At 64.3% G+C, this 55,369-nt stretch carries 55 protein-coding genes and 1 tRNA gene (1 of these 56 cut by a window edge); 35 read left to right on the plus strand and 21 right to left on the minus strand.

All coding sequences use genetic code 11. The features are described from left to right. Window positions 1-255 precede the first annotated feature (255 nt). Window positions 256-939, plus strand: a complete 684-nt coding sequence (locus tag BUA26_RS16555; RefSeq protein WP_072762005.1) for a rhomboid family intramembrane serine protease — start codon at window positions 256-258, stop codon at window positions 937-939. 16 nt (window positions 940-955) lie between these two features. On the opposite strand, the gene BUA26_RS16560 is transcribed toward BUA26_RS16555, so the two are convergent. Next, a complete protein-coding gene (locus BUA26_RS16560; RefSeq protein WP_072762006.1) occupies window positions 956-1,681 on the minus strand; it encodes a glutamine amidotransferase in 726 nt (241 codons plus the stop codon). Window positions 1,682-1,714: 33 nt separating this feature from the next. Further along, complete coding sequence (locus BUA26_RS16565) at window positions 1,715-3,535, minus strand: type IV pilus assembly ATPase TfpB (RefSeq protein WP_072762007.1); 1,821 nt, start codon at window positions 3,533-3,535, stop codon at window positions 1,715-1,717. Between the two features lie 97 nt (window positions 3,536-3,632). Between BUA26_RS16565 and glyQ the strand changes: the two genes are divergently transcribed. Together glyQ and glyS are read left to right on the plus strand one after the other, a co-directional pair. Next, on the plus strand, window positions 3,633-4,544 hold the full coding sequence (gene glyQ, locus BUA26_RS16570) for a glycine--tRNA ligase subunit alpha (protein ID WP_072762008.1): 912 nt from the start codon (window positions 3,633-3,635) through the stop codon (window positions 4,542-4,544). Beyond that, window positions 4,537-6,684 (plus strand): glycine--tRNA ligase subunit beta, encoded by a 2,148-nt coding sequence (gene glyS / locus BUA26_RS16575; RefSeq protein WP_072762009.1) that lies wholly within the window; start codon window positions 4,537-4,539, stop codon window positions 6,682-6,684. Before glyQ ends, glyS begins: the two co-directional genes overlap by 8 nt. 64 nt (window positions 6,685-6,748) lie before the next feature. On the opposite strand, the gene BUA26_RS16580 is transcribed toward glyS, so the two are convergent. Beyond that, window positions 6,749-7,309, minus strand: a complete 561-nt coding sequence (locus BUA26_RS16580; RefSeq protein ID WP_072762010.1) for a helix-turn-helix domain-containing protein — start codon at window positions 7,307-7,309, stop codon at window positions 6,749-6,751. Between the two features lie 280 nt (window positions 7,310-7,589). On the opposite strand from BUA26_RS16580, the gene BUA26_RS16585 reads away from it, so the two are divergent. Further along, window positions 7,590-10,577 (plus strand): TonB-dependent receptor, encoded by a 2,988-nt coding sequence (locus BUA26_RS16585; protein WP_072762011.1) that lies wholly within the window; start codon window positions 7,590-7,592, stop codon window positions 10,575-10,577. 300 nt (window positions 10,578-10,877) lie between these two features. After that, a complete protein-coding gene (locus tag BUA26_RS16590; protein WP_072762012.1) occupies window positions 10,878-12,752 on the plus strand; it encodes an MFS transporter in 1,875 nt (624 codons plus the stop codon). A 165-nt stretch (window positions 12,753-12,917) separates the two neighbouring features. Here BUA26_RS16590 and BUA26_RS16595 read toward each other — a convergent pair whose 3' ends face one another. The 8 genes from BUA26_RS16595 to BUA26_RS16630 all read right to left on the minus strand — a co-directional run bounded on the left by BUA26_RS16595 (window position 12,918) and on the right by BUA26_RS16630 (window position 18,016). Beyond that, complete coding sequence (locus BUA26_RS16595) at window positions 12,918-13,787, minus strand: beta-lactamase induction protein (protein WP_072762013.1); 870 nt, start codon at window positions 13,785-13,787, stop codon at window positions 12,918-12,920. A 109-nt stretch (window positions 13,788-13,896) separates the two neighbouring features. Beyond that, the gene (nudC, locus tag BUA26_RS16600) at window positions 13,897-14,871 is read right to left on the minus strand and encodes an NAD(+) diphosphatase (RefSeq protein WP_072762014.1); all 975 of its coding nucleotides are present in this window, start codon (window positions 14,869-14,871) and stop codon (window positions 13,897-13,899) included. A 12-nt stretch (window positions 14,872-14,883) separates the two neighbouring features. Beyond that, on the minus strand, window positions 14,884-15,252 hold the full coding sequence (gene erpA, locus BUA26_RS16605) for an iron-sulfur cluster insertion protein ErpA (RefSeq protein ID WP_072762235.1): 369 nt from the start codon (window positions 15,250-15,252) through the stop codon (window positions 14,884-14,886). A 45-nt stretch (window positions 15,253-15,297) separates the two neighbouring features. Next, window positions 15,298-15,720 (minus strand): bactofilin family protein, encoded by a 423-nt coding sequence (locus tag BUA26_RS16610; RefSeq protein WP_072762015.1) that lies wholly within the window; start codon window positions 15,718-15,720, stop codon window positions 15,298-15,300. After that, window positions 15,707-16,459, minus strand: a complete 753-nt coding sequence (locus BUA26_RS16615) for a DUF6776 family protein (RefSeq protein ID WP_072762236.1) — start codon at window positions 16,457-16,459, stop codon at window positions 15,707-15,709. Before BUA26_RS16615 ends, BUA26_RS16610 begins: the two co-directional genes overlap by 14 nt. Before the next feature lie 114 nt (window positions 16,460-16,573). Beyond that, complete coding sequence (gene bfr, locus BUA26_RS16620) at window positions 16,574-17,044, minus strand: bacterioferritin (RefSeq protein WP_072762016.1); 471 nt, start codon at window positions 17,042-17,044, stop codon at window positions 16,574-16,576. Between the two features lie 147 nt (window positions 17,045-17,191). Continuing rightward, window positions 17,192-17,389, minus strand: coding sequence for a (2Fe-2S)-binding protein (locus tag BUA26_RS16625; protein WP_072762017.1), 198 nt, complete (start codon window positions 17,387-17,389; stop codon window positions 17,192-17,194). Window positions 17,390-17,455: 66 nt separating this feature from the next. Beyond that, window positions 17,456-18,016 (minus strand): RNA pyrophosphohydrolase, encoded by a 561-nt coding sequence (locus tag BUA26_RS16630; RefSeq protein ID WP_072762018.1) that lies wholly within the window; start codon window positions 18,014-18,016, stop codon window positions 17,456-17,458. A 176-nt stretch (window positions 18,017-18,192) separates the two neighbouring features. Here BUA26_RS16630 and BUA26_RS16635 point away from each other — a divergent pair. The 14 genes from BUA26_RS16635 to glmU all read left to right on the plus strand — a co-directional run bounded on the left by BUA26_RS16635 (window position 18,193) and on the right by glmU (window position 29,023). After that, window positions 18,193-18,269, plus strand: a tRNA-Met gene (locus BUA26_RS16635). A gap of 56 nt (window positions 18,270-18,325) precedes the next feature. After that, window positions 18,326-18,688, plus strand: coding sequence for a 6-carboxytetrahydropterin synthase QueD (gene queD, locus BUA26_RS16640; protein ID WP_072762019.1), 363 nt, complete (start codon window positions 18,326-18,328; stop codon window positions 18,686-18,688). Between the two features lie 153 nt (window positions 18,689-18,841). Further along, on the plus strand, window positions 18,842-19,231 hold the full coding sequence (locus tag BUA26_RS16645; RefSeq protein WP_072762020.1) for a phasin family protein: 390 nt from the start codon (window positions 18,842-18,844) through the stop codon (window positions 19,229-19,231). 300 nt (window positions 19,232-19,531) lie between these two features. Beyond that, a complete protein-coding gene (locus BUA26_RS16650) occupies window positions 19,532-19,852 on the plus strand; it encodes an ATP synthase subunit I (RefSeq protein WP_072762237.1) in 321 nt (106 codons plus the stop codon). A gap of 3 nt (window positions 19,853-19,855) precedes the next feature. Then, window positions 19,856-20,674, plus strand: coding sequence for a F0F1 ATP synthase subunit A (atpB, locus tag BUA26_RS16655; RefSeq protein ID WP_072762021.1), 819 nt, complete (start codon window positions 19,856-19,858; stop codon window positions 20,672-20,674). Between the two features lie 82 nt (window positions 20,675-20,756). Continuing rightward, complete coding sequence (atpE, locus tag BUA26_RS16660) at window positions 20,757-21,056, plus strand: F0F1 ATP synthase subunit C (protein ID WP_072762022.1); 300 nt, start codon at window positions 20,757-20,759, stop codon at window positions 21,054-21,056. Window positions 21,057-21,154: 98 nt separating this feature from the next. Beyond that, complete coding sequence (locus tag BUA26_RS16665; RefSeq protein WP_072762023.1) at window positions 21,155-21,625, plus strand: F0F1 ATP synthase subunit B; 471 nt, start codon at window positions 21,155-21,157, stop codon at window positions 21,623-21,625. Between the two features lie 3 nt (window positions 21,626-21,628). Then, the gene (locus BUA26_RS16670; protein WP_072762024.1) at window positions 21,629-22,162 is read left to right on the plus strand and encodes a F0F1 ATP synthase subunit delta; all 534 of its coding nucleotides are present in this window, start codon (window positions 21,629-21,631) and stop codon (window positions 22,160-22,162) included. A 100-nt stretch (window positions 22,163-22,262) separates the two neighbouring features. Then, window positions 22,263-23,813, plus strand: a complete 1,551-nt coding sequence (atpA, locus tag BUA26_RS16675) for a F0F1 ATP synthase subunit alpha (protein ID WP_072762025.1) — start codon at window positions 22,263-22,265, stop codon at window positions 23,811-23,813. 119 nt (window positions 23,814-23,932) lie between these two features. Continuing rightward, window positions 23,933-24,850 (plus strand): F0F1 ATP synthase subunit gamma, encoded by a 918-nt coding sequence (gene atpG / locus BUA26_RS16680; RefSeq protein ID WP_072762026.1) that lies wholly within the window; start codon window positions 23,933-23,935, stop codon window positions 24,848-24,850. Window positions 24,851-24,924: 74 nt separating this feature from the next. Then, on the plus strand, window positions 24,925-26,337 hold the full coding sequence (gene atpD / locus BUA26_RS16685) for a F0F1 ATP synthase subunit beta (RefSeq protein WP_072762027.1): 1,413 nt from the start codon (window positions 24,925-24,927) through the stop codon (window positions 26,335-26,337). 55 nt (window positions 26,338-26,392) lie between these two features. After that, window positions 26,393-26,818: a F0F1 ATP synthase subunit epsilon gene (locus BUA26_RS16690; RefSeq protein ID WP_072762028.1), complete on the plus strand. Its 426-nt coding sequence runs from the start codon at window positions 26,393-26,395 to the stop codon at window positions 26,816-26,818. Window positions 26,819-26,973: 155 nt separating this feature from the next. Beyond that, the gene (locus tag BUA26_RS16695; RefSeq protein WP_072762238.1) at window positions 26,974-27,522 is read left to right on the plus strand and encodes a hypothetical protein; all 549 of its coding nucleotides are present in this window, start codon (window positions 26,974-26,976) and stop codon (window positions 27,520-27,522) included. A gap of 130 nt (window positions 27,523-27,652) precedes the next feature. Next, window positions 27,653-29,023 carry a bifunctional UDP-N-acetylglucosamine diphosphorylase/glucosamine-1-phosphate N-acetyltransferase GlmU gene (gene glmU / locus BUA26_RS16700; RefSeq protein ID WP_072762029.1) on the plus strand — a complete coding sequence of 457 codons (1,371 nt, stop codon included), beginning with the start codon at window positions 27,653-27,655 and terminating at the stop codon, window positions 29,021-29,023. A gap of 83 nt (window positions 29,024-29,106) precedes the next feature. Here glmU and BUA26_RS16705 read toward each other — a convergent pair whose 3' ends face one another. Further along, window positions 29,107-30,099: a chorismate transformation FkbO/Hyg5 family protein gene (locus BUA26_RS16705; RefSeq protein WP_072762030.1), complete on the minus strand. Its 993-nt coding sequence runs from the start codon at window positions 30,097-30,099 to the stop codon at window positions 29,107-29,109. A 93-nt stretch (window positions 30,100-30,192) separates the two neighbouring features. On the opposite strand from BUA26_RS16705, the gene BUA26_RS16710 reads away from it, so the two are divergent. The 8 genes from BUA26_RS16710 to fabG all read left to right on the plus strand — a co-directional run bounded on the left by BUA26_RS16710 (window position 30,193) and on the right by fabG (window position 36,666). After that, entirely contained in the window at window positions 30,193-30,462 is a 270-nt protein-coding gene (locus BUA26_RS16710) for a phosphopantetheine-binding protein (protein ID WP_072762031.1), read from the plus strand. Window positions 30,463-30,558: 96 nt separating this feature from the next. After that, the gene (locus tag BUA26_RS16715; protein WP_072762239.1) at window positions 30,559-31,278 is read left to right on the plus strand and encodes a COG4648 family protein; all 720 of its coding nucleotides are present in this window, start codon (window positions 30,559-30,561) and stop codon (window positions 31,276-31,278) included. Continuing rightward, a complete protein-coding gene (locus tag BUA26_RS16720) occupies window positions 31,275-31,583 on the plus strand; it encodes an ApeI family dehydratase (RefSeq protein WP_072762032.1) in 309 nt (102 codons plus the stop codon). Before BUA26_RS16715 ends, BUA26_RS16720 begins: the two co-directional genes overlap by 4 nt. After that, window positions 31,580-32,539, plus strand: a complete 960-nt coding sequence (locus BUA26_RS16725) for an LpxL/LpxP family acyltransferase (RefSeq protein ID WP_072762033.1) — start codon at window positions 31,580-31,582, stop codon at window positions 32,537-32,539. The genes BUA26_RS16720 and BUA26_RS16725 overlap by 4 nt, the downstream gene beginning before the upstream one ends. Continuing rightward, on the plus strand, window positions 32,463-33,140 hold the full coding sequence (locus BUA26_RS16730; protein WP_072762034.1) for a LolA-related protein: 678 nt from the start codon (window positions 32,463-32,465) through the stop codon (window positions 33,138-33,140). Before BUA26_RS16725 ends, BUA26_RS16730 begins: the two co-directional genes overlap by 77 nt. Window positions 33,141-33,142: 2 nt before the next feature. Further along, a complete protein-coding gene (locus tag BUA26_RS16735) occupies window positions 33,143-35,491 on the plus strand; it encodes an MMPL family transporter (protein WP_178368618.1) in 2,349 nt (782 codons plus the stop codon). Beyond that, on the plus strand, window positions 35,475-35,909 hold the full coding sequence (locus BUA26_RS16740) for a hotdog family protein (protein WP_072762036.1): 435 nt from the start codon (window positions 35,475-35,477) through the stop codon (window positions 35,907-35,909). Before BUA26_RS16735 ends, BUA26_RS16740 begins: the two co-directional genes overlap by 17 nt. 19 nt (window positions 35,910-35,928) lie before the next feature. Next, the gene (gene fabG, locus BUA26_RS16745; protein ID WP_072762037.1) at window positions 35,929-36,666 is read left to right on the plus strand and encodes a 3-oxoacyl-ACP reductase FabG; all 738 of its coding nucleotides are present in this window, start codon (window positions 35,929-35,931) and stop codon (window positions 36,664-36,666) included. A gap of 9 nt (window positions 36,667-36,675) precedes the next feature. Here fabG and BUA26_RS16750 read toward each other — a convergent pair whose 3' ends face one another. Genes BUA26_RS16750 through BUA26_RS16765 form a run of 4 tightly spaced genes read right to left on the minus strand, consistent with a single transcriptional unit; the run spans window position 36,676 to window position 40,673 of the window. After that, window positions 36,676-37,935: a cation:proton antiporter gene (locus BUA26_RS16750; protein WP_072762038.1), complete on the minus strand. Its 1,260-nt coding sequence runs from the start codon at window positions 37,933-37,935 to the stop codon at window positions 36,676-36,678. A gap of 4 nt (window positions 37,936-37,939) precedes the next feature. After that, complete coding sequence (locus BUA26_RS16755) at window positions 37,940-38,695, minus strand: glycosyltransferase family 2 protein (RefSeq protein ID WP_072762039.1); 756 nt, start codon at window positions 38,693-38,695, stop codon at window positions 37,940-37,942. Then, window positions 38,692-39,483: a beta-ketoacyl synthase chain length factor gene (locus BUA26_RS16760; RefSeq protein WP_072762040.1), complete on the minus strand. Its 792-nt coding sequence runs from the start codon at window positions 39,481-39,483 to the stop codon at window positions 38,692-38,694. The genes BUA26_RS16755 and BUA26_RS16760 overlap by 4 nt, the downstream gene beginning before the upstream one ends. Beyond that, window positions 39,480-40,673 carry a beta-ketoacyl-[acyl-carrier-protein] synthase family protein gene (locus BUA26_RS16765; protein WP_072762240.1) on the minus strand — a complete coding sequence of 398 codons (1,194 nt, stop codon included), beginning with the start codon at window positions 40,671-40,673 and terminating at the stop codon, window positions 39,480-39,482. Before BUA26_RS16765 ends, BUA26_RS16760 begins: the two co-directional genes overlap by 4 nt. Before the next feature lie 163 nt (window positions 40,674-40,836). Between BUA26_RS16765 and BUA26_RS16770 the strand changes: the two genes are divergently transcribed. Both BUA26_RS16770 and hemF read left to right on the plus strand, forming a co-directional pair. Beyond that, window positions 40,837-41,556: a YdcF family protein gene (locus BUA26_RS16770; RefSeq protein WP_255368401.1), complete on the plus strand. Its 720-nt coding sequence runs from the start codon at window positions 40,837-40,839 to the stop codon at window positions 41,554-41,556. 88 nt (window positions 41,557-41,644) lie between these two features. Further along, window positions 41,645-42,556 (plus strand): oxygen-dependent coproporphyrinogen oxidase, encoded by a 912-nt coding sequence (hemF, locus tag BUA26_RS16775; RefSeq protein ID WP_072762041.1) that lies wholly within the window; start codon window positions 41,645-41,647, stop codon window positions 42,554-42,556. 67 nt (window positions 42,557-42,623) lie between these two features. Here hemF and BUA26_RS16780 read toward each other — a convergent pair whose 3' ends face one another. After that, window positions 42,624-43,283, minus strand: coding sequence for a DUF4097 family beta strand repeat-containing protein (locus BUA26_RS16780; RefSeq protein WP_072762042.1), 660 nt, complete (start codon window positions 43,281-43,283; stop codon window positions 42,624-42,626). A gap of 146 nt (window positions 43,284-43,429) precedes the next feature. On the opposite strand from BUA26_RS16780, the gene gpmA reads away from it, so the two are divergent. Further along, complete coding sequence (gpmA, locus tag BUA26_RS16785; protein WP_072762043.1) at window positions 43,430-44,173, plus strand: 2,3-diphosphoglycerate-dependent phosphoglycerate mutase; 744 nt, start codon at window positions 43,430-43,432, stop codon at window positions 44,171-44,173. Between the two features lie 131 nt (window positions 44,174-44,304). Beyond that, entirely contained in the window at window positions 44,305-44,865 is a 561-nt protein-coding gene (locus BUA26_RS16790) for a CcdC protein domain-containing protein (RefSeq protein ID WP_072762242.1), read from the plus strand. A gap of 72 nt (window positions 44,866-44,937) precedes the next feature. Here the strand turns inward: BUA26_RS16790 and BUA26_RS16795 are convergent, their stop codons facing one another. Further along, window positions 44,938-45,330, minus strand: coding sequence for a peptidase C13 (locus BUA26_RS16795; protein ID WP_072762044.1), 393 nt, complete (start codon window positions 45,328-45,330; stop codon window positions 44,938-44,940). A 518-nt stretch (window positions 45,331-45,848) separates the two neighbouring features. Here BUA26_RS16795 and BUA26_RS16800 point away from each other — a divergent pair. Beyond that, window positions 45,849-47,819, plus strand: a complete 1,971-nt coding sequence (locus BUA26_RS16800) for a hypothetical protein (protein WP_143154313.1) — start codon at window positions 45,849-45,851, stop codon at window positions 47,817-47,819. A 52-nt stretch (window positions 47,820-47,871) separates the two neighbouring features. On the opposite strand, the gene zapE is transcribed toward BUA26_RS16800, so the two are convergent. Both zapE and BUA26_RS16810 read right to left on the minus strand, forming a co-directional pair. Then, entirely contained in the window at window positions 47,872-48,996 is a 1,125-nt protein-coding gene (gene zapE, locus BUA26_RS16805; RefSeq protein WP_072762046.1) for a cell division protein ZapE, read from the minus strand. 57 nt (window positions 48,997-49,053) lie between these two features. Continuing rightward, window positions 49,054-49,743: an alpha/beta hydrolase gene (locus tag BUA26_RS16810; RefSeq protein ID WP_072762047.1), complete on the minus strand. Its 690-nt coding sequence runs from the start codon at window positions 49,741-49,743 to the stop codon at window positions 49,054-49,056. A 48-nt stretch (window positions 49,744-49,791) separates the two neighbouring features. Between BUA26_RS16810 and BUA26_RS16815 the strand changes: the two genes are divergently transcribed. Then, window positions 49,792-50,379 (plus strand): acyl carrier protein phosphodiesterase, encoded by a 588-nt coding sequence (locus BUA26_RS16815; RefSeq protein ID WP_072762048.1) that lies wholly within the window; start codon window positions 49,792-49,794, stop codon window positions 50,377-50,379. A 122-nt stretch (window positions 50,380-50,501) separates the two neighbouring features. On the opposite strand, the gene BUA26_RS16820 is transcribed toward BUA26_RS16815, so the two are convergent. Next, window positions 50,502-51,023 carry a c-type cytochrome gene (locus tag BUA26_RS16820; protein WP_072762049.1) on the minus strand — a complete coding sequence of 174 codons (522 nt, stop codon included), beginning with the start codon at window positions 51,021-51,023 and terminating at the stop codon, window positions 50,502-50,504. A 511-nt stretch (window positions 51,024-51,534) separates the two neighbouring features. Here BUA26_RS16820 and BUA26_RS16825 point away from each other — a divergent pair. Continuing rightward, window positions 51,535-52,767, plus strand: a complete 1,233-nt coding sequence (locus tag BUA26_RS16825) for an efflux RND transporter periplasmic adaptor subunit (RefSeq protein ID WP_072762050.1) — start codon at window positions 51,535-51,537, stop codon at window positions 52,765-52,767. A 108-nt stretch (window positions 52,768-52,875) separates the two neighbouring features. Continuing rightward, window positions 52,876-55,369: the 5' portion of an efflux RND transporter permease subunit gene (locus tag BUA26_RS16830; RefSeq protein WP_072762051.1), read on the plus strand. The gene runs 746 nt beyond the window's last position; 2,494 of the gene's 3,240 nt are visible here — the first part of the coding sequence; the start codon lies at window positions 52,876-52,878; the stop codon falls past the right edge of the window.

A 55,369-nucleotide genomic window follows, 5' to 3' on the forward strand; every position in this document is an offset into this window, starting at 1 on the left:
CATGCAAGAGTAGGTCACCGCCAGGGGCTTTATCCCTAAAAACCTCCACCCGAAACGGTGGGGGTTTTTTCTTGTCTGGACGACGGCGGCGACGAACGCGAGCGCGACAACTTAGCTTGCCCGGGGCTTTAATCCCGGACATCCCGCACGTTCATCGGGATTTGCTTTTGCAGGCCGCATCAAGAACCCCGTCTGTCCATCATCACCTATGATGGCGAGTGCGCTGCGTCCAGTCGGCGCCTGAGGGAGCGGCTCTTGTTTGTTCACGTCGAAACGCGTCGTCGTCCCCGTTGGCATTGGGCAACCTTGCTAGTGGTGACTGTCTGCGTGGTGTGCTTTGTTGGCTTGGCATTGACTCCGCCGCCGCAACGGATTTCATTTCTGTTGGAATGGGGCACGGTACCGGCGAATATTTTCGACCCGCATGAAGCGCTGCTGCCGCAGTTGACCGACACGGCCTTGCTGCGATTGTTCACCGCGCTGTTCATTCATGTCACGTGGCTGCACTTGCTCAGCAACCTGCTATTTCTGGTGATCTTTGGACTGCCGGGCGAGCGCGCACTGGGCTCCTTGCGATTCCTGCTGCTCTTCGTGATCGGCGGCATTGTGGCGAACCTGATTGGTGCGCTGTCGCTGACTGGCGTGCGTCTTCCCATTATCGGTTGCAGCGGTGCGGTGTCGGCCGTAGTGGGCACGTATGTTGCGTTATTTCCGCGAGCCAAGCTGGGCTTGGTATTGCCGCTGGGCTTGTATCTGGAGTTCGTTCGCGTGCCGGCGTTCCTGCTGATCGGCATCTGGGTGCTGCTGCAATTGCTGTTCAGCTACGCAGGGCCGAGCTATGGCGCCTATGTGTGGTGGGCGCACATAGGCGGCTTTCTGTTTGGTCTGGTGTTTGCACTGTTTTCACGCGATTCGATTGCGCGCCGTTTGCGCGGCTGAACACGGAAACCCATCTTCAGGCAGTGGCGCTCCAGCCGTGCCGACGGGAAAACTGGCGCAGAAGCCGGCGGGCGACTGGTGTCGCTGCCACCGCGTTGAATATCCGCAAGGGATCAGTACCTTCTTTTCGCATGTCGGCATGCTTGCGCTTGATATAGGCACGCATCACTTCCGCATTGAATTCCGGGTGGAACTGCGCGCTGATCGCACTTGGGCCGTAGCGCAGCAATTGGTGCGGATCGCGTGCCGAACTGGCCAGCACGGCAGACCCGTGCGGTGGTTCGAGCACACTTTGTTCGTGCGTGGTGTGTGCACGAAAGCTGGCCGGCAGCGTGTGGGCCAGCGGATCGTGCGCGGCGGCGGGCGACAACGCGATCGGCTGAGTGCCGATTTCGCGTCCACCGGACAGGTAATCGACACGTCCACCCAGCGCATGCGCCATCAATTGGTGGCCGTAGCAGACGCCGAACAGCGGCAGCTCGACATCCATCGCATCGCGAATCCAGCCGGCGGTACGTTCGCTCCACGCCGCGCGCTCGGTGACCATGGCCGCCGAGCCGGTGATCATGGCGCCGGCGATTTCCTGCGGCGGCGGCAGCACTTCGCCCGCCGCGACATCGACAATCAGTAACTGACGCGCGTGTAACCCTGCGCCGAGCCGGAACCAGTGGGGAAAATCGCCATGACGGGCACGAATGGTATCCGGCGCGCGGCCGGTGCGGATGATCAATACGGGCTTCATGCAGAGAATCGGCGGTGGATGATTTGGACGTCTTTACGGCTGAGTATCGTCGAATGCGTCAATCGGCGGCAATACAGTGAGGATTTCCTGCACGGTAGTCAGCCCGGCAGCCACCTGGTCGGCAGCGGAAATACGTAACGGGCGCATACCTTCGGACAGCGCTGCCTGACCGAAACCGCTCAAATCGAGCTGGGCCGAAATCAGTCCGCGCAACCGGGGCGACAACTTCATCATTTCGTAGATGCCGGTACGCCCCATGAAGCCGGTGTTGCGACATTCCAGACAACCAACCGGCTCGAACACCTGCGGCGGCAGCGGTATCGTCCAGCCGTGGGTGAGCACGGTCCACGCCTGCGGGTCCTGTGTCGTCGCCCGCTTGCAGTGCGGGCACAGCGTGCGCACGAGTCGCTGTGCCACCACGCCGGTCAGGGTGGACTGGATCAGATAATGCGGTACGCCCAGATCGAGCAGGCGGGTGACCGCGCTCGGTGCATCGTTGGTGTGCAAGGTGGACAGCACCAGATGGCCGGTGAGCGAGGCCTGCACCGCCATCTGCGCGGTTTCCAGGTCGCGGATCTCGCCGACCATGATGATGTCCGGATCCTGGCGCAGCAAAGTGCGCACACCCGCGGCGAAATCCAGGTCGATCGCGGCATGCACCTGCATCTGGTTGAACTCGGGCGAGACCATCTCGATCGGGTCTTCTACCGTGCACACGTTGAGTTCCGGTGTAGCCAGGTGCTTCAGCGTGGAATACAGCGTGGTGGTCTTGCCCGAGCCGGTCGGGCCGGTGACCAGTACGATGCCGTGCGGTCGCTCGACCATGCTGCGCCAGTTGGCGCTCTCGCCGGGCGAGAAGCCGAGTTGGGCGAAGTCCTTGACCACCAGGTCCGGATCGAAAATACGCATCACCACCTTTTCGCCGAACGCGGTGGGCATGTTCGAGATGCGCAGCTCCACCTCGCGGCCGGAAGCAGAGCGGGTCTTGATGCGACCGTCCTGCGGGCGGCGCTTTTCGGCCACGTCCATGCGCGCCAGGATCTTGATGCGGGCGGTCACCGCGGTCATCACGGGTGCGGGCAGCTCGAACACCTTCTGCATGATGCCGTCGATGCGGAAGCGGATATGCCCGGTGTCGCGGCGTGGTTCCAGATGGATGTCCGAGGCGCGTTGTTCGAACGCGTACTGCAGCAGCCAGTCGACGATGTGCACCACATGGCGGTCATCGGCCCCGACCTCGCCGCTCTTGCCCAGCTCGACCAGCTGCTCGAAGTTGAGAATCGCGGCGGAGCTGTCGCTGCCGGTCTTGGCATCGTGCGCCAGCTGGATCGAACGCTGGACGCCGTAAAACTCCTGCAGGTAGCGGTTGATGTCGACGGGGCTCGACACGACACGCTTGATGTCCCGCCGTAGCATCTGCGCCAGATCGGGAGCCCAGCCCGCGTCAAACGGTTCACTGGTGGCAAATGTCGCCTCGCCCGGCGCGACCGCGATCGGCAGGATCCGGTGTCGCTTGGCGTAGGCATGGCTCACCACCTGGGTCACCGAGGCGACATTGATCTTCATCGGATCGATTTTCAGGTACGGCAAGCCGGCGTGACCGGCCAGCCATTCGGTCAGGCCCTCCAGGCTCAGCGGGCGGCCGGTGCCGTGCTGGTTCGGCAGTTTGGCGTTCGCGATCAGCACCAGCGGGTGCAACTCCACGGTGCTGCGTCCGGCGCGAGCACCCATGCGCACCTGCTTGGCGTCTTCGGCGAGCAGGTAACCGTCGACCACCAGCGCGGCCAGCAGATCGTCCAGTTCCAGGCGGCCACGACGGCCCAGCAAGGATGCGATTTGTGGTGATGCGGCCATCCGGATATGTCCCCGTGGTGCTTTCGCCGGCTCTCAACCCAGTGGGAAAGCAAGCAACGGCTATACTAACGCGCTTTACCCAAGGTCACGGAAAGCCATGTCCGCGCGCACCTTCCAGGATGTGATCCAGACCCTCAACCGCTACTGGGCGGCGCAGGGTTGTGTGCTGTTGCAGCCGCTCGACACCGAGGTCGGCGCCGGTACGTTCCACCCCGCCACCTTTCTGCGCGCACTCGGTCCCGAACCGTGGGCGGCGGCCTATGTGCAGCCCTCGCGCCGGCCCACCGACGGGCGTTACGGCGAGAATCCGAACCGCCTGCAGCATTACTACCAGTACCAGGTGGTGATGAAACCGAATCCGGAAAACATCCTCGATCTGTACATCGGCTCGCTGAAGGAACTCGGCCTCGATCCGCTGGTACATGACCTGCGTTTCGTCGAGGACAATTGGGAATCGCCGACGCTCGGTGCGTGGGGTCTGGGCTGGGAAGTGTGGCTGAACGGCATGGAGGTGACCCAGTTCACCTACTTCCAGCAGGCTGGCGGACTCGAGTGTCGCCCGGTAACCGGGGAGATCACTTATGGCCTGGAGCGACTGGCGATGTACCTGCAGAACGTGGACAACGTCTACGACCTGATCTGGACCGACGGCCCGCGCGGTGCAGTGACCTATGGCGACGTGTTCCATCAGAACGAAGTCGAGCAGAGCACTTACAACTTCGAGTACGCGAATGTGCCGGAGCTTCTGCGATGGTTCGACGTATGCGAGGCCACCGCAAACCAGCTGATCGCGGCAAACCTCCCGCTGCCTGCCTACGAGCAGGTCATGAAGGCCAGCCACACTTTCAACCTGCTCGATGCGCGCCGTGCGATCAGCGTCACCGAGCGCCAGCGTTACATTTTGCGCGTGCGCACGCTGTCGCGCAGCGTGGCCGAAACCTATGTGGCACAGCGCGAGAAACTCGGTTTTCCGGGTCTGAAGCAAGCGAAGGAGCTGGCCCATGGCTGAGCACAAGCCGCTGTTGATCGAACTGGGCACCGAGGAACTGCCGCCGAAGGCACTGGACGAACTTTCCACGGCCTTCCTGCGCGGCATCTGCGATGGTCTGGCCAAGCGCGGGGTCGTTGCCGAGTTGGATCTGGCACAGGCCTATGCGTCGCCCCGTCGCCTGGCCGTATATGTTCCGGGTGTCGCAATCGCCCAGCCCGCGCAGGCGATCGAGCGTCGTGGTCCGGCACTGAATGCCGCGCTCGATGCCGAGGGTCAGCCGTCCAAGGCGCTGCTGGGTTTTGCGCAATCCTGCGGCGTCGAGGTCGGGCAACTGGAAAAGCTGGAAACGGACAAGGGCGCGTGGTTCGTCTGGCGCACGCTCAAGCCGGGCCAGGCGGTGGCCTTGTTGTTGCCTGAAATCATTGATGAAGCGCTGAAGGCGCTGCCGATTCCCCGGCCGATGCGCTGGGCCGATCACGACTACAGTTTCGTGCGTCCGGTGCATTGGCTGGTAGTCCTGCATGGCGCCGAGATCATCGACGGCGAAGTGCTGGGTCTGCGGAGCGGCCGCAAATCGCGTGGCCATCGTTTCATGCACCCGCAACCGGTGCATGTAGCTGATGCGGACGGCTGGCTGGATGCGATGCGCGCCTCCAACGTACTAGCCGATCCACAAGAGCGACGTGAGCGTATTCGCGCGCAGGTCGCGCTGGCGGCAGAACAGACCGGCGGCGTGCCGCGACTGGATGACGCGCTGCTCAGCGAGTTGGCCAACCTCACGGAATGGCCGGTGGCGATCGCCTGCACCTTCGAGCGCGAGTTTCTCAGCGTGCCGCCTGAAGCATTGGTCACCACTATGGTGGCGAACCAGAAATTCGTGCCGGTGTTCGATGCTGATGGCAAGTTGACCGAGCATTTCATCGGTATCGCCAACATCGACAGCAAGGATCCGCGCGAGATCCGCAAGGGCTACGAACGAGTGATCCGGCCGCGCTTCGCCGACGCCAAGTTCTTCTGGGACGAGGATCTGAAGACGCCGCTGGCCAGCTATCAGGAACAGCTCAAGAGCGTCACCTACCAGCAGGCACTGGGTAGTTTGTGGGACAAGAGCGTGCGTGTGGCCGAGCTGGCCCGGATCATCGCCAACCGCGTTGGCGTCGATGCCGCTGCGGCTACCCGCGCCGCGAGCTTGAGCAAGTGCGACCTGCTGACCCGCATGGTCGGCGAATTTCCCGAGCTGCAAGGCGTGATGGGACGTTATTACGCCAGCCATCACGGTGAACCGGCGGAAGTGGCTGAGGCGTTGGACAGCTACTACCAGCCGCGTTTCGGCGGTGATGCCATCGCTGCCGGCAAGCTCGGCCAGGTACTGGCCGTGGCCGAACGGCTGGACACTCTGGCCGGTATTTTCGCCATCGGCATGAAGCCGGGTGGCAACAAGGATCCCTTTGCCCTGCGCCGCGCCGCGCTGGGCTTGGCGCGTACTCTGATCGAGGCGAACCTGGATCTGGATCTGCGCGGAAGCCTGGTCGAAGCGCTGGAGCTACTGCCTGACAGCGCGCTGGCGGCGGGGCTGAAACCCGGCAAGGACGGCCGCCCGCCAGCGCTGAATGCGGGTCAGCGGCGGGCCATCCTGGTCGACGAGCTCTATGACTTCGTGCTCGATCGCATGCGCGGCTATTACGCCGAACAGGGTTTCGACAACGCACAGTTCGAAGCGGTGCTTGCGGTGCAGCCGGGCAGCCTGGCCGATTTCGACCGACGCTTGCGCGCGGTGGCCGAGTTTGGTCGTCGTCCGGAGGCGCTCAGTCTGGCAGCCGCCAACAAGCGCGTCGCAAATATCCTGCGCAAGCAGGCAGAGGAGGTCGGCACACCGGCCGCCGGCCGCGTCGTCGACCCAGCGCATTTCGAGGCGGATGCCGAGCGCGAACTGGCCGATGCGTTGGCTTCCGCACAGCGGGAAACTGCCGAAGCGCTGGGCGTAGGCGACTACACCGCTGTACTCGCACGCTTGTCGCAGCTGCAGGCGCCGGTGGATACGTTCTTCGACAGCGTACTGGTGAACGCTGACAATCCGGCCGTACGTGCCAACCGACTGGCCCTGCTGGGGCAGTTGAAGGCACAGTTCAGCGCCATCGCCGATATCGCCCTGCTCTGAACGAGAACCATAAAAAAGCGGCAGCCGTCATGGCTGCCGCTTTTTTATGGGCGCATGCACCGAGTCAGGCGGCGCCGCGTTCCTTGCGCATCCGCTCGGCCAGCTGGTGATTGAACGTCACCATGGCGATCGGATCCACATGGGAGCCGCCAGGGCTGAGGATTTCATAGAGCTGCGTCAGTAGATCCGTGTTCTCCGACAATCGAAGCTGACTGCCGGCCAGACTCAGTTCCGATTGCAGGATCTGCACGGCGGCGTTCAGCCGCTGGGCGTCGACAGCCGCACCTGCGGAGTGGTCATCCGTGCCCGCTCGATGGTGCGCTCGGTGCGGGGTCATTTTTTCCGAACTGTACTGGTCATCCAGCGCAGGAATCGTGGTGTCGGCCTGCAGCGTACCCTCGCCCGCCACCAACCAGACCAGTGAAATACCCAATGTGCGTGCCAGCGTGACGCAACGCGCGCGCGACGGGTCCGTGTTGCCATCGCGCCAGCTGCGCACCACTCCTTCGGAGAAACCGCACATTCTGGCGATCTCCGTAGCGCTCCCTACGCGCTGAATCAGCAATTTGATGCGATCGGCAAAGGTTCCCGCGCCTTGCGGGTTAGAGCTTGTTTGCGTGCCCATCTGAGGTGCCGCCATGTGCAGTGTGAGGAGGACAGCGCGAGCTTATACCCAAGTCAGGCGAATAAACCTTCGAAATAACGTTACGAAAGTGTTGACCTTCGCGATTTCTTGAATTAACGTCGCAATAACTTGCGTTATAGCTAGCGCAGGAACGTACATTAAATCATGTGGCTGGACAGAGCTAGGCGTGACGCCTTGGGCAGCCGCCGTTGGATGTTTGAACACACAAAAAGTTTCATGCGCCCGGACGTCTAGGGCTCACTTTGGGGAGTTACCAAATATGAATTCACAAAAATCTCTCACAGCGCGTCAGTTGCGTCGCACATCTTTAGCGATAGGCCTCGGCCTCTGCCTAGTAGGTACGGGCGCAATGGCGCAGTCGACGACGGGCAGCATCTTCGGTCAGGCGCAGGCCGGTGAAACGGTCGTCGTTAAGGGCGCCACGGGCGTTACCCGCCAGGTAGTGGTCGGTGCTGATGGTCGTTACAACATCGATACCCTGCCGGTCGGCAGCTATACGGTGACGTTGCAGCGCGACGGCCAAATGGTAGATTCGCGTTCCAATGTGAGCCTGCGCGTAGGCTCGGGTACCGAGGTTTCCTTTGGCGAGAACCCGCAGAATCTCGCCGCGGTCACAGTCCAGGCCAACGCGCTGCCGAGCATCGACGTAAGCGCCGTCGACACGCGCACGGTGATCACGGCTGAGCAGCTGAAGCAGCTGCCGCTGGGCCGTTCGACCGAGGCAATCGCCCTGCTGGCTCCCGGCGCCGTCAGCGGAAGCGGCTTTTTCACAGGCCCAACCGGCAACCAATTGGTGTCCTTCGGTGGTGCAAGCGTTACCGAAAATGCTTACTACATCAATGGCATGAACGTGACCGATCCGCTCAACGGTCTCGGCGGCATCGATCTGCCTTATGGCTCGATCGAGCAATTGGAAGTGCTCTCTGGCGGTTACGGCGCGGCCTACGGTCGTTCCGATGGCGGCGTGCTCAACCAGGTTGGCAAGCGCGGCACCAATGAGTGGCACTTCGGCGCGCAGGTGCTGTATTCCCCCGACTGGGGCAAAGCGAAACAGGATCCGATCCTGAATTCAGCGGCAAGCCCCTTAGCTGGCAAAGTTTATCAATATCGCGGTGCCAACAGGGGCACCACTGTGGTCGAAAGTGCGTATGTGGGCGGCCCTCTGATCAAGGACAAGCTGTTCTTGTTCGCGTCGGTGGAAGGCGCCAAGACCTCGGACAAGCTCGCCTCCACGAACTCCAGCTCTGCCCAGATAAGCCATCGCGAATTCCGTGATCCGAAGTGGTATACCAAACTAGACTGGAATATCAACGATAGCAATATTCTGGAATTGACCGGGGCATCGACCACGCACAGCTTCTCTGGCAATGAATACGCGTTCGACTACCCGACCCACAGCACGGGTGATTTCAACGGCACCGATCAGCACACCAAATCTGCGGCGTCGATGTGGATCGCCAAGTACACCGGCTACATCACCGACGATCTGACGCTCAGCGCCCAGTACGGCGAGCAGAGCACGGATATCTATACCGATATTGGTGCCGGCTTTGATCCCAGCCTGATCGCCATCCTTGGTGGTCCCGACCAGAACCCGGCCTACTCGGGCGGTGGTGCGGGCATCACCAATAACCAGACTGTACTGACCACCTCGGATCCGTCGCACAAGGTCAAGGGCGCGAATTATCGCGTCGATCTCACCTACAGGCTGGGCGATCACTCGATCACCGCGGGTATCGACAACCAGCGCACCCAGGATCTGAACGACGGCGATTTCATCCCGGTCAATGCCGGCTACGCGTGGGAATACCAGAAGGTAGCGCCGGGCGCGCCGATTCTCGCCGGTCAGGTCTCGGCGCCGAACGGACAAGGCTACTTTGTCGACAAGTATGTTTTCAAGACGGCCGCGTCGATCGCTGTGAGCCAGCGCGCGCAGTACATCGAGGATAGCTGGCAGGTTAACGACCGCTGGCTGTTGAAACTGGGTCTGCGCAATGACCAGTTCACCAACTACAACGCCGACGGCGAAGCTTACATTCGCCAGACCAAGCCGCAGTGGGCACCGCGACTGGGTGCCAGCTGGGACGTCAACGGTGATTCCAGTTTTAAGGTCTATGCCAACGCGGGTCGCTACTATCTGGCGCTTCCCACCAGCGTGGCGCTGCGCGGTGCGTCCGGTTCGCTGTACACCCGGGAGTACTACAACTACACCGGGATCGATCCGGTGACCGGCTATCCGACCGGTATAACCCCGATCGATACCGTTAAAGGTCCAGGGGTGCCGATCTCGGAGAACAACGAGTACGGCCAGTCGCCTGATCCAAACACCGTGACTGCCAAGTCGTTGACGGCGCAGTACCAAGACGAGTACATCTTGGGCTTCGACAAGAAGTTTGGTGATGCTTGGACCTATGGCGCCAAGCTTACCTATCGCAGCCTGAAGAACGAGATTGACGACACCTGCAATTACGAGGTGTTCTTCGCTGCGGCAGAAGCACAGGGGCTGGATACGACCGGCCTGCGCGGCTGTTACTTTTTCAATCCGGGTCGTGGAGCCACGTTCCAGTTGCCTGACGGCAATGGCGGCTACGGGCAGCTGCATCTCAGCAGCAAGGAGCTGGGTCTCCCCCACGCCAAGCGTAACTATTACGCCGCGAATCTGTACCTGGAGCATCCGTTTGATGGCACCTGGTATGGTCGAGTCAACTACACCTACTCGAAGAGCTACGGCAACACCGAGGGGCAGGTACGCTCGGATATCGGCCAGTCCGATATTGCCGCGACAGTGGACTGGGATTTCCCGACCCTGATGGAGTACGCCGGTGGCCGTCTGGCCAATGATCGCAAGCATCAGCTGAAGATTTACGGCAGCTACCGGTTCCTTCCGGAGTGGACGATCTCGGGCAATATTGCGGTGCTTTCCGGCTCACCGGACAGCTGCCTGGGCGCGTATGGCCCGGACGGAACCTACCCTGCTTACACCGGCCCGTACTACCATTATTGCAGTGGTCTGCCGGCTCCCAAGGGTACACAGGGTGACACGCCATGGACCGAGACGGTTTCGGCTAGTCTTGAGTATCGTCCGAACTTTGCCGACAAGAAGTTGGCGTTCAATGTGGATGTACTCAATCTGTTCGACCAGCAGAGGGCCACGCAGTACTACGATTTCCAGCTCTCTGGCTTCGGCCGCACGCGGTATTCACAGACTCCGCGCTACGTTCGGTTTGGCGTTAGCTACGACTTCTAAGCTGAGCAACATGTAAGTTAGGTCCAGAAACGCCGGAGCACTGCTCCGGCGTTTTTTATGTCCTGCCTTGAACATCGCGGGTCGGAATCGGCAATTGCAGTATGGTTTGTAAGAGGCATCGCGCCGTTGATGTCGCGCGAAACGGGTGGCAGCGAGCTTGGCTGACTCAAGCCGAAATTCGGGCTTCTGGTTGCTCAAGCGCCATGGCAGCTTGCGTTGTGCCTTCAACTTTGTTGTGGTCATAATCGCCTAGCCAAGGATGCGCAGTCGAAACCCAAAGCTCCCCAATCAGGACGCCGCATGAGCCAATTCGCACTGCTAGGCAAGCGGCGCTTTGCGCCGTTCTTCTGGACCCAGGCGCTGGGTGCCTTCAATGACAATGCATTCCGCAATGCTCTGGTGATGCTGGTGGCGTTCCAGATGGGGCTGGGCGACCGCACGGTGTCGCTCTACACCAATCTGGCGCCGGCGTTGTTCATCATCCCGTTTTTCCTGTTCTCCGCTACTGCCGGCCAACTGGCCGAGAAGTATGAGAAGAGCCGGATCATCCGTTACGTGAAGCTGTTCGAGATCGGCGCGATGGCGCTGGCCGCGTACGGTTTCTATACGCACCACACTGCGCTGCTGCTGATCGTGCTGTTCATGATGGGCATGCACTCGGCCACGTTCGGGCCGATCAAGTACGCGATCCTGCCGCAGGCGCTGAAGCCGGAAGAGCTGGTTGGCGGCAACGGTCTGGTGGAGATGGGCACGCAGATGGCGATGCTGGTGGGCATGATCGCCGGCAATTCGCTGATGCTCGTGGCTGGCGTCGGACCATTGCTGGCATCGGGCGCCACGATTGCGGTGGCGGTCGCCGGCTATCTGATCAGCCGTCGGATTCCGCCTGCGCCGGCGACCGCACCGGAGCTCACTTTCAACTGGAACCCGTTCAGTGAAACGGCGCGCGTGTTGGCGATCACCCGCGCCGACCGCGCGGTGTTCAACGCGGTGCTTGGCATTTCGTGGTTCTGGTTCTTCGGCACGGTGCTGATCGCACAGCTGCCCATCTACACGCGCGAAACGCTGGGCGGCGACGGTTCGGTCAACACGCTGGTGCTGACTTTGTTCTCGATCGGTACCGGTGTCGGTGCGCTGCTGTGCGAGCGAATGTCGGGCCGTCGGGTGGAGATCGGCCTCGTGCCGCTGGGCGCATTCGGGCTGACCGCATTCGGGGTCGATTTGTACTTCGCGCGGCACGGCATGGTGTCAGCGCGTGGGTTGGACTGGCTGGCGTTCCTGAAGGGTGCGGGCAGCTGGCGCATTGCGCTCGACCTCACTCTGATCGGCGTGTTCGCCGGTTTCTACGTGGTACCGCTGTTTGCTTTTGTGCAGGCCCGTGCGCCGAGCGAGAAGCTGTCGCGGATCATCGCCGGCACCAACATCCTGAACGCGCTGCTGATCGTGCTGGCTGCCGGCTTCGGCCTGGGATTGGGCGCGCTCGGCATGGACGCGTCGCAGATCTTTCTTGCCGCATCACTGCTCAACGTGCTGGTGGCCTGGTACATCTTCACCCTGGTGCCTGAGTTCTTGATGCGCTTCATCACCTGGGTGCTGGTGAACACGCTGTATCGGCTGCGCGTGGACGGCGTGCAGAACGTTCCCGAAGAGGGTGCGGCCCTATTGGTGTGCAACCACGTCAGCTTCATGGATCCCCTGCTGCTGATGGCGAACCTGCGACGGCCAGTGCGCTTCGTGATGTATTACAAAATCTTCAACATTCCCCTGCTGCGCTTCGTGTTCCGCACGGCCAAGGCGATCCCGATCGCAGGTTACAAGGAAGATCCGGCTGTACTGCAACAGGCTTATGACGCGATCGATGAAGCTCTGGCCGCCGGCGAGGTGGTCTGTATCTTTCCCGAAGGCGGGTTGACCGGCGATGGGGAGATCGCGCCGTTTCGTCCGGGCGTTGAAAAGATCCTGGCGCGCCGACCGGTACCGGTGGTACCGATGGCGCTGCGCGGCCTGTGGGGCAGCGTGTGGAGCCGGCGCGACTCGATGCTGCGTCGGGCACGCCTGCCGCGGCGCTTTCGTGCGAGGGTGGAATGGGTGGTCGATGCGCCGTTGACGCCGGAGCACGTTACGGCGACGACACTGGAGGCGCGGGTACGCGAGCTGCGCGGCGAACTGGCTTAGAGATGGTTTGATCAATCTCTGTTTTCGTCATTCCCGCGAAGCGGGAATCTAGTGCCTTTCGCGTAATGCATTGATGTACAAAGGCACTGGGTCCTGTATATCGCTTCGCGATTCCGGGATGACGAGCAAAATCAATGCGTCTTTAGCTCACGCGCGTTCGAGCCTTCAGCTGAGCCAGCCGCCAATCACGATCAGCGCCACCACGCTCAACCACGCCAGCAACGCGCGCAACAAGGCGCCGCGCAGGCGCAACAGCTCAGCCAATGGATCGCTGTGTTCCTCGGCATAACCGTCACCGGCCTCGATGTCGATCAGCACATCGGCCTGCGCCGCGGCACCAAGAAAGCCCGGCTCGCTGCTGTACCAGCTGGTGGGCGCGGCCTGGCTGTGCCAACGCCGCCAGGCGCCGATCACGGCGTCCCAGTGGCCGACGATTGCCAGCGTGAAAGTCAGCAACTGGGCCGGCAGCCAGTCCAGTGCATTGGCCACATAACGGGCAGCGCGGCCGCTACTCGAGTCGAGTTGCAACGAGTCATTGCGTGCCAGTGTCTGCGCGAGCCGGTACAGCAACGCGCCGACCGGGCCGAGCAGAAAGAACCACAGCAGCACGGCGAAGCGTCGGCGCAATGCGGCGTAGGCGATCGCTACGCCCAGGGCCGGTGCGTTCCATGCAATCGGAGAGCCGTCGTCGGCCAGCGTCTGCGCCGCGGCCTCGCGGCTGGCGCCATCCGGAGCCCCCAGGATCAGTTCCAGATCGGCCTCGAATTCGCGTGGGCCGAAGCAGTAGAGCAATACGGCCAGCGAAAACAGCAGTTGCAGCAACCCGCCCAGCGGGGTGTGGCCGAGTATCCACCATAGCAGCGCACACAACACTGTCGGCAGCAGCAGGGCCAGCACCACGCGACCGCTGCCACTGGTGTCCGCCAGCTGCGTCACCCAGCGGCGAAACAGGCCGTCGCCGCGCCAGCGTGCGAGCTGTGGCATGACATGCAGCAGGCCGAGGGCGATGAGGGCAGTAAGCAGACTGATGGCCATGACGGAATGAACTCGCAAGCAGTCGGTGCATTGTATGCGAGGGATCACTCATTCCGCAGGCCGGCGTCGATGTTGCACAGCGGGCGGCCACGCCGGACCAGGACCAGGATCAGCCGGAAGGGCCGGCCGCGGCCAACTCATCCAGATCCAGCCCGGCGCGTTGCTGCAGCCAATACGCCAGTAAACGGTACGACACTGACAGCGCGGTAGACGGCACGAAGCTGCCTTCGGCGATGCCGTCGACGATCTGCTGCGGCGTGAACCAGCGCGCGTCTTCCAGTTCCTGGTCGCGCATGTCGATGTGGCGCGACACCGCAGTGGCTATGAAGCCGACCATCAGTGAGGCAGGCATTGGCCAAGGTTGCGAGGAGTGATAGCGCACTTCATCGATGATGACACCGGCTTCCTCGGCCACTTCGCGGCGCACCGCGTCTTCCAGCGATTCGCCCGGCTCGACGAAACCGGCCAGCGTCGAGTAACGACCGGGTGGCCAGCCGGCCTGGCGGCCGAGCAGGCAGGCGCCTTCGTGTTCGACCAGCATGATGACGGCGGCATCGGTGCGCGGGAAATGCAGGCGCGCGCAGTCCGGGTTGGTGCATTGCGCGCGATGTCCGGCGGCGACCAGCTGCAGCGGCGCACCGCAACGGGCGCAATAACGCGTTTCTCGTTGCCAGTGCGCCAGACCCTTGGCGTAGGCGAACAGGCCTGCCTCGTCTGCCGCCAACTGCAGGCCTGCGCTGCGCAGGTTCATGCGGCGCGCGTCGAGCGCGCTCTCCAGTTCGTCGATGCGATGGGCGTCGTCCAACACCAGCAGAAAATGCGGCCGCTGATCGGCGATGCCTAGCAGCGTTGTCGATACGTCGGCCAGCCATTGCGCGCGCTCATGGGTGTCGAGCCAACGCAGCGCTTCGCGATCGCGGTGCATGAACGCTTCGCCGGCGGCATCCAACAGCAGGTAGCGCGCCTCGGTCGAGCGCGCCTGTTCGGCGATCCACGTGGATTCATCGCGCCGCTCGGCGATCCGGTCGAGGATCAGGCTGAGCCCGGCGAAAGTATTGGGAGGCGGCAGCTTGGCCCGATCCATGGAACGATCCGCTCAGGTGGAGAACGAGGAGCCGCAGCCGCAGGTGGTCTTGGCGTTGGGGTTGCTGATGACGAACTGCGAGCCGCTGAGGTTCTCGGCGTAGTCGATCTGCGCGCCGGTCAGGTATTGCAGCGAAAGCGGATCGCACAGCAGGGTCACGCCCTCGCGCTCGACTGCGAAGTCGTCCTCGGCCTGGGCTTCGTCGAAGGTGAAGCCGTACTGGAATCCCGAACAGCCGCCGCCGCTGATATACACGCGCAGCTTCAATGCCGGATTGCCTTCTTCGGCGATCAGCTCATGCACTTTGTGCGCGGCGGCGGCAGTGAACAGCAGCGGCGCGCCGCTGTTGCGGTAATCGGGGATCGCGACGAGAGTTTCCATGATCATCTAGATGGGGTCGTGACGGACAAGCGCAAGCATACCGCTTCAGGCGAGCACAGCTTCGTCGAGCTCGGCGTCCGGCGCCGGCAACTCGCGCTGAGCTTCCTCGATCTGGCGCGAGATGCGCCCGTTGACCTGCGCGCCAGCGGCCATTTCCATCGTGTGATAACGCAGGTCGCCGTCGATTCGCGCCTGTGGCGCGAGCTCCAGCCGGACACCGACATACACGTCGCCGGTCACGTGGCCGTTGATCACCGCCTGCGGCACGCGGATCTCGCCGTGCACCTGGCCATGCTCGCTGAGCGTGAACATGGCATCGTCGCCTTCGCCCAGCACGGTGCCTTCGATGCGGCCGTCCAGGTGCAGCGCGCCGCTGAAACGCAAATCGCCGCGGATCACCGTGCCGCGGGCGATCAAGCTGGTCTCATGGTTGGTGTGATTGCGCTCGTTGCGCTTACGGTTGAGCATCGTGATCCCCTTGGGCTGTGGTGATGTTGCCGCTCAGCGCGGCACCCCATGCGACGGCACGCTCGATCGGCTCGCCATCGGCCGGCTGGATGCGGATGTGCAGTCGCGTGGGACGGAAATCGGCCGGCAGCACGATAGTGCCGTGCAATTGCTGGAAATACATGAAGCGGAAAGGCAGGCCGTCTTTCTGCGTGGCATCGCCCAGCGCCGGCCATGCCAGGCTGATCACTTTGTCGCCGCGCAACCCTTCCACGCTGACCGTCGCGTTGCCGCTGGTCTCGTCGCCGCGCTTCGCGTTCTGGGTCAGGCTGAGGGTGAGATTCAAGCCGCGCGAACCGCTGATCGGCTGCAGTTTCACCTCCTGCAACTTCAGGCCCTGCCGCTGGGCATCGCCGCCGACCAGCCGTGCGTAGAAACCCAGGTCGGCACGCAGGCCGTTGAGCTCTTCCTCGCGTTGGGCCAGCGTGCCGCGCAAGGAGCGGGTGGCGACGTCATTGACCTGGGTGGCGCGCTGCAGGTTGGCGACCTGTTGTTCGAGTTCGCCGATGCGGGCTTGCAAGGCGCGCTGCTGGCGGAGGTCGACGGCGGCTGGCGCGGCACGCCGCGTCCAGGTGCCGACGATCAGGCCGACCAGCAACAGACTGCCCAGCCAGGCCAGGCTGAGCCACCACCAGCGCCGCCGGTGACCGACGTCATCGTGCCGACGCACGACGAAACGCGGTGGTGGTCGTGAAGCCATGCGGGACATCCCGGAGAAAACCGAAGGTATAGCCCCGCCGTGATGAAAGCGTCAAGGAACCGGTATGCGCTTCCGCGCGGCGGCGCCACTCGGCGCAGACGCACATCGCATAATTCAGCTACGCATCTTGCTCTGCAGGTAGCGCTCCGCACCGATATCCTTGATCAGGCTGAACTGGGTTTCCAGCCAGTCGATGTGCTCTTCCTCGTCGTGCAGGATGTCTTTGAACAGGTCGCGGCTGATGTAGTCGGCGATGCCTTCACTGTGCGCGATCGCGGCGCGCAGATCGACCACGGCGGCCAGTTCGAGATCCAGGTCGCCCTGCATCGACTCCAGCACGTTCTCGCCGATGCGCAGTTTGCCCAGATGCTGCAGGTTCGGCAGGCCGTCGAGGAACAGGATGCGCTCGATCAGATGATCGGCATGCTTCATCTCCTCGATCGACTCCTTGTATTCGTGCTCCGCCAGCTCGGCGTAGCCCCAGTCTTTGAGCATGCGGTAATGCAGGAAGTACTGGTTGATCGCGGTCAATTCGTTGTAGAGCACCTTGTTGAGGAACTCGATGACCTTGGCATCACCTTTCATGGCTTTCTCCGCTCGACAGACTGCGTCGACTATACAAACTCCGCGCATGTACGAACGAAACGCGAATGGCAATGGTTTGCCCGCTCATCAGGTGCGCGGGGAAGGAAACGAAGGATTTGTGTTTGCCGCGGGGTGTGGCGGGAAGGCTCAGGCTGCGGCGAGAGGCAGCTGGCACAGTACGTGCGAAACCGCCTGATCGAGCGTGGCGCGTGCTTCCTGCTCACAGCAGCCGCAGCAGTCGGAACAGCCGGTGCGCGCCTGCAGTTCGGCAAACGAACGCACGCCGTCGGCCGCTTCGCGGCGGATGTCATGGTCGGTGACGGCATTGCACAGGCAGATGTACATGGCGCGTATAAGAACGCGAATGCGAATGATTGTCAACAATCTGCTAGAGGTTGCCCCGGCGTCCGTTCAGGCAGCTTCGCGGCCACCATGGGGCGCGGTCGGCGGGGTTTCAGCGGTATCGCGTGGCGGAAGCGTGCCGAGTTCAACGCTGCACAGGCTCTCCACCAAAGGTGCGAAATGACGCAGAGCCCGTTCGTATACCTGCCGCTTGAAGTTGACGACGTGCGCCGCCGGATACCAGAAGTCGACCCAGCGCCAGAGATCGAACTCCGGCTTGTCGCAGGCATCCAGTTTCAGCGCGTCCTCGCCGCCGACCAGCTTGAGCAGGAACCAAACCTGCTTCTGGCCGATGCAGGTAGGGCGCTGGTGGTGGCGCACATAGCGATTGGGCAGGCGGTAGCGCAGCCAGCCATGGGTCGCGGTGATGACTTCCACATGATGTGCGGTCAGTCCGGTTTCTTCTTCCAGCTCGCGATACATCGCCTCCAGCGGCGTTTCGTCCGAGCGCATGCCGCCCTGTGGAAACTGCCAGCCATCACGATTGATCCGGCGCGCCCAGAACAGCTGGCCGTCTGCATTCAGCAGAACGATGCCTACATTCGGACGATAGCCATCAACATCAATCATGTCGCCTCCTGGAGCCTACGGCGCGGCACGCCGGCAAGACCAACCCAGTCCTGCACCCGATTCAACCACAGCGCGCAAAGCGGCAGCAAGCGCCAGACTTGAACCGGCCGTGCTACACGACTACACTGCCGCGCCCCGCCCGTATCGTTCTGATCCGGCATGGCGGGTTTCCTCAAGGCTATGTAGCTCAGCTGGTTAGAGCACAGCACTCATAATGCTGGGGTCGGTGGTTCGAGTCCACCCATAGCCACCAAACGTGTCGCGCGTGTTTCCTGCCGCCGGCTCATCATCTGCACGCAGGCGTCCGCCATGCATATCTTCAAAGTGTTTCAGCTCGAGGCGGCGCATCGGCTGCCCCACGTGCCGGCCGGGCACAAGTGTGCGCGGCTGCACGGGCATTCGTTTCGCATCGAGATCCATGTAACGGGCGAACCTGACCCGCAGCTGGGCTGGGTGATGGACTTCGCCGACCTGAAGACGGCGTTCGCGCCGCTGTACGACCAGCTCGACCATCACTACCTCAACGACATCGAGGGGCTGGAGAATCCGACCAGCGAGGTGCTGGCGCGCTGGATCTGGCAGCGCCTGCAGCCGCGGCTGAGCGGGCTGGACAAGGTGGTAGTGCATGAAACCTGCACCTCGGGGGCCACTTGCAGTCGTGACAGTTTTTGACGCACCGCGATAATTCTTTGAATCGTCATAAACAAGTGTTTTATATGAATATTTCTTGACTTACGCCGTCGAGAGCAAAAAATATATTGCGCTGCACAAAATTTGTTGCTAGAGTGCTTGCCACACACACCAAGCCTCAACGAGGACAATGTCATGACTCAGCAGCTCAACAACCAGCTTTTCGCTTTCACCAAGCAGTTCACCGACAGCGCTTTCAAGGCACAGTCGCTGGCCCTGAAGGGTCTGGAGACGATCGCCGGGCTGCAGCTCAAGGCCCTCGAGGAGCAGTCCAAGGTCTCCGCCGAGTTCGTCGCCGAGGCGCTGGAAACGCGTGACGCGAGCGGCCTGCGCAGCCTGTGGGAAAAGGGCACCAGCCTCAACCGTGACAACGCCGAGCGTTCGGTGGCCATTTCGCAGGAGATCCTTGCGATCACCCAGAAAACGGCCGAGTCGTTGAATGCACTCGTGCAGGAACAGCGTCAGGCTGCCAACGACGCCGTCACCGCGCCGGTTGCCGCCGCCAAGAAGGCCGCTGCCAAGTAATTCGCTGCGCCGCCGCGTTTTATTGCGACAGAAAAGGGCCGAACTCGTGTTCGGCCTTTTTCGCATGCGCCATCGCCAAACACGTGCGGACAGCAGAAATGCAGCCCTGGAGCTGCGTTTTCGGGATATAGGGACAGGATGTCGCAGGCTGCGCGGCTTGTCGCTGCAATCGCCGCACTGATATACTTTTGCGGATTGGATCGTGGCCCGTAGCTGTATCGGTGCCGCCTGGTGCAGACCGCGCGGAGACGTTACGTGCTCAATAGTCTTGCCTCTGGTCGACATCTCGCCTTGCGCATCATGCTGCTGCAGCTTGCTGTGGCGTTGCTGGCTGGCCTTGCTTTCCTGGCGCTGGGGCGCCGCGAGGCGATGTCAGCCGCTGCAGGTGCGGCGATCGTGGCGCTGGGTACCGCGCTGCTGTCGGCGCGCTCTTTCAGCGGGGTGAGTGGGGCCGGCATGGCGTTGAGCCGCTTGCTGACGGGCATGATCCTGAAATGGATCGTGATCGTCGGGGGGCTGTTCATGATCCTGTTTCAATTCAAGTTGCCGCCATTGGCCGCCATCACGGGGTTGGTGGCTGCCTATGCGGTTTATCTGCTGGCGTTCAGATTCAAGGGTTGAGACATGGCAAGCGAGCCACAAGGCGGACTCACCGAATACATCCAGCATCACCTCACCCACCTCACGCCGCATGCGAGCAAGAGCGGTTTCTGGGCGGTGCATGTCGACTCGATCACCGTGTCGCTGGCGCTGGGTGCGCTGTTCTGCCTGTTGTTCTGGCTGAAGGCGCGCAAGGCCACGGCTGGCGTGCCGAGCAAGGGCCAGGCCTTCGTCGAGATCGTGCTGGAGTTTGTCGACGGCCAGGTCAAGGACGTGTTCCACGGCGATCGACGTTTCCTTGGGCCGCTGGCGCTGACCGTGTTCGTCTGGGTTTTCCTGATGAATGCGATGGATCTGCTGCCGGTCGATCTGCTGCCGTGGATTACCGAGAAGTTCGGCGTCGGCCATTTCCGTGCGGTACCCACTGCGGATACCAGCATGACGTTCGCGATGTCGATCACGGTGTTCGTGTTGATCATTTTCTATAGCTTCAAGGCCAAGGGCTTCAGCGGCTACATGAGCGAGATGTTCACCGCGCCGTTTGGCAAGCACCCGTTGCTGTGGCTCCCCAATTTCGCGCTGAACCTGGTCGAGCTGCTGTCCAAGCCGGTGAGCCTGGCGATGCGACTGTTCGGCAATATGTATGCAGGCGAGCTGGTGTTCATGCTGATCGCCGGTTTGTTCAGTGCTGGTGCGGGCCTGGCAGGCTGGGCGTTGTATGGCGCTGGCATCATCGGTTACACGGTGTGGGGCCTCTTCCACATCCTGATCATCGGCATCCAGGCCTTCATCTTCATGGTGCTGACGATCGTGTACATCTCGATGGCACACGATCACCACTGATCACGTTTATCGAATCGCGTTTTTCGAATCATCCGCTTCAACCATTTAGATCTTTCAAGTTTCAATTTCTCAGGAGACCGTCGTGGAACTCATCGCTCACATTGCTCAAGTGCAGTCCTTCACCGCCATCGCGCTGGGCCTGATCATCGGCCTCGGTGCCCTCGGTGCCTGTATCGGTATCGGCGTCATGGGTTCGAAGTTCCTCGAAGCCGCTGCGCGCCAGCCGGAGCTGGTGCCGCTGCTGCAGGGCCGCATGTTCCTGCTCGCCGGTCTGATCGACGCCGCGTTCCTGATCGGTGTGGCGCTGGCGATGTACTTCGCGGTGGCCAACCCGCTGCTGTCGAACGTGATGAGCGCGGCGTCAACCGCTGCTGGTCACTAAGCAAGCCAATCCACGGTGCCGCTTCGGCGGCGCCGCATTTTGCAAAGACGCTCCGGCGTCATTGTTCGTGATATTCAGCATTTACAGGTAACGCAGCGATGCTTCCCAACGGCACTCTGATTGGCGAAATGATTTCGTTCGCCATCCTGATCTGGTTCTGCGTCCACTTCATCTGGCCGCATATCAACAAGGCCATCGAAGATCGGCAGATCAAGATCGCCGAAGGCTTGAATGCGGCCGAGCGTGCGCATGCCGAGCTGAAGGACGCCGACCACAAGGTCGCGGCCGAGATCAAGGTAGCCCGTCAGCAGGCCTCCGAGATCATCGACAAAGCCCAGCAGCAGGCCAATCAGATCATCGACAAGGCCCGTGGCGAAGCGGTCACCGAGATCAACCGGCTGAAGGCGAGCGCGCAGGACGACATCGCGTCGATGGCCCAGCGTGCCCGTGACCAGCTGCGCGAGCAGGTGGGCGCACTGGCCGTGCAAGGTGCCAGCAAGATCGTGCAGCGCGAAGTCGATGCGTCCACGCACAAGGCGTTGCTCGACCAGCTCGCGGCCGAGATCTGATCGATGGCACAGGCAATCACCCTCGCCCGTCCGTACGCTCGCGCCGCTTTCGAAGTGGCACATGCCGCCGGCTCGCTGGCTGCGTGGTCGCAGGCGCTGGCCTTTGCCGCCGTGGTGGCGAAGGATCCGCGCGTAGCCGACCTCGGCAACGATCCGCGAGTGCTGCCGGCACAGCTGGTGGCGCTGCATCTGCCGGCCGGTGTCGCGGCCGATGCGCCGTTCGCGCAGTTCCTCGCCGAGATGGCTGAGCAGCGCCGTATGGCGCTGCTGCCGGAGGTGGCCGAACTGTACGAGGCGTTCAAGCGCGAGTCCGAGTCGCAGCTGTTGGTCAAGGTGACCAGCGCGATGGCACTGGATGTGGCGCAGGCTGAGCAGCTCAAGGTGTCGCTGAAGCGCCGCTTCAAGCGCGAGATCGAACTGGAAACCCAGGTCGATGCGTCGCTGCTTGCGGGCGTGGTGATCGATACCGGCGCGGAAGTGATCGACGGCTCTGCCCGCGGACGTCTGGCGAAGCTGGCCACCGCGCTTTCGCACTAAAGTTTTACGCGAAGTCCATTTCGCGAAGAGCCAAACCGGCCATCCGTGGCCGGACTCTTAAAGAAAAGCGACTCGTATTTAAATTTTCGGGATAACGACCATGTCCAGCACCACTTTGAATCCGTCCGAGATCAGCGAACTGATCAAGAACCGCATCGAGCAGTTCAAGCTCGGCGCGGAAGCACGCAATGAAGGCACGATCATCAGCGTGTCCGACGGCATCGTGCGCATCCACGGCCTGGCCGACGTGATGCAAGGTGAAATGATCGAGCTGCCGGGGAATTCCTTTGCCCTCGCCTTGAACCTCGAGCGCGACTCGGTCGGCGCGGTGGTGCTCGGTGAATACCAGCACCTGCGCGAAGGCGACACCGCCAAGACCACCGGCCGCATCCTCGAAGTGCCGGTCGGTCCGGAACTGCTCGGCCGCGTCGTCGACGCGCTGGGCAATCCGATCGACGGCAAGGGTCCGCTGGGCGCCAAGCTCAACGCGGCGATCGAGAAGGTCGCGCCGGGCGTGATCTGGCGCAAGTCGGTCGACCAGCCGCTGCAGACCGGCTACAAGTCGGTCGATGCGATGATCCCGGTCGGCCGCGGCCAGCGCGAGCTGATCATCGGCGACCGCCAGACCGGCAAGACCGCGCTGGCGATCGACGCGATCATCGCGCAGAAGGATTCCGGCATTAAGTGCATCTACGTCGCGATCGGCCAGAAGCGTTCGTCGATCGCCAACGTGGTGCGCAAGCTCGACGCCAACGGCGCGCTGGCCAACACCATCATCGTGGTCGCTTCGGCGTCCGAGTCGGCCGCGCTGCAGTACGTCGCGCCGTACTCCGGTTGCGCGATGGGCGAGTACTTCCGCGATCGCGGCGAAGACGCGCTGATCGTGTACGACGATCTGTCCAAGCAGGCCGTGGCCTACCGCCAGATCTCGCTGCTGCTGAAGCGTCCGCCGGGTCGCGAAGCGTATCCGGGCGACGTGTTCTATCTCCACTCGCGTCTGCTCGAGCGCGCTTCGCGTGTTTCCGAGGAATACGTCGAGAAGTTCACCAACGGTGCGGTGAAGGGCAAGACCGGTTCGCTGACCGCGCTGCCGATCATCGAGACCCAGGGCGGCGACGTTTCGGCGTTCGTGCCGACCAACGTGATCTCGATCACCGACGGCCAGATCTTCCTGGAAACCGACCTGTTCAACGCCGGTATTCGTCCGGCCGTGAACGCCGGTATCTCGGTGTCCCGCGTCGGTGGTGCCGCGCAGACCAAGATCGTCAAGAAGCTGTCCGGCGGCGTGAAGCTGGCGCTGGCGCAGTTCCGCGAGCTGGCTGCGTTCGCGCAGTTCGCTTCGGATCTGGACCCGGCCACTCGTGCCCAGCTCGACCGTGGTCAGCGCGTCACCGAGCTGATGAAGCAGGCACAGTACTCGCCGCTGTCGATCGCCGAACTGGCGCTGTCGGTGTACGCCGCCGAGAAGGGCTACCTCGACGACTTGCCGGTGAACAAGGTGTTGCCGTTCGAGAAAGGCCTGCATGCGTTCATGCACCAGAACCACGCCGAGCTGATGGCCAAGATCGTGGCCACCGGTGACTGGAACAACGACATCGAAGCCACCTTCAAGGCCTCGCTGGACGAGTACAAGAAAACCGGTAGCTGGTAAGAGAAACCGGGAATCGGGAGTAGGGAATAGAGAATCGCAAGAGCCAAGGGCCGCGCCGCTATCGGCAATTCCCGACTCCCGATTCTCGATTCCCCGAGCAAGCATAGCGAGCGAGACAAATGGCCAGCGGACGCGAAATCAAAACCAAGATCAAGAGCACGCAGAACATGCGCAAGGTCACGCGCGCGCTCGAAATGGTCTCTGCCGCCAAGATCCGCCGCGCGCAGGACATGATGAAGGCTTCGCGTCCGTATGCCCGCTCGATGCGCAAGGTGATCGCGCATGTGGCTCAGGCCAGCACCGATTTCAGCCATCCGTTCCTGACCGAGCGCGACAACGTGGCGCGGGTCGGCTACATCGTGGTGTCGACGGATCGCGGCCTGTGCGGCGGCCTCAACTCCAACCTGTTCCGCCGTCTGTTGCCGGCGATCGCCGAGTGGCAGAAGCAGGGCGTGCAGGTCGACGTGGTGGCGATCGGCCAGAAGGCGATTTCGTTCTTCCGCCGGCTCAAGGACATCAACCTGATCGGCAGTGTCAGCCATCTCGGCGAGAGGCCGAAGCTCGAACAGCTGATCGGCGTGATCAAGGTGATGATGGACGCCTATACGTCCAACGGACTGGGTCGCGTGTTCCTTGCCTACAACGACTTCGTCAACACCATGACGCAGAAGCCGACCATCGACGCGCTGCTGCCGCTGCCGCTGGTGGCGTCGGAAATGGAAGCGCATCAGGCGGCCGGCGAGTCGGCTTATGCCGGTGTCAAGCTGGAAGCGAGCCACGACTGGGACTACATCTACGAGCCGGATGCGCAGACCGTGCTGGAGCACGTGCTGGGTCGCTACATCGAGTCGGTGGTGTATCAGGCGGCGCTGGAGAATCTGGCCAGCGAGCACGCCGCGCGGATGGTGGCGATGAAGAGCGCGTCGGACAACGCGAACAAGGTGATCGGTGAGCTGACGCTGATCTACAACAAGGCGCGTCAGGCTGCGATCACGCAGGAAATTTCGGAAATCGTCGGCGGCGCCGCGGCAGTATAAGCAGTACCCAAACTATTCATGGCGACGCATAGCGGCGCCGCAACAGACACTAAAAGATCCATCCGGAGCATTCCATGAGCCAGGGTAAAGTTGTTCAGATCATCGGCGCGGTCATCGACGTCGAGTTTCCGCGCGATCAGGTACCGCAGGTGTACGACGCACTGAAGATCGACGGCACCGAGATCACGCTGGAAGTGCAGCAGGTGCTGGGTGACGGCATCGTGCGCACGATCGCGCTCGGTTCCACCGACGGCCTGCGCCGCAACCTGATCGCCCGCAACACCGGCGAAGGCATCAAGGTGCCGGTCGGCAAGCAGACGCTCGGCCGCATCATGGACGTGCTCGGCAACCCGATCGACGAAGCCGGTCCGATCGGCGAGCAGGATCAGTGGGTGATCCATCGCGAGGCGCCGAGCTACGACGACCAGGCTGCCGCGAACGATCTGCTGGAAACCGGTATCAAGGTGATCGACCTGATGTGCCCGTTCGCCAAGGGCGGTAAGGTCGGCCTGTTCGGCGGCGCCGGCGTGGGCAAGACCGTCAACATGATGGAGCTGATCAACAACATCGCCAAGGCGCACGAAGGCCTGTCGGTGTTTGCCGGCGTAGGAGAGCGTACCCGCGAGGGCAACGACTTCTACCACGAGATGAAAGACTCCAACGTGCTCGACAAGGTCGCGATGGTGTACGGCCAGATGAACGAGCCGCCGGGCAACCGCCTGCGCGTGGCGCTGACCGGCCTGACCATGGCCGAGTACTTCCGCGACGAGAAGGACGCTTCCGGCAAGGGCCGTGACGTGCTGTTCTTCGTCGACAACATCTACCGCTACACGCTGGCCGGTACCGAAGTGTCCGCGCTGCTCGGCCGTATGCCGTCGGCGGTGGGTTACCAGCCGACTCTCGCCGAGGAAATGGGTGTGCTGCAGGAGCGCATCACCTCGACCAAGACCGGCTCGATCACCTCGATCCAGGCCGTCTACGTGCCCGCGGATGACCTTACCGACCCGTCGCCGGCGACCACCTTCGCGCATCTGGATGCGACCGTGGTGCTGAGCCGCAACATCGCTTCGCTGGGTATCTACCCGGCGGTGGATCCGCTGGATTCCACCAGCCGTCAGCTGGATCCGAACGTGATCGGCGTCGAGCACTACGACGTCGCCCGCCGTGTGCAGGGCACGCTGCAGCGCTACAAGGAGCTGAAGGACATCATCGCGATCCTCGGCATGGACGAGCTGTCGGAAGAAGATAAGCAGGCCGTGTCGCGCGCACGCAAGATCGAGCGTTTCTTCTCGCAGCCGTTCCACGTGGCCGAAGTGTTCACCGGCTCGCCGGGCAAGTACGTGCCGCTGAAGGAAACCATCCGTGGCTTCAAGATGATCGTCGACGGCGACGTGGACCATCTGCCGGAGCAGGCGTTCTACATGGTCGGCAGCATCGACGAGGCGGTCAAGAAGGCCGAAGACATGGGCGCCAAGAAGGCGGCCTGATGTTCAGGGCGGACCGCGGTCCGCCCATTGCTCTCCTGCATTCGGAACCTGAGTCATGACCCAAACCATTCGCGTCGATATCGTCAGTGCCGAAGCCGAGATCTATCACGGCGACGCCGTGATGGTGGTCGCCACCGGCGAGCTGGGTGAGCTGGGCATCACGCCCCGCCACGCCCCGCTGATCACCCGCCTCAAGCCGGGCCACGTCGACGTGGTGCTGGCCGGTGGCGAGCGCCAGCAATTCTGGGTTTCCGGCGGCATCCTGGAAGTGCAGCCGCAGGTGATCACCGTGCTGGCCGACACCGCCGCCCGCGCGTCCGATCTGGACGAGGCTTCCGCGCAGCGCGCGAAGAAAGAAGCCGAAGACGCGCTGGCCAACCGTACCGATGCCATGGAGATTGCCGAAGCTCAGGCCAAGCTGGTCCAGGCAATGACGCAGTTGCAGGCGCTGGAGCGCATGCGCAAGAACCTCAAGCACTGAGGTTCGCCTCGCGCGAGTCCGCTCGCCAGAGCCTGCGCATTTCATTTCTGCGCGGACTCTCCGGAAAAACATCGAACGCCGGCCTTGTGCCGGCGTTTTTGCGTGGGCACGATACCGACCAACGCGACTGATCAGGGCGCACACGGATGATCGCGATGCCGAGACAGGCACGCGGCTGGCTATGCGCATCGGCTGGATTGCTGTCGATGCTGGCCGGTTGCGTCACGACCCCGCACACCGGGTCGCCGATACCTTCCGCCACCGGCGAGGCGTCATGGCGGCCGGTATCGACACCAGGCATGGTGCGTTATCAGCTGGCGATGGGGCAGGTGTCCAGCGGCGCCACGCCGGTCCGGCGCATCACGCCGGTCTATCCCGCCGCGCAGCTCGCCGCGTGTCCGCCGGCGCAGGACGTGCCTGCGTTATTGATCGTGGACCGGGCGGGCAAGGTCACTGAAGTGCGTGTCCCCGACGAGGCGCAGGCCGACGCGAGCCGGCGCGCATTCATCGCCGCGGTCCGCGTGGCCGCCCTCCAATGGCATTTCAATCCGTTGCGGGTCAGCCGCTGGGCTGCCGATGCCGATGGCAACAGCCATGTGGTAGATGAGGAGACGAAGCCGTTCAGCCTCGGCTACGTGTTCCGCTTCGAATGCCACGCTGGCCTGCCATCTGTTTCCACGGAAACGTCCGGTACACGCTCATAGCGCGAACATATCGGTATCGAGCCTGTCGGTATCCGGAACGAGCTGACTTGCGCTGGCAGGCGTTGAAGCGCTGGCCGCGAAGACAGTTGTATCCTGCGCGTTCACTGATTGCCGATGCCGTGGTGCCCACATGGAAACTCCAGCCTTGCACGTGATCATCCTCGCTGCCGGTGAAGGCAAGCGGATGAAGTCGAACCGCGCGAAGGTGCTGATGCCGCTGGCGGGTCGACCGCTGCTGGGGCATGTGCTCGCCACGGCGCGCGCGCTGCGGCCGGCCGCGATACATATCGTCTATGGGCATCGCGGCGAACAGGTGCGGGCCGCGTTTGCCGATCAGCCTGATCTGCACTGGGTGCTGCAGACCGAGCAGCTGGGTACCGGCCACGCGGTGGAGCAGGCGCTAGGCGGCGTGCCCGCGGAGGCGCGCGTGCTGGTGCTGTACGGCGACGTGCCGCTGACCCGGGCGGCGACGCTGCAGCAACTGGTGCAGGCGGAAGGCGGTTTCAGTCTGCTCACCACCCGGCTCGTCGACCCGCACGGCTACGGCCGGGTGCTATGCGACGGCAACCGTAAGGTGCGTGGAGTGATCGAGGAAAAGGACGCCAACGCCGATCAGCGCGCCATCAACCTGGTCAACACCGGCATCCTGGTCGTCGGCGCGAAGGCGCTGCGTGGCTGGATCAAGCGGCTCGATCGCAACAACGCACAAGGCGAGTACTACCTCACCGATATTTTCGCCATGGCCGCCGCCGAGGCGCGCCACGCGCTCAGCGTCGAATGTGCCGATCCGGTGGAAGCCGCCGGTGCCAACAATCCGCTGCAGCTGACCGAGCTCGAAGCGGCTTATCGCCAACGTGCCGCCCATGCGTTGCTGGCCGACGGCGTACGGTTGGCCGATCCGTCGCGCATCGACGTGCGCGGTACGGTCGCGACGGGCCGTGACGTCGAGCTCGACATCGACGTGATCCTCGAAGGCCACGTGGTGCTCGGCGACGACGTGCGCGTCGGAGCGTTCACGCGTCTGCGAGACGTGCAGCTGGCGGCCGGTACCGTGGTGCAGCCCCACTGCGATCTGGAAGGCGTGGTCACCCACGGCCCCTGCACGATCGGCCCGTTCGCGCGGCTGCGTCCGGGCACCGAACTGGACGCCGGCGTGCACGTGGGCAACTTCGTCGAAATCAAGAAGACCCGCATCGGCGAGGGCAGCAAGGCGAACCACCTGAGCTACCTCGGCGACAGCGTGATCGGCCGCGGCGTCAATGTGGGCGCCGGCACCATCACGTGCAACTACGACGGTGTGAACAAGTTCGTGACCCGCATCGGCGACGGGGCCTTCATCGGCTCCAACAGCGCGCTGGTGGCGCCCGTCACGGTGGGAGCGCAGGCCACCATCGGTGCCGGCTCGGTGATCACGCACGATGCACCCGAAGGTGAACTGACCGTGGCGCGGGGCAGGCAGCAGACCTTCCCCGGCTGGAAACGGCCGGTGAAGCAGGAGTGAGTGGACAGAAGTGAGAAATGAGTGAGCGCGAAGGCCGGGTCGTCTTCTCTCGTTTCTCACTCCTCTCCACTCACTCCTCGCCCTCAGGCATAGCGCCAGCCGTCGATCTCAACCAGCAGCTCACTGCGACAGATGTCGCCGTGCAGCAGCAGTACCGGCACGCCGGGCAGGCGCCGCTGCAGGAAATTGCGCACGTGCCGGGCGTCGGATGGGCGCCGCACGTAGGCCTTCAGGGGCGAGTGGGTATCGAAGCCGACCGCCATGTCGGCGCTGGCCAGCAGCACTTCGAGATTGGTCAGTGTTTCGTCGAGTTGGGCGTCCAGGTCGTCGTGATGTGCGGAGGCATGGCCGACCACGGCGGCGGTACCGGAGATCGCCAAGGCATCCCGTGCCGGCAACACCATCGCGCGGGCGAAGCTCGGCGGCGTGCGGCCGTACTGGCGCGGGTAGCGCCAGGCGCTGACCTGGCGCGGGTTTTCCACCCGTGTGCCGCTCTGGTCGCAGGCCAGCAGGTAAATCTGCAAGCGGTGCGGATTGCCGTGATGGCCGATCGCGGTGGCGGCGGGGAAGCCTTCGGCGAAGAAGTCGCCCATGCCGGCGGCGCGGCCGTCGCAGAAGTGCTTGTAGCGTTCGGCGTCGCCGTCGCCGTGATTGATCGCGCCGAGATAATTCCATACGCGCAGCACATGCCGGATGTCGCGCGCGGCGACGAAACGGTGCAACTGCTCGTAGGCCCGCTGCGCGGTCACGCCGGGGCCGCCGTGTTCACGTTCATCCAGCTCGATCGCCGCAAACAGCCAGCCGCCGCCGCTGGCCCAGTGCAGCGCGCCGTCGCGGCCACAGCTCACCGGGCCGTCGACCTGCCACAGCTCCAGCGGCGCGGGAGTATCGAAACTTTCCAGCGCAACCTGCAGATAGCGCGGGTCGGCGCTCGCCGGAACGTCCGCGGCGAAGCCGAACAAGGCTAGCGTACCGGGTTCGTTCAGCGTGCCGGCGACGTCGGCGAAGCGGTAGGAAACCCGCGGCGCACGGCGCAGCAGTGGGTCAATCTGTGGGTTTTCACATCCCTGAATCATGGAGCACAGCCGGGGAACGACGAGGGCGCTATGTTACACTCCGCGCCCAGTGCCACCGGGGGGAGGCAATGCAATTGGCGTACGGAATCGAGCATGGCGGAACAGACAGCGGCACAGCACGAATTGGCCACGTTGATCGTGGCATGCCTGAACCTCGAGAGCGTGACGTCCGAACAAATCGACCCCGATGCCCCCTTGTTCGGTGGTGATTTGGGGCTGGACTCCATCGATGCGCTGGAGATCGCGTTGGCCGTCTCCAAGCGCTACGGTTTCCAGTTGCGCTCGGACAATCCGGATAACAAGCAGATCTTCACCAGCTTGCGTAGCCTGTCTGCACACGTCGAGCAGAGCCGCGTCGGCTGAGACTGGCGCTTTCACACGATGCCGCTGTCGTCACGCCGCGTTTCGTCGCCAGTGTCAGGCTTGCAGCCTCTCGACAAAGCCATCGTGGAACCCGGCATGAGGTCTGTTTCCCCTTCGCCTGAAAGCACGAAACGGCGCTATGGGCTGTTGTTGCTGCCGGCGTACCCGTTGCTGGCGCTGGCCGGCGTGGTGACGCATCGGCAGGTCTTTGCGCTATTGGCGTTGGCCGTGCTGCTGACCGTGTTGATGTTGCCGCGTCTGTGCACGCTTCGCGTGGCAGCGTGGCTGATCTGGCTGGGCGCGCTTGCCGCGCTGCTGCTGCTTTCGCTGTATGGCTTTGCCGGTTTACTGCTGGAAGCCGTGCCGGTGCTGATCAATGCGTTGCTGGCCTGCTGGTTTGGCCGCACGCTGAGCACGACCGAACCTCTGGTGGCGCGCTTCATCACGGCGCTCGAAGGCGCCGAGCGGCTGCGGCAAGCAGGCGTGGCCGAGTATGCCCGTCAGGTCACCTGGTTCTGGACGCTGCTGCTGGGTGGACAGGCGCTGCTGCTGAGCGTGCTGCTGCTATGCGCCGAACACAGTGGCTTACTGGCCCGCTTCGGCATCGCCTCGCCATGGCCGGTGCCCGAACGCTGGGCCGCGGCGTGGCTGGATCTGGGTGGTTATCTGCTGCTCGCCGCCGCATTCCTGCTCGAGTACGGTTATCGCCGCTGGCGGCTGCGGCACCTGAGCCATCCCGGCCTGCACGACATGCTGCTGAAGCTGGCCCAGCACTGGCCGCAGCTGCTGCGCGGCAAAGGAGCGGTGGCGTCATGAGCGGTCTCGGCTTCGAACAGGCGCTGTGCATCGACGCCGGGCATCCGGCCTTGCCCGGCCATTTTCCGGGGCAGCCGCTGGTGCCGGGAGTGGTCCTGCTCGAGCAATTGGCGCTGGCCCTGCGCACATGGCGCGGACAGGCGCTGACCGGCGTGCTGGAGGCGAAATTCGTGGCGGCGTTGCTGCCGGATCAGGTCGCCACCTTGCGTTTGACGGAAGCGGACGCGGAGCGTTCGCGCTTCCGTTTCGAGATTCGGCGTGACGGCACCTTGCTGGCACGCGGCGTGATCGAGGGAGCGACATGAGTACCCACGAACATTGGCAGAGTCGCCCGGAAGGCGGTGGCCGTTTCGCGTTGTGGCTGATCCGCACGATCGCATTGCGTGGCGGCCGCCGGCTGGGCCGCTTATGCCTGTATCCGATCACGCTGTACTTCTATCTGCGGCGCAAGCCGGAGCGGTTGGCGTCGAAGCAATATCTGCAGCGTGCGTTCGGCCGTCCGCCCACGCCATGGCAGGTGATGAAGCACATCCACTGCTTCGCTGCCACGACGCTGGACCGGATCTTCCTGCTGGCGCACGGCGAGAAGCCCTTCAGTATCGAGACACAAGGACTGGAACTGCTCGACCAGCGCATTGCGCAGGGTCGTGGCGTGCTGCTGTTCGGTTCGCATCAAGGCAGTTTCGAGGCCTTGCGTGCGATCGGCGGACGCCGGCCGGATCTGCCGCTGCGCGTGGTGCTGGACAAGCAGAAGACGCCGGCGATGACCGAATTGCTGGAGGCGCTGGCACCCGAAGTGGGAGCCTGCGTGATCGATGCGGCGCGGGACGGCACCTCGATCGTGCTGGCAATGGCCGAAGCCTGCCGGGAAGGGGCGGTAGTGGCCATGCTGGCCGACCGCGGTCGTGGCCATGAAGTGTTGCGGCGTACCGAATTTCTCGGCTCACCCGCGCCGTTTCCGATCAGCCCTTGGTTGCTTGCGCATTCGTTGCAGGTGCCGGTGGTACTGTGTTTTGGCCTGTATCTGGGCGGCAACCGCTACCGGCTGATCTTCGAGCCGCTGAGCGATCGGGTCGAGATTCCGCGGCACGACCGTGGCCCGGCTCTGGACGCGTTGATCGCCCGTTACGCGCAACGGTTGGAACACTACATCCATGTCGCTCCCTACAACTGGTTCAACTTCTATGATTTCTGGCAAGTCGCGCCTCCCGCTGCTGCTGAGTCTGCTGCTGCCGTTGTGGGCGAGCGCGTCGGCGTCTGAGCCGGGCACGGTCCCGGCTCCGGCTCCGGCAGCGTCATCCGCGTCGGCGTTGATTGCCGCGCTGGGCCAGCCGGCGCCGGCGCATACGGCGTTCGCCGAGGCGCGCTTCCTGCAGGTGCTGGAGCGGCCGCTGGTGGTGTCCGGCGAGTTGTCATGGCTGGGGGGCGATCAGCTGCAGCGGCGTGTCGATCATCCGCAACAGGAAACCGCCACCATCGCCCATGGCGAAGTGACCCAGCAGCGCGCCGGCAAAAGCCCGCACCATTTTTCGCTGAAGCGCGCGCCGCAGTTGCAGGTATTGCTGGACAGTTTCGTGGCATTGCTGAGCGGTGACGCCGGCCGATTGCAGCAGGCGTTCGAGATCAGGCAAGCCGGTGACGCGGCCGGCGCATGGACGCTGACCCTGGTACCGCGCGACGCGAAAGTGGTGAAGACCGTCGCCAGCATCACCATCGACGGCTACGCCAGGGAATCGCGCTGCATGCACATGCAGGAAGCCGACGGCGATCTGGCGATCGACCTGCTCGGCGCGCTGGCCACGAAGATGCCGGCGCAACCCACCCGCGAGGCGCTGCAGGCGCTGTGCCAGGGTACGCCCTGAGCATGCGCCTGGGCGCCCGCGCGACGCTGCTGATCGCCTGGCTGCTGGCACTGGCCGGGCTTGGCTGGACGGTCAGCCAGCGCCTGAAGATCAGCACCGACCTGCGCAGCTTCATGCCGGCACCGACCACGCCGGATCAACGCCTGCTGATGGAGCAGGTGGGTGAGGGGCCGGGGTCGCGATTGCTGCTGCTGTCGATTGGCCGCGGCACGGGGCCATCCGTGGCCGGTGTCGGTCCATCGGACGAACAACTGGCTGCGCTCAGTCAGGGACTCGTCGCGGCGCTGAAGAAGGACCCGCGCTACAGCCAGACACTCAACGGCAGCTTCGACCTCGGCGCGCTGGACGCCGGCCTGCTGCCGTACCGCTACCTGCTGTCGCCGACGCTGGACATGCAGCCGCTGGACGAGGCGTATCTGGCCGACCAACTGCAGCAGCGGCTGGATGATTTGTCCTCGCCTGCTGCCAGCCTGCTGAAAGGCCTGCTGCCGCGCGATCCCACGCTGGAAATGCTGAAGCTGGCCGAGTTGTGGACGCCGGCAAAGTCGCCCGAGCTGCGCGAGGGCGTATGGTTCTCGCCGCAGAACGAGGCCTTGTTGCTGGTGCAGACGGTCGCCGCCGGTTTCGATCCGGGCGCGCAGCAGCAGGCGATCGACGGCATACAGCGCGCATTCCACGCGTTGCCCGGCAGCGCCGGTGCAAAGCTCGAACTGAGCGGGCCAGGCTATTTCAGTGTGGTGGTCGGTGCGCAGACGCGGCATCAGGCCGACTGGATCGGGCGCATCTCCACGGTGGGATTCATCGCGTTGCTGCTGCTGGCGTATCGCAGCTTCAGTTCGCTGCTGCTGTCGGCGCTGCCGATCGCCAGCGCCGCCCTGGCCGGCATCGCGGCGCTGACCGTGGCGTTTTCCGAAGTGCACGGAATCACCTTGGCGTTCGGCTTCACCTTGCTCGGCGTGGCGCAGGAGTACCCGATCCGCGTGCTCAGCCATCGCCGCGCAGGCGAGGATGCAGTGCAGAGCGTACGCGCGCTGTGGCCGTTGCTGCTGACCGCTATCGCCTCGGCCTGCATCGCCTATCTGGCGTTCTATGCGTCGGGCGTGAATGGTTTGAAGCAGCTGGCGGTGTTCACCATCGTCGGCCTGCTGGTCGCCGGCTTCAGCACGCGTTATCTGCTGCCGCATCTGCTGCCGCGACGCGTCCGCGACGTGGCCGACATGCGCTGGCTGGCGAGGGCGCGCGTCTTTGTCGACCGCCTGCCGCGGCCGCGCTGGATTCCCTTGCTGGTGGCGGCGGCGATCGTGCTGATGCTGGCCGTCGCGCCGCGGCCATTCTGGCAGAACAACCTCGCCGCGTTGACGCCGTTGCCGCAAGACCTGCTGCAGCACGATGCGCGCCTGCGCGAAGCACTCGGCGCGCCGGATGTGCGCTATCTGCTGGTGCTGCAGGCGCCCACCGAAGAAGGCGTGCTGGCGTTGTCGGAAAAGCTGCAGCCGCTAGTCGATACGCTGGTGGCGAAACATGCGGTCGATGCGCTGGAGCTGCCGTCGCGTTACCTGCCGACGGTGGCGCGGCAGCGCGCGCGTCAACAGCGGCTGCCGGATCCGGCCACCTTGCAGAAGACATTGAACGAAGCCTTGCAAGGCCTGCCGTTCCGTCCCGATCTGTTCCAGCCGTTCCTCGACGATGTGCGGGCGGCGCGCGCGCTGCCGCCGCTGACGCCCGAGCGGTACGCACAGACTCCGCTGGGCCAGCGACTCGCCGCGATGCTGGTGCAGCGCGACGGGCATTGGCTCGGCCTGGGTACGGTCAGCGGCGTGCACGACGTGGCCGCGCTGCAAGCGTTGGGCGAGAACAGCAACGGCACGGTGCGCCTGCTCGACCTGAAGGCAGCTTCCGAATCGCTGGTGGCCGACTACCGCACGCGCATCCTGCAGGCGTTGCTGATCGCCGCGGTCCTATTGGTGCTCACCATCACGTTCGCGCTGCGCAGCCTGCGCCGCGCCTGGCATGTGCTGGCGCCGATGACTCTGGCGACGTTCCTGGTGCTAGCGGCGGAGCGCGTGGCCGGCGTCGAGATCTCGCTGTTCCACCTGGTTGCGCTGATCCTGGCCGGCGGACTGGGCCTGCATTACGCCTTGTTCTTCGAGCGCGACACTGGCGATCCCGCCGAGCAGCGGCGCACCTTGCACGCGACCATCGTGTGCGTGTTGTCGGCGCTGCTGGTGTTCGGCATGCTGGCCTGGGCCACGATTCCAGTGCTGCGCGCGATCGGGCTCACGGTAAGCCTCGGTGTGGCGTTCCATTTCTGTCTGTCGATCCTGATGGCCCCGCATGCTTCCGAAGACTGACTGGGCCTCACTGATTCCGCACACCGGCACGATGTGCCTGCTGGATGCCGTGCAGGCGTGGGACGCGAACACGATCCACGCGATCAGCGCAGGCCATCTGCGTATCGACCATCCGCTGCGTGGCACGCAAGGCCTGCACGCAGTGCATCTTGCCGAGTACGGCGCGCAGGCGATGGCGGTGCACGGTGCCTTGCTGGCGCGCGCGCGCGGCATCGAGGGAGTGCGCCCCGGCCGGCTGGTCAGCTTGCGCGACGTGCGGTTGTTCGAGGAATACATCGATCGGCTGGACGGCCATCTGGATGTCCATGCCGAATGCCTGTACGCCGATGACGGCGGCGCGCAGTATGCGTTCCATATCGAGCATCGCGGCCGGCTGCTTGCCAGCGGCCGTGCGGCCGTCATCCATCCCGCCACTTGAGCACCAAGCGAGTCCGGCCATGTCCGAAATCATGAGTTCACGTCGCGCACTCGTCACCGGCGGCAGCGGCGAGCTTGGCGGCGCCATCTGCCACGCGCTTGCCGTCGCCGGCTGGCACGTGATCGTGCATGGCCACCAGAGCCTGAGCCGGGCCGAGGAAACAGCGGCGGCGATCCGCGCGGCCGGCGGCAGCGCGCAGGCGATCGCGTTCGATGTCACCGACGCCGAAGTGGTGCGCGCCGCGCTGGATGTGTTGCTGTCCGAAGGGGCGATCCATGCGGTGATCAACAACGCCGGTGTGCACGACGATGCGCCGATGGCCGGCATGAGCGACGAGCAATGGCATCGGGTGATCGACGTCTCGCTGCATGGCTTTTTCCACGTCACCCAGCCGCTGCTGTTGCCGATGGCGCGCGCGCGCTTCGGCCGCATCGTTTCGCTCAGTTCGGTGGCGGCGCAGCTGGGCAATCGCGGACAGACCAATTACGCGGCGGCGAAAGCGGCGCTGCATGGTGCGAGCAAGTCGCTGGCGCGCGAGATGGCCTCGCGCGGAATCACCGTCAACGTGGTCGCGCCCGGCGTGATCGAAGGGCGCATGGCCGACGCAGCGTTTCCGCCCGAACGCATCCGCGAGGTGGTTCCCGCGCAGCGTGCCGGCAAACCGGAGGAAGTCGCCGCGCTGGTCGCCTTCCTGTGTTCTGACGCGGCCGGCTACATCAACGGCCAGGTGATCGGCGTCAACGGCGGCATGGGTTGATCGGTCTCGTCAGTCCCGGTCCGGATCGCCTGAACGCCCCATGGTGGCGACCCGGCGGTGACGGCTGAAGTACAGCAGCATCGGCGTGGTCATCAAGGTGGTGACGATGGCCATCAGCAGCAGCAAGGTGAACATCTCGTGGCCGATCACGCCGGCATCGAGGCCGATCTTCAGCACGATCAGCTCCATCATGCCGCGCGCATTCATCAGCGAGCCGACCGCGAAACTGTCGCGCCAGCCGTGCCCGCCGAGGCGCGCGCCGAGCGCGCCGCCGACCACCTTGCCGGCCACCGCGACGGCGAGGATCAGTGCAAATGCGCCCAGCGCTTCGCGCTGGAACGCGTCGACGCTGGTACTGAGACCGGTCAGCGCGAAGAACACCGGCATCAACGCGATCACCGCGACATGTTCCAGCCGCTCGATCAGCCCGGCCAGCAGCGCATCGTCGCGCGGCAGGCACAGGCCGAACACGAACGCGCCGAACACCGCGTGCAGATGGAGCCATTCAGTCATCGCGGCACAGCCCAGCGCGCCGATCAGCAGCACGGCGAGCACGCCGCCGGTCGGCCCACCATCCGCCGCGTGCCGCGCCAGCCAGCGCCGCAACAGCGGCCGCAGCGCGCCGAAGCACAGTGCCAACATGACGCCGACGCCCAGCACACTGCGCCAGAACGGTGCCCAGTCGCCGTGCGCGGAGATCAGCGCGACGGTGAGTGCGAGCAGGATCCACGCCAGCACGTCGGCCATCGCGGCGGCAGTGAGCGCGAGCTGGCCGACTGGTGTATGCGTGACATGGCGATCCTTGAGGATGCGTGCCAGCACCGGCATCGCGGTGATCGCCAGCGACGCCGCCATGAACAGCGCGAACGGCCAGTACCCGATGCCGGCGGGCGCGTAGCGCGCATACAGCATCGGCGCGATCAGCACGGCCAGGCCGACCGGCAGCAGTACCGCGAATCCGCCGACCGCTCCGGCCGCACGCAAGGTCTGTCGCACGCCGCCGGGCAGGCGCAGTTCGGCGCCGACGATGAACATGAAAAGCACCAGGCCGATCTGGCTCAGTCCATCCAGCACCGGCAGGCTGGCGGGCGCGAACAGCCAGCCCTGCCATGCCGGCGCCAGCGCGCCGAATACCAGCGGACCGAGCATGAGGCCGGCGATCATCTCGCCGATCACCGGCGGCTGGCCGACCCAGCGCAGCAGCCAGGCCAGCCCTCGTGCCGTGAGCAGGATCACCACCAACTGCACCAGCAGCAGCGCGTGGCCCATGGCGTCAGTCCACCGCGGGGTTGACGATGATCGGCGCGCCGAGCGACCGTCGATGGCTGGCCAGGACGTTGCCGTAGTGAAAGACCCGGCCGATCGTGTAGAGGGTGATACGGGTGACATCGCCGACCGGATTGAAATGGCTGAGCCGGAAGTCGCCCTGGTAGCGCGAGGCGATCGGCACCGAAACGACGCCGAGCTTTTTCTCGCGTGAGGCGGCGATCAGGATCGCCGCCTCGAACACGAAGTTCTCCGCCGGCAAGTCGACCAGATCCAGCGCCGCACGCGGATACCAGCGCTGGCCGCTCTGGGTATCGGCGACCGGTTGCGCGCAGGCCCATGAGATGCCCCAGTCGGCAACTACATTGGCGCGGCGGCGGCTTTTCGGCTGCTGTTCGCGATCGAGCAGGCGTGCACCGATCACGATGTGCCCGGGATACTGCGCGGCGGCCGCCACGATGCGCGGGATGTCGCTGGCCAGATGCTGGCCGTCGCCATCCATTGTCAGCACCGCCTCGTAGCCCTGCCGCAGCGCTTCGCGAAAGCCGTGGCGCAGTGCGTCGCCTTTGCCGTGTCGCTCGCTATGCCGCAACAGGGTCACCGGCAACGCGGCGACGATGTCCGGCGTGCGGTCGTCGGAGCCGTCGTCGATCACGATCACTGGTACGCCGAGCGCCAGTACGGACTCGACCACCGACTGGATCGCGGCTTCCTCGTTGAGGCAGGGGATCAGCACGCACCAGCGTGGGACAACGGTGTTCAAGCGACTTTCTCCATGTCGATCTGCAGTCCCAGTGTAGCGGCAGCCGCCAGTTGGCAACGTCTCCGTACGCCGGCCAGCATGGCCATCAGCGGCAGACTGGCCGCCGACGGGTTGCCGCCGCGCCAGCCGGCCAGCGGCTCTTCCAGTGGACTGTCGGGGCACGCCGGAGTCAGTTGCAGATCGAGCCGGGCCAGTGTCGCGCCGCTGTGTTCCGGCGCCAGTACCAGCGCACAGCCGAAAGGCTCATGGCAGCCGGTGACCTCGCCCAGCGGTCCACTGCCCGCGGTATCGATGCAGACCAGCAACACGGCGCGCTGTTCCGCGAGCACTTGGCTGGCGGCCTCGAGCAGGCCGGCACCGAAACTGGCGTGCTGCGCGGCTACCGCCGTGGAAGGCGCATGGCAACCGGTGGCGATCGTCCAGTAACCGACCGGCGCGTTGTGCACCGAATTGTGGAAACGGATCGGCGACAGCTCGGCCGGTGCCTGCGCCAGCGTGGCGCACATGTAATCGGTGATCGGCTGGTCGCCATGCGAGGAGGCGAATACGCAGGCCAGCGTGGCGGCGTCGCGGCCGCTCATCGCCACGGCTTGCCCAGCCACTTCAATCGCCAGCAGCACGCTTTCCGGTGCACGCCGGCGTTCGTTCGGCGGCAGCGTGGCGGCGGCAGGTCGACCCGGCGGCGGCACGGGCATGGCGCCGCCGAGCAAGCTCTGCAGTGCGCCGAAATCAGCCAGTTGCGGCGACCACAGGCCGACGCCTTCCACATAAATGCACAGTGCACTCATGCAGTGAACCCCGCGCGGGCGAACGCGAGACAGGCGTTGTTGCCGCCGAAGCCGAACGAGTTGCTGAGCGCCACGTCGACGCGCTGCTGCTCGTTGCGCCAGGCAAAGGACGCGCCGCACACCGGATCGGGCGTGTCGCCGCCAAGGTTGCCGGGAATCAGGCCGTGCTCGATCGCCAGCAACGCGATGGTGGCCTCGACGATGCCGGCGGCCCCCAGCGTATGGCCGGTAAAACCTTTGGTGGAGCTGGCCCGCGTGCGAGCCGGAAAGGCGCGGCCGACCAGCGCGGCTTCCACTTCATCGTTCTTCTGGCTGGCGGTGCCGTGCAGATTGATATAGTCGACCTGGCTCGCATCGAGGCCGGCACGGGCCAGCGCATCACGCAGCGCCAGTTCGGCACCGAGCCCGTCCGGATGGGGCGTGGACATATGGTGCGCGTCACTGGCTTCGCCGTAGCCGAGCAGTTGCGGCGCACCGGGAGCGCTGTCTATCCGTTCCAGCAACGCGAAGCCGGCGGCCTCGCCGATCGAGATGCCGTCGCGCGCGGCGTCGAACGGCCGGCACGGCGTGGGCGACACCAGCTCCAGCGCGTTGAAGCCGAACAGCACGCTGTCGCACAAGGTATCCACACCGCCGACCACCGCCGCATCGATCAGCCCGAGGCGGATCATCCGCTCGGCATTGGCGAACACCTTGGCGCTGGACGAGCAGGCGGTGGAAACAGTCAGGCACGGCCCTTCCAGCCCCAGCGCAGTCGCCACGAAGGCGGCCAGCGAATGCGGGGTGTGGATCGCCGGCCGCAGCATATCGTCGGCAAAACCGCCGTCGGCATCGAGCCGGCGGTATGCCTCTTCGGTGGCGCCGATGCTGGCGGTGGAGGTGCCCAGCAACACCGCGATGCGGGCGGCGCCGTAACGTGCGCATGCGGCCTGTACGTGTTCGAGGAAACCGTCCTGATGCAGGCCGAGCCAGGCCAACTGGTTGTTGCGGCATGCCCATACGCTGAGCGCGTTGGGCAGCACGACGTCTTCGGCGCCATCGACGCGACCGATCCAGCATGCCAGCGGCGCGCTGCTGAAGTCATTCGGCCGCAGTCCGCTGCGCGCGTCGCGCAGCGCGTCGAGATGCGCCGCGCGGCCTCGGCCGATGGCGGAAGTAGCGGTGTGTGCGGTGATCGCGAGGGGTGTCATCACATCAAGCATCGGGAAAGCCTAGCGGCCACCTGGCAGCTTGCCTAGCCTGCGATCGGGTTCCCTACAGGCGGGCAGGCATCGTGGCCAGCGCCGCATGAACATGCCGCGAACATCGCGCAAGCGGGCTAAGCTGGCGTACTCTTTCGTCCCGTATTTCCCCGTGTCGTCGAACCCCGTGTCGCCGAATCCCTCTGCATCGCGAAGCTCCCTGCGTTACCTGCGCGACCGCGATGTGCTGCATGCGGCGGTGGTGACCGTGCTGGCGGTGCTGTTGAGCGCAGGCCTGGTCTGGCTGGCGTATCTGATCCACGTCTGCCGGATTGCCGCGCGCAGTCCGCTGGTGCCGCCGCGGCGGATGATCGCGCTGGTATTCGGGCGCCGGCTCGAACGCGACGCGCCGGAACACGATTATCGGCAGCGCCTGCGCCGCGTGCTGAGCCTGGCGCAGGCGCAGCAGACCGATCATGTGCTGCTGCTCGGCGGCTTCAGCGGCGGCCGCGGCAGCGAAGCCTCTGCGGGCCACGCATGGCTGCAGCAGCATGGCCTGCCCGGTGATGTGTGGGTGGAGCTGGAGCAGGATTCGGTCGATTCCCTGGAGAACCTGCGCCATGCGCGGCGCCTGCTGCAGGCGCAGACGACCCATGGCGAACTGCCGCCGGTGGCGTTGGTGACCAGCCGCTATCACCTGGCCCGCTGCCTGATGCTGGCGCGCCGGCTCGGTTTCAGCGGATTGCCGGTGGCCGCCGAACCGGTGCTGCCCAGGCACGGGCGCTACCTCGGCCTGCTGCTGCTGGAAGCCAGCTACCTGATGTGGACCGACCTGGGTCTGCGCTGGGCGCAGTTGATCGGCCATCGGCGCATGCATGCGCGTATCAGTTGAGCCGGCCCGGATCGGCGTGACGCTGCGCCGCAGCCGTTCGTGCTTACGCACTTGCTAAGCTTGCTTCCATGAACCGACGAGCCAGACGATGAGCCAGCAAGCGGATCTTGCCGAAACCTTTTTGCGCGGATTGCAGGATCGCATCTGTGCCGCGATCGAGCAGATCGATGGCAGCGCTCGCTTCGAGGAGGACGCGTGGCAGCGCCCGGCCGGCGGTGGTGGACGTACCCGCGTGCTGCGCGATGGCGCGGTGTTCGAACAGGCCGGCGTCAACTTCTCGCGGGTCAGCGGCAACCAGCTGCCGCCCAGCGCCACCGCGCACCGGCCCGAGCTGGCCGGTGGCAGTTTCATCGCCACCGGCGTCTCGCTGGTGCTGCATCCGAAGAATCCGCATGTGCCGACCACGCATGCGAACGTACGTTACTTCGAAGCCAGCAAGGAAGGCGTCGAACCGGTGTGGTGGTTCGGCGGCGGCTTCGATCTGACCCCGTTCTATCCGGTGGATTCGGATGTGGTGCATTGGCATACGGTGGCGCGCGATCTGTGCGAGCCGTTCGGCGCGGACGTCTATCCGCGCTACAAGCGGTGGTGCGACGAATATTTCTATCTGAAACACCGCAACGAGACGCGCGGCGTCGGCGGCCTGTTCTACGACGATCTCAACGAGGGCGGATTCGAGCGCTGCTTCGCGTTCACCCGCGCGGTGGGCGAGGGCTTCCTCGACGCATATCTGCCGATCGCCGAACGTCGCAAGGATGCGCCGTACGGCGAACGCGAACGCGAGTTCCAACTGTACCGGCGTGGCCGCTACGTCGAGTTCAATCTGGTCTACGACCGCGGCACGCTGTTCGGCCTGCAATCCGGTGGCCGCACCGAGTCGATCCTGATGAGCCTGCCGCCGCGGGTGCGCTTCGAATATGCGTATACGCCCGAAGCAGGCTCGGCCGAAGCGAAGCTGGCCGACTACCTGAAGCCTCGCGACTGGCTGTCGTTGTTGTAGGAGCCCGCTCGCGGGCGATGCTTTTAAGAGCATCTCCCGCGAGCGGGCTCCTACAGGGACATTCGTCTTACGGCGTCGCGCCGCTGAACTTCACCGGCGTGGCACCTTTGACGGTGCCGATCTGCGCGCTGTCGCTGACCTTCAGCACCACCTCGCGACGAAATTCCAGCGTGCCCTGCACCACCGCGTGCGGGCCGATCACCACCACCGGCGTGCGGCTGTTGTTGTGGAACCAGCCACCGGGCTTGTCGACCAGGATGCCGCCTTCGACGTGCGAATTGGCACCGACGGTGATGTCACCGCCGACCGTCTCGATCCCGCCGGCAACATGGGCATTGTCCAGCACGATCCCGCCGTTGACGTTGCCGAGCTTGCCGCCGACATCGGCGCCCTGCGCCAGGTGGATGCTGCCGTTGACCGTGTTCACTTCGCCGCTGACCCGGCTGGCACTGCCCATGCTGACTGCACCGTTGACCGTGCCGAGCTCGCTGGCCTGCGACTTGTCGCCCAGATCGACCGCGCCGTTGACGGTACTGGCCTTGTGCACGACGGCGCCGCCGGCGATATGTACCGAGCCGTTGACCGTGCTGACGTCGCCGACCTGCTGGCCGGCTTCGACCTGCACCGTGCCGTTGACCTTGTCGATATCGTTGCCGTAGGCGGTTGCCAGCAGCGGCAGGCCCAGCGCGAGTGCGGCGAAAATGAGAACCGTCGGGGAACGACGCATGGCAATCTCCGTATTTGGGTGGTAGTGCGCTTAGGATGCTCCGTCCGGGCAACGGGTTTAGCATGACCTGTGGCAGGGGCCGCATTTGACGATGCCGGGGCTGGCCTGCACCATTCCCGATTTACCTCATCCTTTTGAGCGCGCCCATGCACAAGCTCGTACTGATCCGTCACGGCCAATCCCAGTGGAACCTCGACAACCGCTTCAGCGGCTGGGCCGACGTCGACCTCACCGCGCTTGGCATGGCCGAGGCGCAGGAAGCCGGGCGGTTGCTGCAGGCCGAGGGTTTCGCGTTCGACGTGGCGCATACCTCGGTGCTCAAGCGTGCCGTGCGCACGCTGTGGGGCGTGCAGGATGCGATGGATCTGATGTGGCTGCCGGTACTCACCGACTGGCGCCTCAACGAGCGCCATTACGGCGCGCTGACCGGCCTCAACAAGGCGGAGACGGCGGCGAAGTACGGCGAGGATCAGGTCAAGATCTGGCGTCGCAGCTACGACATCCCGCCGCCGCCGCTGGAGCGCAGCGCCAACGATTCGGTGCACGATCCGCGTTACGCCACGCTGGATCCGAAAGAGATTCCCGACACCGAATGCCTGAAAGACACCGTGGCCCGCGTGCTGCCGTACTGGCATGAAGTGCTGGCGCCCGCGATCCGCGCCGGCCAGCGCGTACTGGTGGCTGCGCACGGCAATTCGCTGCGGGCGCTGGTGAAATATCTGGACGATATATCCGACGAAGCCATCATCGAGTTGAACATTCCCAACGGCGTGCCGCTGGTGTACGAGTTCGACGAGAAGCTCAAGCCGTTGCGCCACTATTATCTCGGCGATGCCGACGCGATCGCGGCGAAGATGGCCGCGGTGGCCAATCAGGGCAAGGCGAAGTAGCACGCGGGGGCGTATGGCTGGTCATCTCGCCGGCAGATGGCGAGATTTCCGACCCGAAGGGTGACAAACGTCAGTCGTCATAGGCCGGCCAGCCGACTAAGCTGCCTTCAGTTCACCACGTGACGATGCCGATGCCTGCCCATCTGACCAATTACCTGATCATGTTGCCGCTGCTGGCCTGGATGGTGTGGCGGCGGGTGAGCCGCCAGTTCGGCCGGCAGCCGATCCAGCGCAAGCGGATGATCTTCCGCATCGTGGTTTTCTCCATCCTTGGCGGCGTGCTCGCGCTCAGCGGCCTGCACAAGATCGAGCTGGCCGAAGGGCTGCTCGGTGGCGCGTTGATCGGCGGTGCGATCGGTCTGCTCGGCCTGCGGCTCACCCGTTTCGAAGTGGACCCGCTCAAGGGCGACTGCTACGTGCCGAATTCCTGGATCGGCGCGCTGCTCACCGTGCTGGTGCTCGGCCGTCTGGCCTGGCGCATGATGGCGCTGTGGCCGCAGCTGCAGCAGGCGTCGACGGCAGCCTCCGGCCCGATGACCGATTATTCGGGGCAACCGATGGGCTACACGTCCAGCCCGCTGACCATGCTGGTACTGGGCTTGTATGTCGGTTACTACATCGTGTATTTCAGCGGCCTGCTGATCCATCACCGCCGTTTCCAGCGGACGCATCCGGGCACGACGGCGGCGTAAGAATCGAGGTCGCGAGCCGGCCAACATATCGTCGTCGCATCAGAGAGCCGCACGCGAATGCCGGCGCATGATTCACGGCACGATGCTCACATCGATCTCGATCGGATAGGTGGCGCTGTCCGGCAACTTCGGCGGGGCCGGCAGCGTCATCTTGCCCAGGCTGGCGACGAGACAGTTGGCGACCGGCGTGGCCGGTTGCGCGTCGATCCGGCGTGGCTTGCCGTCCGGCGAAACGTCGGCGACCACGGTGAACGGCGACTTGTCCGCAGGTGTATTGCTGACGATGCAGGCCTTCAGGGCGGCGGCGAACGGATCGTTGATGCGTTCCCACAACTGCTTCTGATAAGCAGGACCGGTGCTGCCCGCCTCGACCAGTTTGCCCTGCATCACACGCGCGGCGAAGCTGTCGCCGGAGGTTCCCTGCGGAGCGCCCAGCAGCAGGACAAGAGCGAGAAGAGTGGACATGGGCAGTTCCGTCAGTGATGGGTAGCAGGCACGCCAAGCGGCCACATTAGCAGTTCAGCCGCAGCGGCTCATTCGGCCCGGTGTGCCGGCCAAATATTCCTCGCTCTGCATGTCGATCGGGCGCGACTCGATGCGAGCGCATTCGGCGTAGGCGTTTGCCTTCGTAGAGCGTAGGCATTTGCCGTTGTAGAGCTTGGTGAGCCATGCGTGGTGACCCATAGAGTCTAAGTCGTCATGGTTATTTCATTCATTGGCAAGGCTACCTAGAGTCGTCGCCATCATCGCCGCTGCGCACACCGATCACGGGTGCAGGGAACGATGAAGCAAGGAGAGCATGGAGAGTCCCTGCGCTTAGTGGCGGCACCGCTCCGTGCGGCAGGCCGACCTTTACCTGGCGATGTGACCAAGGTATCGGGTCATCTGGTCGAGACGATCAAGCGATCGGCAATTCGCGCACTTACGTCATCCATGCGACCGACGAAGCCCCGGCTGGGCTGTGCCTTGAATGGAGATTTCTCATGAGCGACCAAACGAACCAATCAACCACCCGCAAGCTTGCCGATCAGGCGGCTGCGATCGCGACGCTGTCCATGGACAGAGGTGCTTTCGATGCTGCCCTGGATGCTTATCTCGAAGCGGACGCCGGCGGCTTCCGCTATGTACTGGAACGACAAAGGCTCGTCGACCGATGCGAGCTCATCTGTCATTGGATACGTACCAAATGGTGCGTCATTACCTGCATGAGGCTGTGCGGGCCCGCGTCGATCGACACACAGAAGCCTGCCAATATCCGCCGACTGGCTGAAGTCATCGGAAAGATCGCCAGCGACGACGCGTTGCTGCAGAGTGTCATCGAAGGAGTCGAGCGGCAGGATGCGGATGACTTCGCTGCCGTGGTGGCGCAACTCGAGTTCAAGGACATCTGCCACTACGTGTGCTCGTGGTTCTGCACGGTGCTTTCCGAGCGCGTCTGCCGGATCGTCTGCTCATCGGGGCCGGTCGAAGTGCCGACGCAAGTCGAAACTGTCCGCGCCGCCGCCGCCGTCATCGCCAAGTTGGCAGCCGAAGGCGATACGCTCGAGGCCGCGGCCACGGCGGCTCGCGCAGGCGATTGCCTGGGATTGCGCAAGATCATTGCAGGCAGGTCAGACCAGGGCGGTTGCCACATCATTTGCGAGTGGTACTGCACGTGGCGCTGCGTACTGGTATGCCTGACGATCTGTCGCTCGTTCACGCTGCTCCCGCCCGCCGAAGTCAGGGACGAGGTTTACGCTTTCGCCCAGGCTGTCGGCAAGCTCGCGACGCAAACGGAGAGCATCGCTACGCTGGCTGACGCGGTGCGCACCGCCAATGGCGAGCAGTTCGCCGCCGAGTTGAAACGGCTTGGCTACGAGCGTTACTGCATCCAGCTGTGCAAATGGATCTGCTCCTGGGTCTGCGAGGAGTTCTGCATCTGCGTATGCCCGCCGCGGTCTACCGCGATCTTCACCAAGATCGGGGCCTATTACTACAGCTTCGACGTGGCCAGCGGCATCGGCGGCAGCGGTTTGACCAATGACCACCGCGCTTTCTACAGCACCATGCGCCTCAACGGTGGCTATGCCATGGTCGACGGCGCCCCCCAGATTGAGTACCGCTTCGAGACGGTGCCGACCGATGCCGCCGGCACCGCCCTGGGAACCTGGACGCCGGTTCTGCCGGCGCAGATCGCGAAGACCAATATCGGTTCGCTCACGCTGCCGTTCCCGCCGTTCTTCAAGGAGGTATGGGTGAACAACCCAGCTCCGAATCCGCACGTGCTGAACATCACGCCGTCCGCTGACGGCTGGATCAGCGTGCCGCTGATGTTCCCGGCTCCGGGCGTGGAGTTCGTACCGGGTTCGGATCTGATCGAACTGATCTCGACGTCGCTGCAGGGCTGGCCGCCGCAGGACGAAACCGGGGTGATGGCGGACGCCAGCGCGAATACGCCGTTGGCCAGCGACAAGTACTACGGCATCCGCATGCGTTTGCGCAATGTGGGCGATCTCGGCGATGGCAGCGATGCGGGCACCTGCATCCATGTCGCGATCGACAACACGCTTTACAGCAACGTGGCGCACCATACTTATTGGGATGGGTATGTGGGCGCGAACGAACTGGCGGTATGCTCGGTCGGAATCCAGGAACTGATCCCTGCCGGCTGCGCCGAGATCACGAACAGCTTGACGGTGGCGTTCACGGCAGCGCATCCAAACCTCGATCCGAACGGCGTCACCCTCACGCTGACCGGCCCCGGCGGACCGTATGCGTTCACGCTCGTCCCGGATGGGAGTAGCACGGCGGGGAATATGTTCGGCACGGCGACACCCAATGGCTGGACCCTGGCCGGCCTGCCGGATTGCGCTTACTTCGTCGACCTCAGCGTGAATGTGCTGCTGACCACCGGCGACAATGCTCCTAACCCGATGCACGACCTGTTCGCTTTCTGCAAGCACGCCAAGCATTGAGGTACTTCGGCGGAAGGTACGCCTGAGCGTACCTTCCGCCGGTTCTGTGCGGTCAATCCGCCCGGTGCTCCAACGCCAGATACTCCTCGCTCTGCATCTCGATCAGGCGCGATTCGGTGCGGCCGAATTCGGCACGCAGGCGTTCGCCGTCGTACAGCTCGGTGATCGGTGCAGCGGCGGACAGCACCAGCTTCACGTGACGGTCGTAGAACTCATCGACCAATTGCACGAAGCGCTTTGCCGCGTCTTCGCTGTAGATGCTGAACTGCGGCACGTTGGCGATGATGATCGCCGGGCCGGCCTTGGCCAGCGCGATGTAGTCGGCCACGGCGCGCGGGCCTTCGCATAGCGCGGCGAAGTCGAACCAGAGGATATTGTCGGCGCGCTTGAGATAGGGAATGTCGCGGCCGTTGATGTGCAGCACGCCGTTCTGTTGCACGGCGCCGCCGGCCTGGCTGGCGAAGATGCGCTCGAGTGCGCGGTGCGCCTCGGCACCGGGAGGCGTGAGATACACCGGCGCCTGCGTCAGCGCGCGCAGGCGCCAGTCGCGCGACGAGGCCATTTCGACCACGTGGCAGCGCCGTTCGATCAGCGCGATCGCGGGCAGGAAGCGCGCGCGCTGCAGGCCGTCCTTGTACAGGTTCGCCGGTGCGGTGTTGGAGGTGGTGACCAGGATGACGCCACGCGCGAACAGCGCATCGAGCAGGTTGGCCAGGATCATCGCGTCGCCGATGTCGTTGACCAGGAACTCGTCCAGGCACAGCACGCGGCAGCGCGAAGCGAGTCCGGCCGCCACGTCGATCAGCGGATTCTGCCGCTCGCCCAGCGCGCGCAGGCTCTCGTGCACCTCGCCCATGAAGCGGTGGAAGTGCCGGCGCAGCACGACACCATGCGGCAGGCTGGCTGCGAACAGATCCATCAGAAAGGTCTTGCCGCGGCCGACCGTGCCCCACAGGTACAGGCCGGGCACCGCTTCGGTGGACTCGTTGCCGAGCAGGGATTTCAGTCGTCCGAACAAGCCGTTGCCGTTGCCTATGTCGGGCTGGACGCACAGTGCCGCGTGCATGCGGTCGAACTCGGGCAGCAGCGCCAGCTGCGTCGGGTCGGCCTCCCAGCGATGCGCGGCGACGCCTTCCAGATAGCGCGCACTGGGCGCAAGCGGTGGGGTTTCACTCATGGAACGGCGTCTTGGATGGGATGGATGGACGAGCAGTTGATGCGGGGACGACCTGCCTCACGGTTGGCGTGGTGGCGGCAGCCAGTCGAGCACGGCGTGTTTCACGGCACCTCGCAGATCCATCAGCCGGCGATGGAAGAAGTGGCCGGTTTCCGGCATGCGCACCAGTTCCGGCGGTACCGCGAGGCTGTCGATCCAGTCGAAGACGGCCTGCGGTTCGACCACTTCGTCTTCCTCGCCCATCACCACCAGCCACGGGCAGCCGGGCGGGGCGATCGATTCGAACGACCAGCGGCCGGCTGGCGGGGCGATGCTGATCAAGGCCTCGGCTTGCAACCGGGCGGCGTTGCGGATCGTGACGTAGCTGCCGAACGAGAAGCCAGCCAGCCAGAGCGCATCGTCCGGCCGCGTGCGGCGCACCCAGGCGACCACGGCGGCGAGGTCGTCGCCCTCGCCGTTACCGTTGTCATAGACGCCGGTGGAGGCGCCGGTGCCGCGGAAGTTGAAACGCACGGTGTCCAGCCCGGATTCGCGCAGTGCGCGCTCGACCATCGTCACCACTTTGTTGTGCATGGTGCCGCCCTGCGCCGGGTTCGGGTGGCAGACCACCGCGACGCCGCGGCGTGCGCAGGCCGGTTCGGCGACATCGCTGATGGTTTCGAGCTTGCCGGTGGGGCCGTCGAGCATGAAACTGGCGGCGACATCAGGAAAGCTGGCAGGGTCGGCGGGGAGCTCGGTGGGATTCATGCGCATGATGATAACCGCCGCCGCGATTCGCCGCCGCGGGTGGCGTCGATGAACCATCTGGCGCACGCGCTGCTCGCGGGCGACGACGAGTGGTTGCAGCTGGGCGGTATGCTGGGCGACTTCGTGCACGGCCAGCCCGATCCGCAGCTGCTGCCGCCGCGGGTGATCACCGGCATCCGCCTGCACCGTGCGATCGACGTATATACCGATGCCCATCCCGAGGTACTGGCAGCCAAGGCGCTGCTGCCGCCACCGTATCGGCGTTACGCCGGCATCCTGCTGGATATGTGGTTCGATCACTGTCTGGCGCGGGATTTTCCGCGCTGGAGTGCGCAGCCGCTGGACGATAGTTCCGAGGCGTTGCGTGGGTTGCTGCACCGGCACGATGCATTGCTGCCGCCGGAGCTGCGGCGCTTCCGTGGCTATATGGAAGCGCATGGGCTGCCGGCCGGCTATGCCGATCGCGCGATATTGGGACGTGCTCTGGCGGGGATCGGGCAACGCTTGAGTCGGGCCAATCCGCTGGATTCGGCGTTGCCGGTGCTGGTGCGGCGGGAGGTTGCGCTGCAGGAGCGCTTCGACGCGTTCTTTCCGCAGTTGCAGGCGTTTGCGCGGGATTGGGTTGAGGGGCAGTGAGGTGATTGGGGTGTTGCGAGAGCACCTGCCCCTCATCCCAACCTTTTCCCCTGAGGGGAGAAGGGGCAAACGAAAACGCCGCCCAGTTGGGCGGCGTTTGTTGTTGCTTCATTGAAGCTGGCTTACTTGGCCTGGTCGACGATCCAGTGCACGGCGTTCTTCACCTGCTCGTCGGTGAGCGCGGGGTTGCCGCCCTTGGCGGGCATCATGTTGCCGTCCGGACCCTTGTAGCCGTCGGTCGCGTGCTTGACCAGCGTATCCAGGCCCTGGGCGATGCGCGGACCCCAGTTGGACTTGTCGCCCACCTTGGGTGCGCCGGCAACGCCGGAGGTGTGGCAGCTGGTGCACAGGTGATCGAAGATCGCCTTGCCGTCGGTGGTGCCGCCGTAAGCGACCTGTGAGGCCGCGGCCTTGGCGGCGGCATCGGCGGCAGCCTGCATCGCGGCGCGACCGGTGTTGCCGGCGTAGACGGCGCCGGCCGGCGCGATCCGCGCGGTGACCTTGGCCGTCTGGTCCGGGTTGGTTTCCTGCGGCTCGTGCTCGTAAATCGCCAGTGCCGTGAAGATCAGCACCACCGTCAGTACCGCCAGACCGCCGATCATGACCGAAAACTGGCGCAAGACGCTCTGATCGGATTTGCTCATGGGACCACTCACGCACGTACTCCTGTCAGTGGGCAGCGCGGAACGCCACGATGGCGGTTCCGACCTGCCTGAATGCCTGTACTGTTGCACCGGTCTGGCGAACTCATCCCGGCGCGGACTGTCGTACCGATGGATGTACGACACGAATGCCACTTGCCGCCAGACCCTGGTTATCGGGGTCGGAAGGCAACCAGTCGCGGATTATAAACGAAGCGCGCGGCAAGTTTCAGGCCGGCGTGGGGAGATTGTCATGCCGGCACAGCGGCCTGCGAGGCCCGCGCGCTGCTCGAAAATGGCTTCGCAACGGCCGTCAGCCATGCCATCGGTCATGCCCCGCATGTGTCAACCGGCATTGTTCAAGTTCGTTCAACTGCCCTTATGCTCTCATCCTAGAGGCGTTTCCCGGTGCGCTGTGCCATGCGGCGCGGCCTGACAAACGCCAGACACATCAGAGACGCATGCTGCGTTGTTGAGTGCCGGTTGACCGCACCGTTCAGTCCAGGAGTTTTACATGTCGCGTTTTTGGAAGATCGCGTTGATCGTCATTGCCGTGATCATCGTGGCCGTCGTGGGTTTTCGCCTGTTGCACAAGCCGGCCGGCTCGACCTCGGCGCAAACCGCCGGCAAAGGCAAGGATGGCAAGGATGAGACGCCACCCGTGCCGGTCACCGTGGTACCGGTGGTCAAGCAGAGCGTACCGGTCTATCTGACCGCGCTGGGGACGGTGCAGGCGTTGAACACGGTCACCGTGAACCCGCAGGTGGGCGGTCAGTTGCTCAGCCTCGATTTCACCGAAGGCCAGCCGGTCAAGAAAGGCCAGGTGCTGGCGCAGATCGACCCGCGCACCTACCAGGCCGCCTATGACCAGGCACTGGCGAAGCAGCATCAGGATCAGGCGCTGCTGGACACCGCGAAAAGCAATCTGCTGCGCAACCAGGATCTGATCACCAAGGGTTACATCTCCAAGCAGGATATGGACACCTTGCGCAACACCGCGGCCCAGTATCAAGCGACGGTGGCGGCCGACGCGGCCAATATCCGCGACACCCAGGTACAGCTGGCCTATACCAAGGTGATCTCGCCGATCGACGGCTTGGCCGGCATCCGCGGCGTGGATCCGGGCAACGTGGTCACCACCAGCACTTCGATCGTCACGCTGACCCAGCTGCACCCGATCAACGTCATGTTCACCCTGCCCGAGCAGAACCTCGACATGGTGCGCACCGCCGCCTCACAGGCCGGCGCGGTGCTGCAGGTGACCGCGCTCGATCGCACCGACGCTCATCCGATCGCCAGCGGCGGCGTACTGAAGGTGATCGACAACCAGATCGATGCCACCACCGGCACGTTCCGCCTCAAGTCGGAATTCCCGAACGCCAAGAACGAGCTGTGGCCGGGCCAGTTCGTCAACGTGCAGCTGCTGGTGAGTACGGTCGATGGTGGTCTGGTGATTCCGGCGCAGGCGGTGCAGCGCGGTCCGGATGGCGATTACGTCTATCAGGTGCAAGGCGACCACACGGTCAAGATGCAGCCGGTGGTGGTCGCCGGCGAAGTGGGCGACAGCCACGTGATGATCAGCAGCGGCCTCAAGGTCGGTGAACAAGTGGTCACCGAAGGCCAGTTCCGCTTGAAGCCGGGCAGCAAGGTCAATGCGCTGAAGCCGGGCGAAGTGCCGGCGGCGCCGACCGCTGACCAGCTCGACAAAGCCAAGAAAAACAGCATGGGCGGTGGTCGACGTCATTGATGACGGACCGGTGCTCCAATCAGTGCACCGGCACCACGATCGCGATGAACCTGGCCGCGGTGCGGCCATGATCGCGGCTGAAGCCGCTCCACTACGTTACGGATAGCCATGGGATTCTCGACCCTCTTCATTCGCCGGCCGATCGCCACCTCGCTGTTGATGGTGGCGGTGCTGCTGCTTGGCATCCTCGGCTACCGCCAGTTGCCGGTGTCCGCCTTGCCGGAGATCGAGGCGCCCAGCCTGGTGGTGAGCACCCAGTATCCGGGTGCCAGCGCCAACACCATGGCGTCGCTGATCACCACCCCGCTGGAGCGCAACCTGGGGCAGATTTCCGGGCTCAGCATGATGAGCTCGGATTCCGCCGCAGGGTTGTCCACGATCATCCTGCAGTTCGCGATGGATCGGGACATCGACATCGCCGCGCAGGATGTGCAGGCCGCGATCAACCAGGCCAAGGGCACGCTGCCGGGCAACCTGCCGTATCCGCCGGTGTATAACCGGGTCAATCCGGCCGATGCGCCCATCCTCACGCTCAAGCTCACCTCGACCAGCCGCCAGCTGCGCGAGGTGAACGATCTGGCCGACTCGATCATCGCGCAGAAGCTGTCGCAGGTGCAGGGCGTAGGCCTGGTCTCGATCGCCGGCAACGTGCGCCCGGCCGTGCGCGTGCAGGTGAATCCGGCACAGCTGTCCAACCTCGGCCTGACCCTGGAGGACGTGCGCAGCGCGTTGACCCAGGCCAACGTCAACGCGCCCAAGGGCACGTTGAACGGCAAGACGCAGAGCTACTCGATCGGCACCAACGACCAGCTGTCCGATGCATCCGAGTACAAGAGCAGCATCGTCAGCTACAAGAACAACTCGCCGGTGCGCCTGTCCGATGTGGCCAGTGTGGTCGACGGTGTCGAGAACGACCAGCTCGCCGCGTGGGCGAACGGCAAGCCGGCGGTGCTGCTGGATGTGCGCCGCCAGCCCGGCGCCAATATCGTGCAGACGGTGGCGCAGATCCGCGCCGTGTTGCCCGAGCTGCGTGCCGCGCTGCCGGCCGACGTGCATCTGGACGTGTTCGCCGATCGCACGGTGACCATCCAGGCGTCCGTGCACGATGTGGAATTCACGCTGCTGCTGACCATCTTCCTGGTGGTGGGCGTGATCTTCGTGTTCCTGCGCCGGCTGTGGGCCACGATCATCCCGTCGGTGGCGGTGCCGCTGTCGCTGCTGGGCACGTTCGGCGTGATGGCGTTCACAGGCATGTCGCTGGACAACCTCTCGCTGATGGCGCTCACCGTAGCCACCGGTTTCGTGGTCGACGATGCGATCGTGATGATCGAGAACATCGTGCGCTACATCGAGCAGGGCAAGAGCGGCAAGGAAGCGGCCGAAATCGGCGCCAAGGAAATCGGCTTCACCGTGCTGTCGCTGACCGTGTCGCTGGTGGCGGTGTTCCTGCCGCTGCTGCTGATGCCCGGCGTTACCGGCCGGTTGTTCCATGAATTCGCGTGGGTGCTGACCATCGCGGTGACCATCTCGATGCTGGTGTCGCTGACGCTGACGCCGATGATGTGCGCCTACCTGCTCAAGCCGGACCAGCTGCCCGAAGGCGACGACGCGCACGAGCGCCATGCCGCGGCGGGCAAGCGCACGGTGTGGTCGCGCACGGTCGATCTCTACGCCAACACGCTGGACTGGGTGCTCGATCATCGCCAGCTGACCATGCTGGTGGCGGGGGCGGCGGTGGTGCTCACCGTGTTCCTGTACATCGTGATCCCGAAGGGTCTGTTGCCGGAGCAGGACACCGGCCTGATCACCGGCGTGGTGCAAGCCGACGACAACATCGCATTCCCGCAGATGCAGGACCGCACCAAGGCAGTCGCCGAAGCGCTGCGCCAGGATCCTGCGGTCGCGGGCGTGGCCGCTTTCATCGGCGCCGGCACCATCAACCCCACCCTCAATCAAGGCCAGCTCAGCATCGTGCTGAAGGATCGCGGCGATCGCGATGGCCTGGACGCCTTGCTGCCGCGGCTGCAACGGGCCGTGGCGGATATTCCGGGCGTCGCGCTGTATCTGAAGCCAGTGCAGGACGTCACCCTGGACAGCCGCGTCGCCGCCACCGAATACCAGTATTCGCTGTCCGACGTGAATTCGACGGAGCTGGCCAAGTACGCCGGGCAGATGACCCAGGCGATGCGCCAGCGGCCGGAGCTGTCCGACGTCGACAACAATCTCGCCAACAACGGCAATGCGCTGAAGCTCAGCATCGACCGCGAAAAGGCCAGCCGTCTCGGCGTGCCGGTGCAGAGCATCGACGATACCTTGTACGACGCGTTCGGCCAGCGTCAGATATCGACCATCTTCACCCAGCTCAACCAGTATCGCGTGGTGCTGGAAGTGGCGCCGGAGTTCCGCTCCAGCGACGACCTGCTGAACAAGCTGACCGTGCGCGGCAACGGCAACGGCGCGCTTACCGGCAGCAACGCCACCAGCTTCGGCCAGCTCAAGTCGAGCAATTCGGCGACGCCGTCGGGTATCGGCAACGCCGGCAACGTCGGTTTCCAGCTCGGCGGCGGCGGCACCATTCCCTTGTCGTCGCTGGTCAGTGCGC

This window comes from Rhodanobacter sp. OK091 (genome assembly GCF_900142825.1).
Taxonomy (GTDB): Bacteria; Pseudomonadota; Gammaproteobacteria; order Xanthomonadales; family Rhodanobacteraceae; genus Rhodanobacter.

Excerpts from the sequence above, each read along its gene's own strand:
- BUA26_RS16560 (WP_072762006.1), bottom strand. The coding sequence starts at position 1,681 with ATGAAGCCCGTATTGATCATCCGCACCGGCCGCGCGCCGGATACCATT.
- BUA26_RS16565 (WP_072762007.1), bottom strand. The coding sequence starts at position 3,535 with ATGGCCGCATCACCACAAATCGCATCCTTGCTGGGCCGTCGTGGCCGC.
- glyQ (WP_072762008.1), top strand. The coding sequence starts at position 3,633 with ATGTCCGCGCGCACCTTCCAGGATGTGATCCAGACCCTCAACCGCTAC.
- glyS (WP_072762009.1), top strand. The coding sequence starts at position 4,537 with ATGGCTGAGCACAAGCCGCTGTTGATCGAACTGGGCACCGAGGAACTG.
- BUA26_RS16580 (WP_072762010.1), bottom strand. The coding sequence starts at position 7,309 with ATGGGCACGCAAACAAGCTCTAACCCGCAAGGCGCGGGAACCTTTGCC.
- BUA26_RS16585 (WP_072762011.1), top strand. The coding sequence starts at position 7,590 with ATGAATTCACAAAAATCTCTCACAGCGCGTCAGTTGCGTCGCACATCT.
- BUA26_RS16590 (WP_072762012.1), top strand. The coding sequence starts at position 10,878 with ATGAGCCAATTCGCACTGCTAGGCAAGCGGCGCTTTGCGCCGTTCTTC.
- BUA26_RS16595 (WP_072762013.1), bottom strand. The coding sequence starts at position 13,787 with ATGGCCATCAGTCTGCTTACTGCCCTCATCGCCCTCGGCCTGCTGCAT.
- nudC (WP_072762014.1), bottom strand. The coding sequence starts at position 14,871 with ATGGATCGGGCCAAGCTGCCGCCTCCCAATACTTTCGCCGGGCTCAGC.
- erpA (WP_072762235.1), bottom strand. The coding sequence starts at position 15,252 with ATGGAAACTCTCGTCGCGATCCCCGATTACCGCAACAGCGGCGCGCCG.
- BUA26_RS16610 (WP_072762015.1), bottom strand. The coding sequence starts at position 15,720 with ATGCTCAACCGTAAGCGCAACGAGCGCAATCACACCAACCATGAGACC.
- BUA26_RS16615 (WP_072762236.1), bottom strand. The coding sequence starts at position 16,459 with ATGGCTTCACGACCACCACCGCGTTTCGTCGTGCGTCGGCACGATGAC.
- bfr (WP_072762016.1), bottom strand. The coding sequence starts at position 17,044 with ATGAAAGGTGATGCCAAGGTCATCGAGTTCCTCAACAAGGTGCTCTAC.
- BUA26_RS16625 (WP_072762017.1), bottom strand. The coding sequence starts at position 17,389 with ATGTACATCTGCCTGTGCAATGCCGTCACCGACCATGACATCCGCCGC.
- BUA26_RS16630 (WP_072762018.1), bottom strand. The coding sequence starts at position 18,016 with ATGATTGATGTTGATGGCTATCGTCCGAATGTAGGCATCGTTCTGCTG.
- queD (WP_072762019.1), top strand. The coding sequence starts at position 18,326 with ATGCATATCTTCAAAGTGTTTCAGCTCGAGGCGGCGCATCGGCTGCCC.
- BUA26_RS16645 (WP_072762020.1), top strand. The coding sequence starts at position 18,842 with ATGACTCAGCAGCTCAACAACCAGCTTTTCGCTTTCACCAAGCAGTTC.
- BUA26_RS16650 (WP_072762237.1), top strand. The coding sequence starts at position 19,532 with ATGCTGCTGCAGCTTGCTGTGGCGTTGCTGGCTGGCCTTGCTTTCCTG.
- atpB (WP_072762021.1), top strand. The coding sequence starts at position 19,856 with ATGGCAAGCGAGCCACAAGGCGGACTCACCGAATACATCCAGCATCAC.
- BUA26_RS16665 (WP_072762023.1), top strand. The coding sequence starts at position 21,155 with ATGCTTCCCAACGGCACTCTGATTGGCGAAATGATTTCGTTCGCCATC.
- BUA26_RS16670 (WP_072762024.1), top strand. The coding sequence starts at position 21,629 with ATGGCACAGGCAATCACCCTCGCCCGTCCGTACGCTCGCGCCGCTTTC.
- atpA (WP_072762025.1), top strand. The coding sequence starts at position 22,263 with ATGTCCAGCACCACTTTGAATCCGTCCGAGATCAGCGAACTGATCAAG.
- atpG (WP_072762026.1), top strand. The coding sequence starts at position 23,933 with ATGGCCAGCGGACGCGAAATCAAAACCAAGATCAAGAGCACGCAGAAC.
- atpD (WP_072762027.1), top strand. The coding sequence starts at position 24,925 with ATGAGCCAGGGTAAAGTTGTTCAGATCATCGGCGCGGTCATCGACGTC.
- BUA26_RS16690 (WP_072762028.1), top strand. The coding sequence starts at position 26,393 with ATGACCCAAACCATTCGCGTCGATATCGTCAGTGCCGAAGCCGAGATC.
- BUA26_RS16695 (WP_072762238.1), top strand. The coding sequence starts at position 26,974 with ATGCCGAGACAGGCACGCGGCTGGCTATGCGCATCGGCTGGATTGCTG.
- glmU (WP_072762029.1), top strand. The coding sequence starts at position 27,653 with ATGGAAACTCCAGCCTTGCACGTGATCATCCTCGCTGCCGGTGAAGGC.
- BUA26_RS16705 (WP_072762030.1), bottom strand. The coding sequence starts at position 30,099 with ATGATTCAGGGATGTGAAAACCCACAGATTGACCCACTGCTGCGCCGT.
- BUA26_RS16710 (WP_072762031.1), top strand. The coding sequence starts at position 30,193 with ATGGCGGAACAGACAGCGGCACAGCACGAATTGGCCACGTTGATCGTG.
- BUA26_RS16715 (WP_072762239.1), top strand. The coding sequence starts at position 30,559 with ATGAGGTCTGTTTCCCCTTCGCCTGAAAGCACGAAACGGCGCTATGGG.
- BUA26_RS16720 (WP_072762032.1), top strand. The coding sequence starts at position 31,275 with ATGAGCGGTCTCGGCTTCGAACAGGCGCTGTGCATCGACGCCGGGCAT.
- BUA26_RS16725 (WP_072762033.1), top strand. The coding sequence starts at position 31,580 with ATGAGTACCCACGAACATTGGCAGAGTCGCCCGGAAGGCGGTGGCCGT.
- BUA26_RS16730 (WP_072762034.1), top strand. The coding sequence starts at position 32,463 with ATGATTTCTGGCAAGTCGCGCCTCCCGCTGCTGCTGAGTCTGCTGCTG.
- BUA26_RS16735 (WP_178368618.1), top strand. The coding sequence starts at position 33,143 with ATGCGCCTGGGCGCCCGCGCGACGCTGCTGATCGCCTGGCTGCTGGCA.
- BUA26_RS16740 (WP_072762036.1), top strand. The coding sequence starts at position 35,475 with ATGCTTCCGAAGACTGACTGGGCCTCACTGATTCCGCACACCGGCACG.
- fabG (WP_072762037.1), top strand. The coding sequence starts at position 35,929 with ATGTCCGAAATCATGAGTTCACGTCGCGCACTCGTCACCGGCGGCAGC.
- BUA26_RS16750 (WP_072762038.1), bottom strand. The coding sequence starts at position 37,935 with ATGGGCCACGCGCTGCTGCTGGTGCAGTTGGTGGTGATCCTGCTCACG.
- BUA26_RS16760 (WP_072762040.1), bottom strand. The coding sequence starts at position 39,483 with ATGAGTGCACTGTGCATTTATGTGGAAGGCGTCGGCCTGTGGTCGCCG.
- BUA26_RS16765 (WP_072762240.1), bottom strand. The coding sequence starts at position 40,673 with ATGACACCCCTCGCGATCACCGCACACACCGCTACTTCCGCCATCGGC.
- hemF (WP_072762041.1), top strand. The coding sequence starts at position 41,645 with ATGAGCCAGCAAGCGGATCTTGCCGAAACCTTTTTGCGCGGATTGCAG.
- BUA26_RS16780 (WP_072762042.1), bottom strand. The coding sequence starts at position 43,283 with ATGCGTCGTTCCCCGACGGTTCTCATTTTCGCCGCACTCGCGCTGGGC.
- gpmA (WP_072762043.1), top strand. The coding sequence starts at position 43,430 with ATGCACAAGCTCGTACTGATCCGTCACGGCCAATCCCAGTGGAACCTC.
- BUA26_RS16790 (WP_072762242.1), top strand. The coding sequence starts at position 44,305 with ATGCCTGCCCATCTGACCAATTACCTGATCATGTTGCCGCTGCTGGCC.
- BUA26_RS16795 (WP_072762044.1), bottom strand. The coding sequence starts at position 45,330 with ATGTCCACTCTTCTCGCTCTTGTCCTGCTGCTGGGCGCTCCGCAGGGA.
- BUA26_RS16800 (WP_143154313.1), top strand. The coding sequence starts at position 45,849 with ATGAGCGACCAAACGAACCAATCAACCACCCGCAAGCTTGCCGATCAG.
- zapE (WP_072762046.1), bottom strand. The coding sequence starts at position 48,996 with ATGAGTGAAACCCCACCGCTTGCGCCCAGTGCGCGCTATCTGGAAGGC.
- BUA26_RS16810 (WP_072762047.1), bottom strand. The coding sequence starts at position 49,743 with ATGAATCCCACCGAGCTCCCCGCCGACCCTGCCAGCTTTCCTGATGTC.
- BUA26_RS16815 (WP_072762048.1), top strand. The coding sequence starts at position 49,792 with ATGAACCATCTGGCGCACGCGCTGCTCGCGGGCGACGACGAGTGGTTG.
- BUA26_RS16820 (WP_072762049.1), bottom strand. The coding sequence starts at position 51,023 with ATGAGCAAATCCGATCAGAGCGTCTTGCGCCAGTTTTCGGTCATGATC.
- BUA26_RS16825 (WP_072762050.1), top strand. The coding sequence starts at position 51,535 with ATGTCGCGTTTTTGGAAGATCGCGTTGATCGTCATTGCCGTGATCATC.